This window comes from Dokdonella sp. (assembly GCF_035511235.1).
In the GTDB taxonomy this organism is placed as follows: Bacteria; Pseudomonadota; Gammaproteobacteria; order Xanthomonadales; family Rhodanobacteraceae; genus Dokdonella.
In genome coordinates this window covers 1-56744 of sequence record NZ_DATKFQ010000011.1, presented here as the reverse complement: position 1 = coordinate 56744, position 56744 = coordinate 1, and the positions used below count along the sequence as shown (strand labels likewise).

48 protein-coding genes and 2 tRNA genes (1 of these 50 running past the window's edge) are annotated in these 56744 nt (G+C 70.2%); 33 read left to right on the top strand and 17 right to left on the bottom strand.

The window, feature by feature from the left end; genetic code table 11:
- The 16 genes from rpsE to VMR06_RS06330 form a co-directional block, all read left to right on the top strand.
- Nucleotides 1–290: the 3' portion of a 30S ribosomal protein S5 gene (rpsE, locus tag VMR06_RS06405; RefSeq protein ID WP_325374255.1), read on the top strand. It extends 220 nt beyond the left edge of the window; 290 of the gene's 510 nt are visible here — the last part of the coding sequence; its start codon lies off the left edge, out of view; it ends in the stop codon at nt 288–290.
- A complete protein-coding gene (gene rpmD, locus VMR06_RS06400; protein WP_325374253.1) occupies nt 283–477 on the top strand; it encodes a 50S ribosomal protein L30 in 195 nt (64 codons plus the stop codon). The genes rpsE and rpmD overlap by 8 nt, the downstream gene beginning before the upstream one ends.
- 29 nt (nt 478–506) lie before the next feature.
- Nucleotides 507–941: a 50S ribosomal protein L15 gene (rplO, locus tag VMR06_RS06395; protein WP_325374251.1), complete on the top strand. Its 435-nt coding sequence runs from the start codon at nt 507–509 to the stop codon at nt 939–941.
- Nucleotides 942–944: 3 nt separating this feature from the next.
- Nucleotides 945–2258 (top strand): preprotein translocase subunit SecY, encoded by a 1314-nt coding sequence (gene secY, locus VMR06_RS06390; protein ID WP_325374249.1) that lies wholly within the window; start codon nt 945–947, stop codon nt 2256–2258.
- A gap of 111 nt (nt 2259–2369) precedes the next feature.
- Nucleotides 2370–2726 carry a 30S ribosomal protein S13 gene (gene rpsM / locus VMR06_RS06385; protein ID WP_325374246.1) on the top strand — a complete coding sequence of 119 codons (357 nt, stop codon included), beginning with the start codon at nt 2370–2372 and terminating at the stop codon, nt 2724–2726.
- Between the two features lie 18 nt (nt 2727–2744).
- The gene (gene rpsK / locus VMR06_RS06380; RefSeq protein ID WP_067648285.1) at nt 2745–3134 is read left to right on the top strand and encodes a 30S ribosomal protein S11; all 390 of its coding nucleotides are present in this window, start codon (nt 2745–2747) and stop codon (nt 3132–3134) included.
- A gap of 76 nt (nt 3135–3210) precedes the next feature.
- Nucleotides 3211–3840 (top strand): 30S ribosomal protein S4, encoded by a 630-nt coding sequence (rpsD, locus tag VMR06_RS06375; RefSeq protein WP_325374241.1) that lies wholly within the window; start codon nt 3211–3213, stop codon nt 3838–3840.
- Nucleotides 3841–3856: 16 nt separating this feature from the next.
- Nucleotides 3857–4855 (top strand): DNA-directed RNA polymerase subunit alpha, encoded by a 999-nt coding sequence (locus VMR06_RS06370; protein ID WP_325374239.1) that lies wholly within the window; start codon nt 3857–3859, stop codon nt 4853–4855.
- Between the two features lie 266 nt (nt 4856–5121).
- The gene (rplQ, locus tag VMR06_RS06365) at nt 5122–5511 is read left to right on the top strand and encodes a 50S ribosomal protein L17 (RefSeq protein ID WP_325374237.1); all 390 of its coding nucleotides are present in this window, start codon (nt 5122–5124) and stop codon (nt 5509–5511) included.
- 148 nt (nt 5512–5659) lie between these two features.
- A complete protein-coding gene (locus VMR06_RS06360) occupies nt 5660–6178 on the top strand; it encodes a disulfide bond formation protein B (RefSeq protein ID WP_325374235.1) in 519 nt (172 codons plus the stop codon).
- An 89-nt stretch (nt 6179–6267) separates the two neighbouring features.
- Entirely contained in the window at nt 6268–7659 is a 1392-nt protein-coding gene (locus tag VMR06_RS06355) for a class II 3-deoxy-7-phosphoheptulonate synthase (RefSeq protein ID WP_325374233.1), read from the top strand.
- Nucleotides 7660–7797: 138 nt separating this feature from the next.
- Nucleotides 7798–10959, top strand: a complete 3162-nt coding sequence (locus tag VMR06_RS06350; protein WP_325374231.1) for an amidohydrolase family protein — start codon at nt 7798–7800, stop codon at nt 10957–10959.
- Nucleotides 10959–12263: an amidohydrolase family protein gene (locus VMR06_RS06345; RefSeq protein ID WP_325374229.1), complete on the top strand. Its 1305-nt coding sequence runs from the start codon at nt 10959–10961 to the stop codon at nt 12261–12263. The genes VMR06_RS06350 and VMR06_RS06345 overlap by 1 nt, the downstream gene beginning before the upstream one ends.
- 86 nt (nt 12264–12349) lie before the next feature.
- Nucleotides 12350–13117: an HAD-IA family hydrolase gene (locus VMR06_RS06340; protein ID WP_325374227.1), complete on the top strand. Its 768-nt coding sequence runs from the start codon at nt 12350–12352 to the stop codon at nt 13115–13117.
- 429 nt (nt 13118–13546) lie between these two features.
- The gene (locus VMR06_RS06335) at nt 13547–13801 is read left to right on the top strand and encodes a FitA-like ribbon-helix-helix domain-containing protein (protein ID WP_325374225.1); all 255 of its coding nucleotides are present in this window, start codon (nt 13547–13549) and stop codon (nt 13799–13801) included.
- Nucleotides 13798–14220: a type II toxin-antitoxin system VapC family toxin gene (locus tag VMR06_RS06330; RefSeq protein ID WP_325374223.1), complete on the top strand. Its 423-nt coding sequence runs from the start codon at nt 13798–13800 to the stop codon at nt 14218–14220. The genes VMR06_RS06335 and VMR06_RS06330 overlap by 4 nt, the downstream gene beginning before the upstream one ends.
- 194 nt (nt 14221–14414) lie before the next feature.
- On the opposite strand, the gene VMR06_RS06325 is transcribed toward VMR06_RS06330, so the two are convergent.
- Nucleotides 14415–14504 (bottom strand) — tRNA-Ser (locus VMR06_RS06325).
- A 998-nt stretch (nt 14505–15502) separates the two neighbouring features.
- Here VMR06_RS06325 and VMR06_RS06320 point away from each other — a divergent pair.
- A complete protein-coding gene (locus VMR06_RS06320) occupies nt 15503–16156 on the top strand; it encodes a response regulator (protein ID WP_325374221.1) in 654 nt (217 codons plus the stop codon).
- 122 nt (nt 16157–16278) lie between these two features.
- On the opposite strand, the gene VMR06_RS06315 is transcribed toward VMR06_RS06320, so the two are convergent.
- On the bottom strand, nt 16279–19677 hold the full coding sequence (locus VMR06_RS06315) for a ribonuclease E/G (protein ID WP_414648076.1): 3399 nt from the start codon (nt 19675–19677) through the stop codon (nt 16279–16281).
- Nucleotides 19678–20072: 395 nt separating this feature from the next.
- On the opposite strand from VMR06_RS06315, the gene VMR06_RS06310 reads away from it, so the two are divergent.
- Nucleotides 20073–21029, top strand: a complete 957-nt coding sequence (locus VMR06_RS06310) for an RluA family pseudouridine synthase (protein WP_325374217.1) — start codon at nt 20073–20075, stop codon at nt 21027–21029.
- Here the strand turns inward: VMR06_RS06310 and VMR06_RS06305 are convergent.
- The gene (locus VMR06_RS06305) at nt 21022–21372 is read right to left on the bottom strand and encodes a 4a-hydroxytetrahydrobiopterin dehydratase (protein ID WP_325374215.1); all 351 of its coding nucleotides are present in this window, start codon (nt 21370–21372) and stop codon (nt 21022–21024) included. The two genes, VMR06_RS06310 and VMR06_RS06305, sit on opposite strands and share 8 nt — an antisense overlap.
- A 180-nt stretch (nt 21373–21552) precedes the next feature.
- On the opposite strand from VMR06_RS06305, the gene VMR06_RS06300 reads away from it, so the two are divergent.
- On the top strand, nt 21553–22134 hold the full coding sequence (locus VMR06_RS06300) for an NfuA family Fe-S biogenesis protein (protein WP_325374213.1): 582 nt from the start codon (nt 21553–21555) through the stop codon (nt 22132–22134).
- Nucleotides 22135–22210: 76 nt separating this feature from the next.
- Here VMR06_RS06300 and VMR06_RS06295 read toward each other — a convergent pair whose 3' ends face one another.
- The 4 genes from VMR06_RS06295 to VMR06_RS06280 form a co-directional block, all read right to left on the bottom strand.
- Nucleotides 22211–22705, bottom strand: coding sequence for a cupin domain-containing protein (locus VMR06_RS06295; RefSeq protein WP_325374211.1), 495 nt, complete (start codon nt 22703–22705; stop codon nt 22211–22213).
- Nucleotides 22702–26163: a transcription-repair coupling factor gene (gene mfd, locus VMR06_RS06290; RefSeq protein ID WP_325374209.1), complete on the bottom strand. Its 3462-nt coding sequence runs from the start codon at nt 26161–26163 to the stop codon at nt 22702–22704. Before mfd ends, VMR06_RS06295 begins: the two co-directional genes overlap by 4 nt.
- Before the next feature lie 163 nt (nt 26164–26326).
- Nucleotides 26327–26515, bottom strand: coding sequence for a hypothetical protein (locus VMR06_RS06285; RefSeq protein ID WP_325374207.1), 189 nt, complete (start codon nt 26513–26515; stop codon nt 26327–26329).
- Between the two features lie 237 nt (nt 26516–26752).
- Nucleotides 26753–27295, bottom strand: coding sequence for a GNAT family N-acetyltransferase (locus VMR06_RS06280; RefSeq protein WP_325374205.1), 543 nt, complete (start codon nt 27293–27295; stop codon nt 26753–26755).
- Between the two features lie 160 nt (nt 27296–27455).
- Here VMR06_RS06280 and VMR06_RS06275 point away from each other — a divergent pair, with 160 nt between their 5' ends.
- Nucleotides 27456–27839 carry an MmcQ/YjbR family DNA-binding protein gene (locus VMR06_RS06275; protein WP_325374203.1) on the top strand — a complete coding sequence of 128 codons (384 nt, stop codon included), beginning with the start codon at nt 27456–27458 and terminating at the stop codon, nt 27837–27839.
- Nucleotides 27840–27994: 155 nt separating this feature from the next.
- On the opposite strand, the gene VMR06_RS06270 is transcribed toward VMR06_RS06275, so the two are convergent.
- Together VMR06_RS06270 and VMR06_RS06265 are read right to left on the bottom strand one after the other, a co-directional pair.
- Entirely contained in the window at nt 27995–28498 is a 504-nt protein-coding gene (locus tag VMR06_RS06270; protein ID WP_325374201.1) for a Slp family lipoprotein, read from the bottom strand.
- A 56-nt stretch (nt 28499–28554) separates the two neighbouring features.
- Complete coding sequence (locus tag VMR06_RS06265; protein ID WP_325374196.1) at nt 28555–29358, bottom strand: 23S rRNA (adenine(2030)-N(6))-methyltransferase RlmJ; 804 nt, start codon at nt 29356–29358, stop codon at nt 28555–28557.
- Nucleotides 29359–29510: 152 nt separating this feature from the next.
- Here VMR06_RS06265 and VMR06_RS06260 point away from each other — a divergent pair, with 152 nt between their 5' ends.
- The 6 genes from VMR06_RS06260 (at nt 29511) to VMR06_RS06235 (ending at nt 38384) form a co-directional block, all read left to right on the top strand.
- Nucleotides 29511–31337, top strand: a complete 1827-nt coding sequence (locus tag VMR06_RS06260; protein WP_325374192.1) for a DUF885 domain-containing protein — start codon at nt 29511–29513, stop codon at nt 31335–31337.
- 320 nt (nt 31338–31657) lie between these two features.
- Nucleotides 31658–32257, top strand: coding sequence for a GNAT family N-acetyltransferase (locus tag VMR06_RS06255; protein ID WP_325374188.1), 600 nt, complete (start codon nt 31658–31660; stop codon nt 32255–32257).
- 2 nt (nt 32258–32259) lie between these two features.
- The gene (locus VMR06_RS06250; RefSeq protein WP_414648075.1) at nt 32260–33141 is read left to right on the top strand and encodes a carbon-nitrogen hydrolase family protein; all 882 of its coding nucleotides are present in this window, start codon (nt 32260–32262) and stop codon (nt 33139–33141) included.
- A 94-nt stretch (nt 33142–33235) separates the two neighbouring features.
- Nucleotides 33236–35617: a transcriptional regulator gene (locus tag VMR06_RS06245; RefSeq protein ID WP_325374183.1), complete on the top strand. Its 2382-nt coding sequence runs from the start codon at nt 33236–33238 to the stop codon at nt 35615–35617.
- 249 nt (nt 35618–35866) lie between these two features.
- Complete coding sequence (locus tag VMR06_RS06240) at nt 35867–37549, top strand: hypothetical protein (protein WP_325374181.1); 1683 nt, start codon at nt 35867–35869, stop codon at nt 37547–37549.
- A gap of 142 nt (nt 37550–37691) precedes the next feature.
- A complete protein-coding gene (locus VMR06_RS06235) occupies nt 37692–38384 on the top strand; it encodes a hypothetical protein (protein ID WP_325374178.1) in 693 nt (230 codons plus the stop codon).
- A 49-nt stretch (nt 38385–38433) separates the two neighbouring features.
- Here the strand turns inward: VMR06_RS06235 and VMR06_RS06230 are convergent, their stop codons facing one another.
- Together VMR06_RS06230 and VMR06_RS06225 are read right to left on the bottom strand one after the other, a co-directional pair.
- Nucleotides 38434–38991: a phosphatase PAP2 family protein gene (locus VMR06_RS06230; RefSeq protein WP_325374176.1), complete on the bottom strand. Its 558-nt coding sequence runs from the start codon at nt 38989–38991 to the stop codon at nt 38434–38436.
- A complete protein-coding gene (locus tag VMR06_RS06225; protein ID WP_325374174.1) occupies nt 38991–40127 on the bottom strand; it encodes a glycosyltransferase family 1 protein in 1137 nt (378 codons plus the stop codon). The genes VMR06_RS06230 and VMR06_RS06225 overlap by 1 nt, the downstream gene beginning before the upstream one ends.
- Before the next feature lie 134 nt (nt 40128–40261).
- On the opposite strand from VMR06_RS06225, the gene VMR06_RS06220 reads away from it, so the two are divergent.
- From VMR06_RS06220 to phoU, 4 genes are all read left to right on the top strand, one after another.
- The gene (locus VMR06_RS06220; RefSeq protein ID WP_325374171.1) at nt 40262–41320 is read left to right on the top strand and encodes a PstC family ABC transporter permease; all 1059 of its coding nucleotides are present in this window, start codon (nt 40262–40264) and stop codon (nt 41318–41320) included.
- Nucleotides 41317–42582, top strand: a complete 1266-nt coding sequence (locus VMR06_RS06215) for a PstA family ABC transporter permease (protein ID WP_325374168.1) — start codon at nt 41317–41319, stop codon at nt 42580–42582. The genes VMR06_RS06220 and VMR06_RS06215 overlap by 4 nt, the downstream gene beginning before the upstream one ends.
- Before the next feature lie 8 nt (nt 42583–42590).
- On the top strand, nt 42591–43400 hold the full coding sequence (locus VMR06_RS06210) for a phosphate ABC transporter ATP-binding protein (protein WP_325374166.1): 810 nt from the start codon (nt 42591–42593) through the stop codon (nt 43398–43400).
- A 144-nt stretch (nt 43401–43544) separates the two neighbouring features.
- Nucleotides 43545–44273: a phosphate signaling complex protein PhoU gene (phoU, locus tag VMR06_RS06205; RefSeq protein ID WP_325374163.1), complete on the top strand. Its 729-nt coding sequence runs from the start codon at nt 43545–43547 to the stop codon at nt 44271–44273.
- A gap of 16 nt (nt 44274–44289) precedes the next feature.
- Here phoU and VMR06_RS06200 read toward each other — a convergent pair whose 3' ends face one another.
- Nucleotides 44290–44721: a SufE family protein gene (locus tag VMR06_RS06200; RefSeq protein WP_325374161.1), complete on the bottom strand. Its 432-nt coding sequence runs from the start codon at nt 44719–44721 to the stop codon at nt 44290–44292.
- Nucleotides 44711–46108 (bottom strand): cysteine--tRNA ligase, encoded by a 1398-nt coding sequence (gene cysS, locus VMR06_RS06195; RefSeq protein ID WP_325374159.1) that lies wholly within the window; start codon nt 46106–46108, stop codon nt 44711–44713. The genes VMR06_RS06200 and cysS overlap by 11 nt, the downstream gene beginning before the upstream one ends.
- Nucleotides 46109–46306: 198 nt before the next feature.
- Here cysS and VMR06_RS06190 point away from each other — a divergent pair, with 198 nt between their 5' ends.
- Nucleotides 46307–46870, top strand: coding sequence for a glycine zipper 2TM domain-containing protein (locus VMR06_RS06190; protein ID WP_325374157.1), 564 nt, complete (start codon nt 46307–46309; stop codon nt 46868–46870).
- Nucleotides 46871–46913: 43 nt separating this feature from the next.
- On the opposite strand, the gene VMR06_RS06185 is transcribed toward VMR06_RS06190, so the two are convergent.
- The gene (locus VMR06_RS06185) at nt 46914–48581 is read right to left on the bottom strand and encodes an acyl-CoA dehydrogenase family protein (RefSeq protein WP_325374155.1); all 1668 of its coding nucleotides are present in this window, start codon (nt 48579–48581) and stop codon (nt 46914–46916) included.
- A gap of 70 nt (nt 48582–48651) precedes the next feature.
- Nucleotides 48652–49770 carry a ribonuclease D gene (locus tag VMR06_RS06180; protein WP_325374153.1) on the bottom strand — a complete coding sequence of 373 codons (1119 nt, stop codon included), beginning with the start codon at nt 49768–49770 and terminating at the stop codon, nt 48652–48654.
- Nucleotides 49771–49931: 161 nt separating this feature from the next.
- Here VMR06_RS06180 and VMR06_RS06175 point away from each other — a divergent pair.
- Nucleotides 49932–50007: transfer RNA gene (locus VMR06_RS06175), tRNA-Phe, on the top strand.
- 329 nt (nt 50008–50336) lie between these two features.
- Here the strand turns inward: VMR06_RS06175 and VMR06_RS06170 are convergent.
- Together VMR06_RS06170 and VMR06_RS06165 are read right to left on the bottom strand one after the other, a co-directional pair.
- The gene (locus tag VMR06_RS06170; protein WP_325374151.1) at nt 50337–52541 is read right to left on the bottom strand and encodes a hypothetical protein; all 2205 of its coding nucleotides are present in this window, start codon (nt 52539–52541) and stop codon (nt 50337–50339) included.
- A gap of 48 nt (nt 52542–52589) precedes the next feature.
- Nucleotides 52590–52883: a hypothetical protein gene (locus VMR06_RS06165; protein WP_325374149.1), complete on the bottom strand. Its 294-nt coding sequence runs from the start codon at nt 52881–52883 to the stop codon at nt 52590–52592.
- 559 nt (nt 52884–53442) lie between these two features.
- Here VMR06_RS06165 and VMR06_RS06160 point away from each other — a divergent pair.
- Nucleotides 53443–56744: DUF11 domain-containing protein (locus tag VMR06_RS06160; protein WP_325374146.1), on the top strand; the 3302-nt coding region annotated here is incomplete at its 3' end.

Genomic DNA, 56744 nt, shown 5'->3' with positions numbered 1-56744 from the left:
GCGTCGAGCTCAACAACGGCACGCTGTTCCACGCGGTCAAGGCCAACCATGGTGCGGCGCGTGTCTACATGCAGCCGGCATCGGAAGGTACCGGCGTGATCGCCGGCGGTGCGATGCGCGCGGTGCTCGAGGTCGTCGGCGTGAAGAACGTCCTGGCCAAGGCCGTCGGTTCGCGCAACCCGATCAACCTGGTCCGCGCGACGATCAACGGCCTGCAGGCGATGGTCTCGCCCAAGCGCATTGCGGCCAAGCGCGGCAAGTCCGTCGAAGAGGTGCTCGGCAATGAGTAACAACGCAAAGACGATACGCGTGCGTCTGGTCAAGAGCGTCAACAGCTGCCAGGAGCGCCACCGGATCAGCGTCCGGGCGCTGGGCCTGCGCAAGCTCAACGACGTGCGCGAGCTCAAGGATTCGCCTTCGGTGCGCGGACTGATCAACCAGGTGTCCTACCTGGTCAAGGTCGAAGAGGGCGCGTAAGCGCCGGCCAGGATCACGAGGAACATCACATGCATCTCAATACTCTCAAGCCCGCCGCCGGCGCCCGCAAGGCGCGCGTCCGGGTCGGCCGCGGCATCGGTTCGGGCCTCGGCAAGACGGCCGGCCGCGGTCACAAGGGTCAGTACGCTCGCGCCGGCAAGGGCAAGGTCAAGCCGGGCTTCGAAGGCGGCCAGATGCCGCTGCAGCGTCGCCTGCCGAAGATCGGCTTCCGCTCGCAGAAGGCCCACGAGGTCAGCGAAGTGCTGCTGTACAAGCTCGACGCGCTGAAGGTCGACGTGATCGACTTCGCCGCGCTGCGCGAGGCCGGCCTGATCGAGAAGCGCGCCGAGCGCGCGAAGATCGTCAAGAAGGGCGAGATCACCCGTGCAGTCAAGCTCAAGGGCGTGGCCGTCACGGCGGGCGCCAAGGCTGCGATCGAGGCTGCCGGCGGCAGCGTGGAGTAAAACGTGGCCGCTTCGCAATCCGGTGCACTCGCTTCGCTCGGCAAGCTGACCGAGCTGAAGCAGCGCCTGCTGTTCGTGCTCGGCGCGATGATCGTGTTCCGCTTCGGGTCGTTCATTCCGGTTCCCGGCGTGAACCCCGAGGCGATGACGCGGCTGGTCGACCAGGCCGGCGGCCTGCTGGACATGTTCAACATGTTCTCGGGCGGCGCCCTGGAGCGATTCTCGCTGTTCGCGCTCGGCGTGATTCCGTACATCTCCGCGTCGATCGTCGTGCAGATGATGGCGGCGGTGGTGCCGTCGCTGCAGCAGCTGCGCAAGGAAGGCGAGTCCGGACGGCGCAAGCTGACTACCTACACGCGCATCGGCACGGTCGGCCTGGCGCTGTTCCAGTCGTTCGGCGTCGCTTCGATGCTGCAGCAGCAGCCGGGCGTGGTCTATACGCCGGGTCCGGGTTTCGTGTTCACGACGGTGGTCGGCCTCACCGCCGGTACGCTGTTCCTGATGTGGCTGGGCGAGCAGATCACCGAGCGCGGTGTCGGCAACGGCATCTCGCTGCTGATCTTCGCCGGCATCGTCGCCGGCTTGCCGTCGGCGGTGGTGCACACGCTCGGCATGGCGCAGAGCGGCGAGCTGAACTACCTGAAGGTGCTGGCAGTGCTGGTGGTCGTGCTGGCGGTGACGGCGTTCGTCGTCTTCGTCGAGCGCGGCCAGCGGCGCATCACGGTCAACTACGCGCGCCGTCAGGGCGGTGCCGGACGGGCCTACCAGAACCAGACCTCGCACCTGCCGCTGAAGGTCAACATGGCGGGCGTGATCCCGGCGATCTTCGCCTCGTCGCTGATCCTGTTCCCGGCGACGGCGGCGGCCTGGTTCAGCAGTTCCGGCGACATCCGCTGGCTGCAGATGCTGACCTCGGCCCTGGGCCCGGGCGAGCCGCTGCACATGCTGGTGATGGCGGTCCTGATCATCGTCTTCGCGTTCTTCTACACGGCGCTGGTGTTCAACTCGCAGGAAACGGCCGACAACCTGAAGCGTTCCGGCGCGCTGATCCCGGGCATCCGTCCCGGCAAGGCGACTGCCGACTACGTGGACGGCGTGCTGACCCGTCTGACCGGCGCCGGCGCGCTGTACCTGGTGGCGGTCTGCCTGATTCCGGACATCATGCGCAATGCCTGGCACGTGCCGTTCTACTTCGGTGGAACCTCGCTGCTGATCGTCGTGGTGGTGGTCATGGATTTCATTGCCCAGATCCAGGCGCATCTGGTGTCGCACCAGTACGACAGCCTGCTCAAGAAGGCGAACCTGCGCGGGCGCTGAGCCGGCCAGACCAGGGATGCTGCGGCATGCCCTTCCAGATTTGAGTTTGTTACGTTAGAATAGCCAGTTCGCCGCGCCGAGTGCGCGGCGCATTTTTCGGAGAGAGTTCCAATGGCGCGCATAGCGGGTGTCAATCTGCCGGTCCAAAAACATGTCGGGATCGCGCTGCAGAGCATCTTTGGTATTGGCCGTACGCGGTCCAAGAAGGTCTGCATCGACGCAGGCGTCGATCCGACCGCCAAGATCAAGGATCTGGTCGAGTCGGAGATCGAGAAACTGCGTCACGAAGTGGCCCGCTACACGGTCGAAGGCGATCTGCGCCGCGAAGTCGGCATGTCGATCAAGCGCCTGATCGACCTGGGTTGCTATCGCGGTCTGCGCCATCGCCGCGGCTTGCCGCTGCGCGGCCAGCGCACCCGCACCAATGCGCGTACCCGCAAGGGCCCGCGTCGCCCGATCAAGAAGTAATCGAGTCCGGATCAGCCAATGAATAAGCCGGTTGCCAAGCCGAAGAAGAAGATCAAGCGCGTCGTGACGGATGCCGTCGCACACGTGCAGGCTTCGTTCAACAATACCGTCATCACGATCACCGACCGCCAGGGCAATGCGCTCTCCTGGGCCACCGCCGGCGGCGCGGGTTTCCGTGGATCGCGCAAGTCGACGCCGTTCGCCGCGCAGGTCGCGGCCGAGAAGGCCGGCCGCGCTGCGGCGGAGTACGGCGTGAAGACCGTCGAAGTCCGCATCAAGGGCCCCGGCCCGGGTCGCGAGTCCACGGTGCGTTCCCTGAACAACATCGGTTTCAAGGTCACCAACATCGTCGACGTGACCCCGATCCCGCACAACGGTTGCCGCCCGCCGAAGAAGCGGCGCGTCTGACCGGTGCGATCGTTCCTGATCGCGAGAATCAAGAACCGGCCAGCGTTGGCCGGACTTTTCGGAAAGAGAATCTAAAATGGCTCGATACATCGGACCGACCTGTAAGCTCGCTCGCCGCGAGGGCGCTGACCTCAGCCTCAAGAGCCCGGCTCGCGCGATCGACTCCAAGTGCAAGCTCGAGCAGAAGCCCGGCCAGCACGGACCGGTCGCCAAGCGCGGCCGTCTGTCGGACTACGGCGTGCAGCTGCGCGAGAAGCAGAAGGTCAAGCGGATCTACGGTCTGCTGGAGCGTCAGTTCCGCAGCTACTACCACAAGGCGTCGAACCAGAAGGGCAATACCGGCGAGAACCTGCTGCGTATGCTCGAGTCGCGCCTGGACAACGTGATCTTCCGCATGGGCTTCGCGGTCACGCGCGCCCAGGCCCGCCAGCTGGTGTCGCACGCGTCCGTGCTGGTCAATGGCAAGAAGGTCAATCTGCCTTCCTACCAGGTCAAGAGCGGTGACGAAGTGGCCCTGACCGAGCGCGCCCGCGGGCAGCTGCGCGTGCAGGAAGCGCTGACCGTCGCCCAGGAAATGGACCTCGTTCCCGGCTGGATCGAAGTGGACGCCAAGAAGGCCAGCGGCGTGTTCAAGTCGCTGCCGGAGCGTTCCGATCTGCCCTCGGATATCAACGAGAGTCTGATCATCGAGCTTTACTCTAAGTAATTCGGAGCCCCTGTTCATGGCAGGAACATCCACAAACGTGCTGCGTCCGCGTGGCATCAACGTCGAGCGCATCGGCGCCAACCGCGCCAAGGTCGTCGTCGAGCCGATGGAGCGTGGCTTCGGCCATACGCTCGGCAACGCGCTGCGTCGCGTTCTGCTGTCGTCGATTCCCGGCAGCGCGATCGTCGAGGCCGAGATCGATGGTGTACTCCACGAGTACACCACGCTTGAGGGCATGCAGGAGGACGTCATCGAGGTGCTGTTGAACCTCAAGGACGTCGGCATCCGCATGCACGGCAACGACGAGACCACGCTGACGCTGTCCAAGAAGGGCCGCGGCGTCGTCACGGCGGGCGACATCACGGTCGACCACTCGGTCGAGATCGTCAATCCCGATCACGTGATCTGCCATCTGACCAAGGACATCGCGCTCAACATGCGCCTGAAGGTCGCGCGCGGCACCGGCTATCAGCCGGCCACCGCCCGCCGTCTGCCGGACGAGGAAGCGCGCCCGATCGGCCGTCTGCAGATCGACGCCTCGTTCTGTCCGGTCCGCCGCGTCGCCTATCAGGTCGACAGCGCGCGTCTGGAGCAGCGCACCGACCTCGACAAGCTGGTGCTCGATGTCGAGACCAATGGTGCGATCGATGCCGAGGAAGCGGTCCGCAAGGCCGCAGAAATCCTGCAGGACCAGATCTCGGTGTTCGGCGACTTCACGCGTCGCGAGAGCGACAGCGCGAAGACCGACAAGGGCGGCGTCGATCCGGTGCTGCTGCGTCCGATCGACGATCTCGAGCTGACCGTGCGTTCGGCCAACTGCCTCAAGGCCGAGAGCATCTACTACATCGGCGACCTGGTTCAGCGCACCGAAGTGGAGCTGCTCAAGACGCCGAACCTCGGCAAGAAGTCGCTCACCGAGATCAAGGACGTGCTCGGTCAGCGCGGCCTGTCGCTCGGCATGAAGCTCGACAACTGGCCGCCGTCGGGCCTCGTGCACGGCATGCAGCTGGGTTGAGGGTTTTTGACGCGGCCGTGAGTGACGATCGTCGCTCACGGCCGTGTTGTTTGAAGTTTATTTTTGCGATCGTCCTTGATCGCTGCTGCGGCCGGTTTGCCGCGAGGGGATGCGCAAGCGTCTTCGTCGAAGTCCAGAAGCGACCATCCATGGCCGCACTTTCAAATAACAGCCCGTTCCTAGAGGGCTGACTAACAGCGGGTCACCGCGGGAATCCGGACATAGGCGCCGGTTTCTCATAACAATCGAGACCAGAGGATTTCTCCATGCGCCACCAGAAAGCCGGCCGCAAGTTCAGCCGCACCAGCAGCCACCGCGAAGCGATGTTCCGCAACATGGCCGCGTCGCTGTTCAAGCACGAACTGATCCGTACCACGCTGCCCAAGGCCAAGGAACTGCGCCGCGTCGCCGAGCCGCTGATCACGCTGGCCAAGGTCGACGGCGTCGCCAACCGCCGCCTGGCGTTCGCGCGTCTGCGCGACAAGCAGGCCGTCGGCAAGCTGTTCGTCGAGCTCGGCCCGCGCTTCCGCGAGCGCAAGGGCGGCTACCTGCGCATTCTCAAGTGCGGCTTCCGTGCCGGCGACAACGCACCGCTCGCCTACGTCGAGCTGCTTGACCGTCCGCGCCAGAGCAGCGACGGCGACGCCGCCGAGTAAGCGGGTCCGCGCGTCACCGTGACAGATCCAGGCCCCGGTTGGTAACCCCGACCGGGGCCTTTCTTTTTTGTCGGCCGCTTCGACGCCGTCGGGAACGCGGTGGCTCGGCGGCGGTCTGCACAGATTCAGTCCTGGGAGGAAATCGACGATGAGCCTCAATCCGTTCCGCTGGCCGTTCCGCGCGCAGTTCGCGTTCGGCGCGTTCGCGTGCATCGCGCTGCTGGCGTACGCGTACTACGAGCAGTTCGTGATGGGCGAGGATCCTTGTCCGATGTGCATCTTCCAGCGCATCGTCTTCATTGCGATGGCGCTGCTGTTCATCGCCGGCGCCGTGCATGGTCCGGCCGCCCGCGGGCGGCGCGTCTATGCGGCCGCGGTCGCGATCGCGGCGCTGATCGGCGTCGGCATCGCGGCACGGCACCTGTGGATCCAGATGAATCCGCCCGATCCGCTGCTGGCCGGCTGCGGCCCGGGCCTCGCGTACATGCTCGACGCGTTCCCGCTGCACGACGCGATCCGCAAGGCGTTCACCGGCTCCGGCGACTGCGGCGACGTGCGCTGGCGCTTCCTCGGCATCACGATGCCGGGCTGGACCCTGATCTGGTACGTGCTGCTCGGTGCCGGCGCGCTTTATGCCGGCTGGCGCCGCCCGCAACCGGCGCGCTGAGGCTCGATGCGGTATCCGGCCGGCGCCCTTCTTAAGGCCGCCGGCTGTGGCATGATGGTGCGGCGCAAAAAACCGCAGAGCCCATCGCCATGATTCCCGAACGCTCGATCTCGCCCGTCCGTGCCGCCGCCGACTGGTCGCCATCGTCGTGGCGCGCGCGCCCGGCGGTGCAGCAGCCGGTCTATCCGGACCCGGCGGCGCTGGAGGAGGCGCTGGGCCGCCTCGCGCAGTTGCCGCCGCTGGTGACGTCCTGGGAGATCCTCGCGCTGCGCCAGCTGCTGGCCGAGGCGGCCGAAGGGCGCCGGTTCCTGCTGCAGGGCGGCGATTGCGCCGAGACCTTCGACGACTGCACCTCGCCGCTGATCTCCAACCGGCTCAAGGTCATGCTGCAGATGAGCCTGGTGCTCGTGCACGGGCTGCAGCTGCCGGTCGTGCGCGTCGGGCGCTTCGCCGGCCAGTACGCCAAGCCGCGCTCGGCCGATACCGAGACGCGCGACGGCGTGACGCTGCCGAGCTATCGCGGCGATCTGGTCAACGGACCGGCGTTCGACGCGCAGACGCGCGTACCCGATCCGCGCCGCCTGATCCGCGGTCATGCCCATTCGGCGATGACGATGAACTTCGTCCGCGCGCTGATCGACGGCGGCTTCGCCGACCTGCACCATCCCGAGTACTGGGATCTGGCCTGGGTCGAGCATTCGCCGCTGCAGCAGGACTACCGGCGCATGGTCGAGTCGATCGGCGACTCGCTGCGCTTCATGGAGACGCTGGCCGGCCGCCCGGTCAGCGATTTCCAGCGCGTGGACTTCTTCACCTCGCACGAGGCGCTGCTGCTGCACTACGAGGAGGCGCTGACACGCCAGGTGCCGCGGCAGTGGGGCTGGTTCAACCTGTCGACGCATTTCCCGTGGGTCGGCATGCGCACGGCGGCGATCGACGGCGCGCATACCGAGTACTTCCGCGGCATCCGCAATCCGATCGCGGTCAAGGTCGGTCCGTCGGTCACGCCGGACCAGCTGCTGCGGCTGATCGACGTACTCGATCCGGCCAACGAGGCCGGCCGGCTGACGCTGATCCACCGCATGGGCGTGGACCGGATCGAGACCGCGCTGCCGCCGCTGCTGGCCACGGTCCGCGCGGCCGGGCGCAAGGTGCTGTGGTGCTGCGACCCGATGCACGGCAACACCGAGTCGCTCGTCAACGGCTACAAGACGCGCCGCTTCGAGAACATCCGCGGCGAGCTCGACAAGGCCTTCGACATCCACGCCGCGGCCGGCACGCGGCTCGGCGGCGTGCATCTGGAGCTGACCGGCGAGAACGTCACCGAATGTCTCGGCGGCGCGCGCTCGCTGGCCGAAGCCGACCTCGCACGCGCGTACAAGTCCACCGTCGATCCTCGGCTCAACTACGAGCAGGCGCTGGAGATGGCGATGCTGATCGTTCACAAGCGCGGCGTGGTCGGCGCGAACGCCTCGCTCTGACGGCGCGCGGCCCGCCGCCGTTCCGCGGCGCGCCGCCGGGCGCCAAACGTCGACGGCATGCCGCGGCCATGACCTTTGTCGCTAGGCGCGACGTCCGGCCCGTCTATCATGGCGTGTCGGCCAGTGGGGGATCGCTTGATGAGAGATGTCGTATCGGCGCGGATCGGCGCGTGGCGCCTGACCGTGTCTTCGCTGCTGCTGTGCCTGCTCGCGGCCGATGCCGGCGCTCAGGTCGGCACCTCGCCGGTCGCCGGCATCGCCGATCGCACGCCGCGGACGGTTGCGCTGACGCATGCGCGCCTGGTCATCAAGCCCGGCAGCGTCGTCGAGGACGGCACGCTGCTGATCCGCGACGGCATGATCGTCGCCGCCGGCGGCAAGGTTTCGATTCCGGCCGACGCCGCCGTTACCGACCTCGGCGGCCGCAGCGTGTTCGCCGGCTTCATCGACGCCGGCAGCGACTACGGCCAGCCGGCGCCCGCACCGCCCGCACGCGGCGAGGGCATGGGCCGCACGCCGGCCGCGTCCGAGGCCAGTGCCGGTGCCGGCCACTGGAACCGCCGCGTGACGCCCGAGCTGCGCGTCGCCGAGACGCTCAAGCCCGATGCCGCGCGCGCCGCCGCGCTGCGCGGCAACGGCTTCACGAGCGTGCTGTCGACGCCGAAGCAGGGCGTGTTCCGCGGCCAGGCTGCCCTGGTCAGCGCCGCCGACAGTCCGCGGCTCAACGAGATGCTGATCGCGCCGCAGGCGGCGCTGCAGGTCGCGTTCGAGCAGGCGCGCGGCTCGGACGACTATCCGACCTCGCTGATGGGCGCAATCGCGCTGATCCGGCAGACCTTCCTCGACGCGCAATGGCAGCAGCAGCGCCTGACCTGGCAGGACAAGCACCGCCAGGCCGAGCGCATCGAGGCCAACGACGCGCTCGACGCGCTGACGCCGGCGCTGGCCGGCCGCCAGCCGGTGATCTTCGCGACCGAGGACGAGCTCGACTACCAGCGCGCGCTGGCTATCGCCAAGGAGTTCTCGCTGCGCCCGATTCTCGCCGGCAACGGCCACGAGTACCGCATGGCCGCCGTGCTGAAGAGCGCCGCCGTTCCGGTGATCGTGCCGCTGAAGACGGTCGAGGCGCCGGCGATCGAGGATCCGGACCTGGCGCTCGACGTCTCGCTCGGCGAGCTCGAGCACTGGGCGTGGGCGCCGTACAACGCGCGCGTGCTGGCCGAGGCCGGCGTCGATTTCGCGCTGACGGCCGGCGCGCTCAAGAAGCCCGACGAGTTCTGGCCGGCGTTGCGCAAGGCGGTCGAGAAGGGCCTGGACGAGTCGGTCGCACTGGCCGCGCTGACCAGCCGCCCGGCCGCGATGCTCGGCGTCGATGATCGCGTCGGCACGCTCGAGCGCGGCAAGCGCGCCGATTTCATCGTCGCCGATGCCGGTCTGTTCCGCTCGGACAAGGCACGCATCCACGAGACCTGGATCGGCGGCCGCCGCTATGAGATCGGGCCCGAACCGGCCGACGTGCGCGGCAGCTGGGCGCTGACCTGGCGCGGTGCCAACGGGCCGGCGCAGCTGGAGATCGCCGGCGAAGCGGCCGAGCCGGCGGTCACTGCCGGCGGTGTCTCGGTGCCGGCGACGATCAACCAGCGCCAGCTGCTGCTGTATCCGCCGGGCAGCCTGTTCGGCCGCAGCGAGGAACGCATCTCGATGGTCGCGACCGTCGACGGCGACCGCCTGCACGGCCGCGTGCCGCTGCCGGGCGGCGCCGAGGCGGTGGTCAGCGGCCAGCGCACGCGTCCGGCAGCGCCGGCCGCCGCCAAGGCCGAGGCGCGCCCGGCGCTGCCGGCCTCGCCGCTGCGCTATCCGGCCGGCGAGTTCGGCCGCAGCGGCCTGCCGGCGCAGCCTGATGCCGTGGTCGTGCGCAACGCGACGATCTGGACGCAGGGACCGCAGGGCCGCCTCGACGGCGCCGACCTGCTGGTCGAGAACGGCCGCATCGCCGCGATCGGCACCGGTCTGGCCGTGCCGCGCGGCACCGTCGAGATCGACGGCCGCGGCAAGCACGTCTCGCCCGGCATCATCGACGCGCATTCGCACATCGCGATTTCGCGCGGCGTCAACGAAGGTTCCCACGCGGTGACCAGCGAGGTGCGCGTCGGCGACGTGCTCGATCCGACCGACGTCACGGTCTACCGCCAGCTCGGCGGCGGCGTCACCGCCGCGCAGCTGCTGCACGGTTCGGCCAATCCGATCGGCGGCCAGGCGCAGATGATCAAGCTGCGCTGGGGCGCCGACGCGCAGGGACTGCGCTTCGACGGCGCCACGCCGACGATCAAGTTCGCGCTCGGCGAGAACGTCAAGCAGTCCAACTGGGGCTCGGAGTTCACCTCGCGCTATCCGCAGACGCGCATGGGCGTGCCGGAGATCATGCTCGACCAGTTCCTGGCCGCGCGCGATTACGCCGCGCGGCGCGCCGAAAAGGGCGCCGCGCCGGTGCGGCGCGACCTGCGCCTGGAAGCGCTGGCCGAGGTGCTGGCCGGCACGCGCATCGTGCACATCCACAGCTACCGGCAGGACGAGATCCTGGCATTCGCGCGGATCGCGCAGCGCCTGAAGTTCGTGCCGGTGTTCCAGCACATCCTCGAAGGCTACAAGGTCGCCGACACGCTCGCCGAACTCGGCGCCGGCGCGTCCACCTTCAGCGACTGGTGGGCGTACAAGATGGAGGTGGTCGACGCGATCCCGTACAACGGCGCGCTGATGACCGCGCAGAACGTCGTCGTCTCGTTCAATTCCGACGACGGCGAGATGGCGCGCCGCCTCAATACCGAGGCCGCCAAGGCGGTCAAGTACGGCGGCCTGTCCGAGACCGCCGCCCTCGATCTGGTCACGCGCAATCCGGCGCGCCAGCTGCGCATCGACGATCGCGTCGGTTCGCTCGAGCGCGGCAAGGACGCCGACTTCGTGATCTGGAGCGACAGCCCGCTGTCGACGCTGGCCTATGCCGAGCAGACCTGGATCGACGGTCGCAAGTACTTCGACCGCGCCGAGGACCGCGCCGAGCAGGCGCGCATCGAGAGCGAGCGCGCGCGTCTGATCGCGCAGATCCTGCCCGAGCGCGTCAAGGCGCTGGTCAAGAAGGGCGACAAGGCGGCGAAGAAGGACGACGCAGCCGCGCCGGCGCCCAAGCCGGTCGGCCACGATCACGATCACGATCACGACGACGGCTTCGGCCTCGACCGGCTCCGCCCGATCTACCACGACGGCGAATCGATCCACCTCTGCTCCGGCCTGGAGGCGCACTGATGAAACGGCTACTGGCTTCCTTCGCGCTGGCGGCCGTTCTGTCGCCGGCCGTCGCCGCCGATGCGCCCGCCGCCGCTCCGGTGCTGCTGACCGGCGCGGACCTCTACACGATCAGCCACGGCGTGATTCCGGCCGGACAGCTGCTGATCCGCGACGGCAAGATCGCCGCGCTCGGCCGCGAGGTCGCCGCGCCCGACGGCGCCACGCGCATCGACCTGGCCGGCAAGCGCGTCTATCCGGGCCTGATCGCCGCCAACAGCATTCTCGGCCTGACCGAGGTCTCGGCGGTCCGCGCGACCAACGACTACAGCGAGGCCGGTGCCAGCACGCCGGAAGTGCGCGCCGAGGTGGCCGTCAATCCGGACACCGAGCTGTGGCCGGTCGCGCGCGCCAACGGCGTGCTCAGCGCACTGATCATGCCGCGTCCTGGCAGCGACGGCGTGATCGCCGGACAGGCCGCGCTGATGCAGGCCGACGGCTGGACCTACGAGCAGATGACGGTTGCCGCCTCGGTCGGCATGGTCGTGGCCTGGCCGTCCGCGCGCGTGCCGGACTGGCTGCCCGAGGACCGCAAGCAGCGCGTGCGCGAAGGCGTGCAGAAGAAGCGCGACGCGCTCGATCGCGCGCTGCGCGACGCGCGTACCTATCAGGCCGCCCGGCAGGCCGGTGCGGTCAGTGTCGCCGACCTGCGCGACGAGGCCCTGCTGCCGGTGCTCGAAGGCCGCATGCCGCTGCTGGTGCTCGCCAACGACGCCGTGCAGATCCGCGAGGCGCTGGCGTTCGCGGCACGCGAGAAGCTGCGCATCGTAATCGTCGGCGGCGCCGACGCCTGGCGCATGGCCGCCGCGATCAAGGCCCAGGACGTGCCGGTGATCCTCGGTTCCTCGCACAACCTGCCGATGCGCCGCTGGGAAGGCTATGACACGGTGTTCGCGGCGGCCGGCCGCCTGGCCGCCGCCGGTGTGACGCTGGCGATCGCCAACGACGGCGACGCGATGGCCGCGATGAACGAGCGCAACCTGCCGTACCAGACCGCCAGCTACGCCGCGCACGGTCTCGGCGCCGAGGCCGCGCTGCGCGCGATCACGCTGGCCCCGGCGCAGATCCTCGGCGTGGCCGACCGGCTCGGCTCGCTCGAGGCCGGCAAGGACGCCACGCTGTTCGTCGCCGACGGCGACATCCTCGACATCCGCACGGTCGTCGAGCGCGCCTGGGTGGCCGGCCGCGAGGTCGACCTGGCCAACAAGCAGTCGCGCTTGTACCAGCAGTACCAGCGCAAGTATCGCGGCGAGCCGAAGGGCTGATACCGGCCCCGTCCGCGCGTCGGCGCGGACGGGGTGCTGTGGCATGCTGTCGGCCCGGGCCGCGCCGCGGCCCACGGACCGAGGCGATGGCCGACTCGCTGCGCGCATTGATCTTCGACGTCGACGGCACGCTGGCCGACACCGAGCGTGACGGCCATCGCGTCGCGTTCAACCGCGCGTTCGACGACGCAGGGCTGGCCTGGCGCTGGGACGAGAACGTCTACGGCCATCTGCTGCAGGTCGCCGGCGGCCGCGAGCGGCTGCTGCACTACATGGCCGACGCCTTGCCGGCCTGGCCGCTCGACGAGCGCGAGGCCCTCGCCGAGCAGCTGCACCGCCGCAAGACTTCCCATTACCTCGAGCTGGTCGAGCAGGGCGCGATCGCCTGGCGCCCCGGCGTGGTCCGCCTGCTCGAAGAGGCGCACGCCGCCGGCATCGCGCTGGCGATCGCGACCACGACGACGCGCGCCAACGTGCTCGCATTGTTCGAGCACGCCGGCCATGCCGACCTGCTCGATGCGTTCGCGGCGATCGGTACCGCCGAGAACAGCGCGCGCAAGAAGCCCGATCCGGGCATCTATCACCACGTGCTCGAACGGCTGGGCCTGCCGGCCGAGGCGTGCCTGGCGATCGAGGACTCGCGCGCGGGCCTGCTGGCGGCGCGTGCCGCCGGCATTGCGACCGTGGTGACGTTCAACGACTACACGCGCGGCGAGGATTTCGAGGGGGCGCTGCGGGTGTTGCCGGGTTTGGCGGTGGCGGGCGATCCGATCGGCGAGGACGGTGAGGCGGATGCCGAGCAGTTCGTCGGCCTTGCCGATCTGCAGAGTTGGTGGGGCGAGGCGAAGCGCTGAGCGACCCATCCGCAGGGACAGTGCACGGACGCCAGGTAGCGCCGATCGCTGCCGTGGTAGACCGCCGTCCTTCGAATCTCCACTCGTTCGCAGCGGTGGCCTTTGTCGAGAAGGTGGGGAGCATTCGGCATTCGAGATCATGGTCAAGCACGAGGGTGTGGTGCTGGCCGAACGCATTGCGCGTGGGCCATGGACGAGTGGGTCGGCGTCAGGGCAGATTCCCTCGTCAAACGGAGCAATCCGTTCGTCGCCCGGCCATCGGTAAGCGCCGGGCGACGACGAAGCACGAAAGGTGCTGTTCTCATAGTTCGGAGCGACCTGGATGCGACCAGCGTCGGTCAGCCGTGCCCTTGACGGTCGATCTTGTCGATCGATAGCAAGATTAATATAATGATGGCATTGCTATCATGTGATAGAAGGCGCCATCATATGCCCGCGGTCACCATTCGCAACCTCTCCGACGAAACCCATCGCGCCCTCAAGTTGCGTGCTGCCGGTCATGGCCGAAGTACCGAAGCGGAAATACGTGACATTCTGGAAGCGGCGGTTCGTCCCCCCCAGCGCCTGCGCCTCGGGTCCGCCCTGTCGGCCTTGAGTCGCGAGGCCGGCCTGTCCAATGCCGATTTCGAGGCGTTGGAACGGGCGCGCGACACGACGCCCGCCACACCGGTAAGTTTCGAATGATCGTGCTGGATACGAATGTCGTCTCCGAGGCAATGAAGCCGGAGCCGGACGCCGCAGTGCGCGACTGGCTGGACGAGCAGGTGGCTGAAACCCTCTACATTTCCAGCGTGACCGTTGCAGAACTCCTGTTCGGCGTCGGCGCGCTGCCGGATGGACGGCGCAAACAGATGCTCGCCACCACGCTCGATGGGGTACTCACATTGTTCGAGAACAGAATTCTCGCCTTCGATACCGATGCGGCCCGTCACTACGCCGGCCTTGCCGTTGCGGCCCGCAAAGCGGGCAAGGGCTTTCCAACGCCGGACGGCTATATCGCTGCCATCGCGACCGCTCACGGCTTCGTCGTCGCCACGCGCGATGCCAGCGCCTTCAACGCTGCGGGCGTTCCGGTTCTCACTCCTTGGGCTTCCAGAGGCTGAAGGTCAGGACGCCTCGGGCTTTGAGAGGGGGATTGGAAGACGATGGCACTGCCCTTCGGGCCTGGCTCCGGCTACGCCGAAATCACGCCGGTCGCCGGCTGCGCGATCTGCCGTGCGGAAAATCCAAAGCGGAACTGCGCGAAACACTGGCGAGTGGGCACGCGCGGCGGTGGGCGTGCCCAGAGAGACCGAGGTGGCGGAGAGAGTGGGATTCGAACCCACGGAAGGGGTGAACCTTCGCCGGTTTTCAAGACCGGTGCCTTAAACCGCTCGGCCATCTCTCCGTTGTTCCAGACGTATCCATTGCCTTGTGGACCGGCGACGCCGGTTTGACTCGGGGCATCGTGCCCCTCGCCCTTCGGGCCATCGACCTTTGGCCGATGTTCGCTCCGGCATCCTGCCTGCGCGAGCAAGACCGGTGCCTTAAACCGCTCGGCCATCTCTCCGTTGTTCCAGACGCATCCATTGCCTTGTGAGCCGGCGTCGCCGGTTTGACTCGGGGCATCGTGCCCCTCGCCCCTCGCCCCTCGCCCTTCGGGCCATCGGCCTTTGGCCGATGTTCGCTTCGGCATCCTGCCTACGCGAGCAAGACCGGTGCCTTAAACCGCTCGGCCACCTCTCCGTTATTCAGACGCATCCATTGCGATGTAGCCCGGCGTCGCCGGTTTGACTCGGGACTTCCGGTCCCTCGCCCTTCGGGCCATCGGCCTTTGGCCGATGTTCGCTTCGGCGTCCTGCCTGCGCGAGCAAGACCGGTGCCTTAAACCGCTCGGCCATCTCTCCGTTATTCAGACGTATCCATTGCGATGTAGCCCGGCGTCGCCGGTTTGACTCGGGACTTCCAGTCCCTCGCCCTTCGGGCCATCGGCCTGCGGCCGATGTTCGCTCCGGCATCCTGCCTACGCGAGCAAGACCGGTGCCTTAAACCGCTCGGCCATCTCTCCGTTGTTTCAGCCGCGTCCATACCGTGGCGACCGGCGTTGCCAGCCCGCGACTTCTGGACACATGCCCCCTCGGGCCGTCGACCCTCGGCCAATGCCTGCTCTCGGCAGCCTGACTGACGCGCGAGAATTCAACTCTTCCGGAGCGGCGCATAGTACCGTCACGACGCAGGTTCGACGTGGCCTGACGCCGCCCAAGCGGCGCGACAGTCTACATGCTGGGCCAAAAGCGTGCGATCGGTCACCAAATGCGCGCTTGTGACGATTCTCTTACCTTTCCGGGGTTGTCAGCCGAAGGGCTTGGGGCGGAAACTGAACGCGTCGGTACAGGGGAGGGGCGCATGATCCGAACAGTCTTGATCGACGATCACGAACTGGTCCGCACCGGTTTCAGGATGATCCTGGCCGCGCAGGCGGACATCACCGTGGTCGGGGAGGCGGCCGATGGCGAGAACGGACTCGCGCTGATCCGCCGCGAGAAACCCGATGTCGCCCTGGTCGATGTGCACATGCCGGGCCTGAGCGGTGTGGAGCTGACCGAGCGCGTGCAGCGCGCGAAGCTGCCGACGCGCATCATCATCCTGTCGATGGTCAGCGATTCGCCGTTTCCGCGGCGCCTGCTCGAGGCCGGCGCGGGCGGCTATCTGACCAAGGGCTGCGCGGCCGAGGAGCTGTTGCGCGCGATCCGCGTGGTCGCCGACGGCCGGCGCTATCTGGCCCAGCACGTCGCCGAGCAGCTGGCACTGAGCGCGCTGGACGGGCACGGCAGCGGGTCGCCGTTCGAGACGCTGACGGCGCGCGAGCTGGAGGTCGCGATGATGCTCGCGCAGGGGCGCGAGATGCGCGAGATCGCGCAGGTCATGAACCTGAGCGCCAAGACCGTGGCGACCTACAAATACCGCCTGTTCGACAAGCTGCACATCGACAACACGGTCGCGCTGGCGCATCTGGCCGGCCAGCACGGGCTGATCGACCGGCCGTTGACCGCTCCCTGAGCGGAATCCCTGTCGTTACACCGTGACGGCGGGCCGCAGTGGCCACGCCGCGCCGCGATGTGCCCGCAATGCCGTCAGGCCCCGACGATCGCGTCGGGGCCTGGGGCGGCAGGTGAGGGGCCTCAGTCGGGCTTTTCTTCGCGCTTCGGCGCTGCGTTCGCCGCGTCGGACGAATCGCTGCGGCTGGCAGCCGGGCGCGACAGCGGCAGTTCGGTCTGCGAGGCCGAGACGTCGGACGGGCTCGAGGCCGGTGTCGAAGTCGCGGGCTGCGGGCGGGCGGCGGCCGGCGTGGGCGTCGGGATCGCTGCAGGTGCCGAGGCGGTCGGAGCCGGCGCTGGTTTCGGCGTCGATGCCGGAGCGCTGGCCGCGGCCGGAGCCTGGCTCGGCGTCGGCGTCGATGCCGCAGCCGGTGCAGCGACCGGCGACGGCGTCGACGCCGGCGCAGGTGCCGAGGCGGCAGGCGGTGTCGGCGCACGCGTCGGGGCCGGCTGGGTCGGGCTCGGCGTCGCGATCGGCGCAGGGGTCGGAACCGGTGCGGACACGGACGCCGGATTCGAGGCTGCAGCCGGAGCCGGAGTCGACACCGGTGCCGGCGGGGCGGTCACGGTCGGCTTCGCCGTCGCGGCGGGTGCCGTGTCGGCCGCCGATGCGGGCGTGCGGATCGGTGCCGGCTGCGTCGGCGTCGGTGTGCTCGCGGCCGGCGTCGTCGCGGCCGCTGCGGTCTGAGCCGCGGCCGGGGCCTGGCTCGGAGTCGGCGTCGCGGCCGGCGCCGGGGTCGGCGGGGACGTGGACGTCGCGGTCGCTGCCGGCATCGGAGCCGAGGCGGGCGAGGGCGTCGAGGTCACCGGCGCGCTCGCGGCCGGAGCCGAGACCGGCGTGGACGCCGGCGTCGAAGCTTGCGTCGAAGCCGGGGCAGGGGACGAGGCCGGCGTGGGGCTGCCGGTCGAAGCGGAGGCCGGCGCCGAGGCCGCGATCGGCGCCTTGTCGGCCGGTGCCTTCTCGGCCGGTACCTTGTCGCTGCCGCCGCGCGGGTCGGTGTCGGTCTGCTTCGTCGCGGCGGGCAGGGCGGCCAGCGTCGGCTCGGGACGCGCAGCGGAAGCGGGGCGCGGTGCCGGCGTGGCAGGCGTGCCGCGATCGGCGTCCTCGTCGTCGAAGTCGTCGGCGGCGCTGCTGCCGTTCGGCAGCGGTGCGCCGTCGGCGCCCTTGCGGTTGCGGCGGCCGCCGCGGCGGCCGCGGCGGCGCGAACGGCCTTCGCCGGTCTTGCCTTCGCCGGATGCGGCATCGGCGGTCGGCGCGTCAGCGCTGGTGACGGTCGCGTCGACGGTCGTCGTCAGCTTCTCGGTCGGGGCCGCTGCGATCGATGCGGGCTTGGCCGGGTCGCTCGACGGCAGGCTTGCGGCCGGGCTCGACGTAGCGGCGACGGTCGCCGCTGCGCCGGTGGTGGCGGCAGCCGCGGTCGGTGCCGGCGCGGCCGGCTTCGCGGCCGGATTGGCGCGCGGCTCGCCGGAGGCGGCGGCCGGACGGTTGTCGGCACGCTTGGCCTGGGCACCGCGCTCGTTCGGGCGGCCCGACTGCGGCGCGCCGGAGCGGCTGCCGCGGTCGTTACGGTCGTTGCGGTCGCGCGAGGCGCCGCCCTGGCCGCCACGGCCCGAGGTACCCGTGCCGCGACCTTCGCTGCGGCCGTCGCGACCCTCGCGTCCGCCCGGCTTCGGACGATCGCGGTCGCTGCGCTGCGCAGGCTTGGCCGAGGCCGAAGCGGGCTTGGCCACCGGCCTGGCCGCCGGCGCTTCCGGGGTGGCCGGTGCCGCGCGGAACCAGCCGATCAGACGCGACAGCAGACCGCCGCTGGGGGCGGGGCGTGCGGCGGCCGGTGCTGCAGCCGGGGCAGCGGCGGGCTCGGCGTCGGCTTCCTCTTCGCGCAGCGGCGCCGGCTGGGCCGGGACCACGCGCGTGACGGCCGGCTGCTCGGGCTCGACGCTGGGGCGCGCCATCTGCGGCAGCTCGGTCGGCTGGACCGGCGTCAGGCGCTGATAGCTCGGCTTGACGCTGTCCTCGCCGATGTCGGCGGCGCGAAGGCGCTGGATTTCCAGATGCGGGGTCTCGAGCTTCTCGTCGGCGACGACGATGACCGCCACGTCCTGGCGCAGCTCGATCTCGGTCAGCTGCTTGCGCTTCTCGTTGAGCAGGAAGTTGGCGACGTCGGACGGCGCCTGCACCAGCACCTGGCCGGTGCTCTCCTTCATCGCGTGCTCCTCGACCAGGCGCAGCGCCGAGAGCGACAGCGATTCGACGCTGCGGATGCGGCCGTGGCCGTCGCAGCGCGGGCAGACGATCTGGGTCGATTCGCCGAGGCTCGGGCGCAGCCGCTGGCGCGACATCTCGAGCAGGCCGAACTTGGAGATGCGGCCGAGCTGGACGCGCGCACGGTCGAGCTTGAGCGCGTCGCGCAGCTTCTCCTCGACCTCGCGCTGGTGCTTGGGGCTGTCCATGTCGATGAAATCGATCACGATCAGGCCGCCGGCGTCGCGGATGCGCAGCTGGCGGGCGATCTCGACCGCGGCCTCGCAGTTGGTGTTGAACGCGGTCTCCTCGATGTCGCCGCCCTTGGTCGAGCGCGCCGAGTTGATGTCGATCGCGGTCAGCGCCTCGGTCTGGTCGATCACGATCGAGCCGCCGGACGGCAGGCGCACCTGGCGCTCGAACGCGTTCTCGATCTGGGTCTCGATCTGGAACCGCGAGAACAGCGGGACGGTGTCCTTGTACAGCTTGAGCTTGCGCAGATTGTTCGGCATGACCTGCTGCACGAACTCGCGCGCGTCGTTGTACAGGTCCTCGCTGTCGATCAGGATCTCGCCGATGTCGTTGCGCAGGTAGTCGCGCAGGGCGCGGATGATCAGCCGCGACTCCTGGTAGATCAGGAACGGCGCATGGCGCGTGGTCGCGGCCTCGGAGATCGCCTTCCACAGCTGCAGCAGGTAGTCCAGATCCCACTGCAGTTCTTCGGCGTCGCGGCCCATGCCGGCGGTGCGCACGATCAGGCCCATCTCCTCGGGCACGTTCAGGTGGTCGAGCGCTTCCTTGAGCGCCTGGCGGTCCTCGCCCTCGATCCGGCGCGACACGCCGCCGGCGCGCGGATTGTTCGGCATCAGCACCATGTAGCGGCCGGCCAGGCTGATGAACGTGGTCAGCGCCGCGCCCTTGTTGCCGCGCTCTTCCTTGTCGACCTGGACCAGCAGTTCCTGGCCTTCCTTGAGCAGCTCGCGGATGCCGGCCTTGTTGTGGTCGGCGCCGGGCGTGAAGTACTGGCGGGAGATTTCCTTCAGCGGGAGGAAGCCGTGGCGTTCGCCGCCGTACTCGACGAAGCACGCTTCCAGGGACGGCTCGACGCGGGTGATGCGCCCCTTGTAGATGTTGGACTTCTTCTGCTCTCGGGAGGGGATCTCGATGTCGAGGTCGTACAGGTTCTGGCCGTCGACGATGGCCACGCGCAACTCTTCACGCTGAGTTGCGTTGATCAACATGCGCTTCATTGTAGGTTCCTTTCACAAGCGCTCGACTGCTGCCGCGCGGCGCGCTGGAATCGTTCGCGCTGCGTCACCCGCGTTTCGCGGGCATCGGCCTCAGGAGCGCCGTCTTGTTCGTTCAGTGCCCGCGCTTCCACGCGCCGGCGGTCATGGGGTTGCCGCACATCCGGGGACCCCCGCCGCCGTTCCGGCAACGGGCAATCTCCGACTCGAACCGCTACGATGCCCGCGCTTCCCGCCCAACGCTCCTACGGAGCCGGAGGGCGGTGCCCGACGGGTCGCCACGGTCGCGTGCGCCCCGAGGTTGCCGGGCTCCCCGACACGAAATGGGGGCTCGGAACTGGCGCAATGCGCCGCAGCATACTAACAGTGGACCCGGGAAATCTCCAATAATGACGCGCACTTCGGCCGATTCGCCCGAGGCAATCCCGGTTCCGGGCGTACAGAAGGTGGCCGTGCCGGCCGATCGGGAGGGGCAGCGCCTCGACAACTTTCTGGCGACCCGCCTGAAGGGGGTGCCCAAGAGCCTGATCTACCGGCTTTTGCGGACCGGACAGGTGCGCGTGAACGGCAAGCGCGCCAAGCCGGACCAGCGTCTGGTGGCCGGGGACGAGGTGCGGCTGCCGCCGGTCCGGACCGCCGAGCGCGACAGCACCGCGCCGCCGCCCGAGCAAGCTGAACGCGTCGAGGCGACGATCATCCACGAGGACCGCGACTTCCTGGTCATCGACAAGCCGTCCGGCGTGGCCAGCCACGGCGGCAGCGGCGTCAGCTTCGGCGCGATCGAGCTGCTGCGCGCGGCGCGCCCGCGCGACACGCTGGAGCTGGTGCACCGGCTCGACCGCGACACCAGCGGCGTGCTGGTGCTGGCGCGGCGGCGCTCGGCGCTGACCGCGCTGCAGACCGAGATCCGCGAGGGGCGCGTCAGCAAGCACTACCTGGCGCTGCTCGAGGGGCGCCTGCCGCAGGCGCGGCTGACCGTCGACGCGCCGCTGCGCAAGTCGGTGCTGCAAGGCGGCGAGCGCATGGTCCGGGTCGACCCGGACGGCAAGCCGTCGCGCTCGCATCTGCGCCAGGTCGAGCAGTATGCCGACGCGACGTTCACGCAGATCGCGCTGGAGACCGGCCGCACGCACCAGATCCGCGTCCACTGCGCGCACATCGGCCATCCGCTGGCCGGCGACGAGAAGTACGGCTCGCGCGAGTTCAACCGCCGCATGCGCGAGGCCGGCCTGCGCCGGCTGTTTTTGCACGCGGCGCGCTTCGAGTTCTCGATCGGCGAGCGCAGCTATGGTTTTTCGGCGCCGCTGCCCGACGCGCTGCGTGAGGTGCTCGACCGGCTCAGCTGAACAGGGCTTCGGTGCGCGCCGCGCAGATGAAATCGTTCAGCGAGAGGCCGCCGACGTCGTGCGTCGAGAAGCGCACGCACGCGCGCGCATAGCCGACTTCGAGGTCCGGATGATGGTCCTGCGCATGGGCGATCCAGGCCAGCGCGTTGACGAAGGCCATCGTGCGGTGGAAGTCCTCGAAGCGGAACGTCTTGACGATCGACTCGCCGTCCTCGCCGCGGCTCCAGCCCGGCAACAGCTTGAGATGCGCGTCGATGGCCGCACTGTCCAGGGCGTGCTCCTTGCCCTTGCGCGGCTGGCAGGACTGGGTCTGAAGCTCGGTCAGGGTCACGGCGGTCTCCATCGGGTCGGCTGAACACGCGAGTATAGGCGCTCGGCTGCGCGCGCTGCGTGCCATTCCGGCGGCGATGCGATCACCGACGGGCCTCCAACGCGCCGCTCGCGCCGTCGATGCGCCGACGCCGGCACGCGGCACACCTCGCCCGCCACGGGCGCCCTTCGACGGCTGCTAGACTCCGCACCCATGATCGTCCTATCCGAAACCGCCCAGGATCACTTCCGCCGTCTGATCGAGCAGCAGGAGATCGCCGACCTCGGCATCCGCCTGCGCGCGGTCCATCCCGGTACGCCGCAGGGCGACTGCCAGCTCGAGTTCTGCGAGCCGGCCGACCTGCACGGCGACGAGTGGCAAGTGGAGTGCAGCGGCTTCTCGCTGTACGTCGAAGGCACCAGCGTGCCGTTCCTCGACGGCGCCGAGGTCGATTTCGTGCGCGACGCGACCGGCGGCCAGCTGACGATCCGCGCGCCGGCGCTGCGCGGCGCGCCGCTGGCGGCCGACGCCAGCGTCGTGGAGCGGGTGCGCCACGTCATCGAGACCGAGATCAATCCGCAGCTGGCCTCGCACGGCGGCCGCGTCAGCCTGCGCGAGCTGACCGGCGAGGGGATCGCGGTGCTGCAGTTCGGCGGCGGCTGCCATGGCTGCGGCATGGTCGACACGACCCTGCGCAACGGCATCGAGCAGACCCTGCGCCAGCGCGTGCCGGAGATCAGCGGCGTGCGCGACGCGACCGATCACGCGACCGGGCAGAATCCGTACTTCAGCTGAGCTCGCATCGCCGCCGCACGCTCGCCATCGCCCGGAGGTCTGCGGACCGCGGTTGGCTCGCCCACAGCGTCGGCGATCAGGCCAGATCGATCAGGTCCGGCGCCAGCGCGCGCAGCCGCTCGGCGACCGCGGGCGCATCATCGAGCAGACGATAGCCGCCGTAGTCGAAGCCCGGCGCGACCGTGCAGCCGGTCAGCGCATACGCGCCGAGCGGACGCGCGGCCTGCCAGCGGCCGGCCTCGATCACGACCACCGGCGCCTGCTCTGCCGATGCCGGGCCGAGGCGCCGCCGCTCGATGCGCCCGCATTGCGCGTCGAAACACAGCAGCTCGAGCGGATCGCCCTCGAGGAAATGCCAGATCTCGTCGGCGTCGACCTGATGCCAGCGGCTGACTTCGCCGGCGATCAGCAGGTAGTGGATCGAGGTCACGGCCGGACGCCCGGGCAACGCCGAGGGCTGGCTCGAGGCGTGCAGGCGGCGGAAGCGTCCGCCCTCGACGTGCGGCTCGAGCGCGAGCCGCACGATCAGCTCGGCCGCACGCGGATGCAGCGGCGCGGCGGCCGCGCTCATCGCGCCGGCTTGCCGCGCAGCATCGCCAGCAGCTCGTTGGCGGTGCGCACGCGCTCGGCGGCGCCGGGCAGCTCCAGCTTGATCCGCAGCTTGTCCTGGCCGTCCAGCGCGAACACCCGCGGCTGCGACTGGATCAGCCCGATCACGGTCAGTGGATCGACGTTGGGCTGGGCCGTGAACACGATGCGGCCGCCGTTGGCGCCCAGATCGAGCTTGCGCACGCCGAGCGGCGTCGCGGCCAGCTTGATCGCGGTCACCGCGAACAGATGCTTGACCGGCTCGGGCAGCAGGCCGAAGCGGTCGATCATCTCGACCTGCAGCTCGCGCAGCTGGTCCTCGTCGGTCGCGCTGGCGATGCGCTTGTACAGCGTCAGCCGCGCGTTGACGTCGGGCAGGTAGTCGTCGGGGATCAGCGCCGGCACGTGCAGATCGATCTCGGCCTCGTGCTCGCTGGTCAGGTCGAAGTCGGGCACCTTGCCGGACTTGAGCGCCTTGACCGCGCGATCGAGCATGTCGCGGTACAGCGAGAAGCCGACCTCCTCGATCTGGCCGGACTGGTCCTCGCCGAGCAGCTCGCCGGCGCCGCGGATCTCCAGGTCGTGCGTGGCCAGCGTGAAGCCGGCGCCGAGTTCCTCGAGCGAGGCCAGCGCCTCCAGGCGCTTCTCGGCATCGGCGGTGATCGAGCGGTGGTCGGGCACGATCAGATACGCGTAGGCGCGGTGATGCGAGCGGCCGACGCGGCCGCGCAGCTGGTGCAGCTGGGCCAGTCCGAAGCGGTCGGCGCGGTTGATGACGATCGTGTTGGCGGTCGGCACGTCGATGCCCGATTCGATGATCGTCGTGCAGACCAGCACGTTGTAGCGCTGACGGTAGAAGTCGAGCATCGCCTGCTCGAGCTCGCGCTCGGCCATCTGGCCGTGCGCGATGCGCACGCGCGCGTCGGGCACCAGGGCCTCGAGCTCGCGCGCGGTCTTCTCGATCGTGTCGACCTCGTTGTGCAGGAAGTAGACCTGGCCGCCGCGCTGCAGCTCGCGCTGGAACGCCTCGCGGATCAGCGCCGGATCCCAGCTGCCGATGAAGGTCTTGACCGCCAGGCGATGCGCCGGCGGCGTGGCGATGATCGACAGATCGCGCAGGCCGGCCATCGCCATGTTGAGCGTGCGCGGGATCGGCGTGGCGGTCAGCGTCAGCAGGTCGACCTCGGCGCGCAGCTTCTTGAGCTGCTCCTTCTGGCGCACGCCGAAGCGCTGCTCCTCGTCGACGATCACCAGGCCCAGATCCTTGAACTTGACGTCCGGCTGCAGCAGCTTGTGCGTGCCGATCATGATGTCGATCTGGCCGTCGGCGAGCCTGGCCAGCGCGGCTTCGGTCTCCTTCTTCGACTTGAAGCGCGACAGCACGTCGACGCGGATCGGCCAGTCGGCGAGGCGGTCGCGGAAGTTCTGGTAGTGCTGCTGCGCGAGCAGCGTGGTCGGCGCGAGGATCGCGACCTGCTTGCCGGCGGTCGCGGCGACGAACGCGGCGCGCAGCGCGACCTCGGTCTTGCCGAAGCCGACGTCGCCGCAGACCACGCGATCCATCGCGCGGCCGGCCGCCAGATCGGCGATGACCGCCTCGATCGCCTGCAGCTGGTCGGGCGTCTCCTCGAACTGGAACGCGGCCGCGAACTGCTCGTAAAGCGCGCGATCGACCGGCAGCGCGTTGCCGACGCGGGCCTCGCGCTGCGCGTAGATCGCCAGCAGCTCGGCGGCGACGTCGCGCACCTTCTCGGCGGCGCGCTTCTTGGCGCGCTCCCAGGCATCGCCGCCGAGCGAGTGCAGCGGTGCCAGCTCCGGCGGCGTGCCCGAGTAGCGGCTGACCAGCTGCAATTGCGCGACCGGCACGTAGAGCTTGTCGCCCTTGGCGTATTCGATCGCGAGGAACTCGCCGCCTTCGCCGCCGATGTCGAGCTTGATCAGGCCCTGGTAGCGGCCCACGCCGTGGTCGACGTGGACGATCGGCGCGCCGATCGCGAGCTCGGACAGGTCGCGGATGACCGCCTCGGGATCGCGCGCGGCGCGCTTGCGGCGCCGCGCCTGCTGCGCGCGTTCGCCGAGCAGTTCGCGTTCGGTCAGCACCGCGAACGGCGGCGAGGTGACCGCGAAGCCGCGCTCGAGCGGCGCCACCGTGATCGTCAGACGCGCCTCTCCGGCCGCGCCGCCGCCGAAGTCCGACCACGACGCGACCGTCGCGGGCTTGAGGCCGGCGGCGTCGAGCTGTTCGATCAGCGTCTCGCGGCGGCCGGCCGAATCGGCCGTGATCAGCACGCGTCCGGGATAGGCCGACAGGAACTGCTTGAGCTCGGCCGCGCCGATCTCGGGCGAGGCGTGCAGCGGCAGGTTCGGCACCGGCTGGGTGCCGGTATCGAGCGCGTGCTCGTTGCCGCCGCGCGCGACCAGTTCGATGCGCAGCTGCTGGTTCAGACGCTCGCGCAGCTGGTCCGGCGACAGGTACAGCTCGATCGGCGGCAGCACCGGGCGCTCGACGTCGTGCGCCCGCTGCTCGTAGCGCTCGCTGGCCTGCGCGAAGAACGGCTCGGCGGCCTCGAGCGCCTGCGCATCGAGCACGAACAGCGCCTGCGGCGCGAGGTAGTCGAACAGCGTCTGGGTCTGCTCGAAGAACAGCGGCAGGTAATACTCGATGCCGGCCGGCGCACCGCCCTCGCGGATGTCCTGATACAGCGGGCAGCGCCGCGGGTCGATCGGGAAGCGCTCGCGCAGCACAGCGCGGAACGCCTTGGCCGACTCCTCGGTCAACGGAAACTCGCGGCCCGGCAGCAGGCGCACCTGCTCGACCTTGAGTTCGGAGCGCTGGGTCTCCGGGTCGAACGTGCGGATCGACTCGATCTCCTCGTCGAACAGCTCGACGCGGTACGGACTGGCGCTGCCCATCGGGAACACGTCGAGCAGGGCGCCGCGCACCGCGAAATCGCCGGGCTCGAGCACCTGCGGGACGTTGCGGTAGCCGGCCGCTTCCAGGCGCCGGCGCTCCTCGCCGAGATCCAGGCGCTGGCCGCGTTCGAGCACCAGGCTGGTGCCGCCGATGTAGCTGCGCGGCGCCAGCCGCTGCATCAGCGTCGCGATCGGCACCACCAGCACGCCGCGTTCGAGCTGCGGCAGGCGGTACAGCGTCGCGATGCGCTGCGAGACGATGTCCGGATGCGGCGCGAACAGGTCGTAGGGCAGCGTCTCCCAGTCCGGAAACTGCAGCACGGCCACGTCCGTGCCGGCGAACGCGGCGATCTCGGTCTCCAGTGCATGCGCCGACTGGGTGTCGCGCGTCACCGCGATGACCAGTCCGGGATGGCGCCGTGCGGTCTGCGCGAGCAGCCAGGACAGGGCCGAGCCGGGCGGGGTGATCCAGTAGCGGCGTTGCTTGGGGGAGGTCGGAAGCAGGGCGGGAGCGATCGGCGGGGTCATCGGGCGTGCTGAACGACGGCAGCGCCGGCAGGTCGCCTGCCAGCGCGAAAAAGAACCGGAGTCTAGCAGGCGCGGCGCGGGTACCGGCTCGATCGGCGGCCGGCCGGCCTCGCGGTCGGTATGGAGGCGGCCTGCCGGCCGCCGGATGCCGGCGCGATGCCGCTCAGCGCCAGGGCGTCGGGCGGTGGCTGGTGTCGGGTTTGGACGCGCGCCGGCGGATTTCGGCCTCGATACGCTGATGCTCGGCGCAGCGGAAGCCCGAGGCCATGACGGCCTCCCAGGCGCGAATCTTCAGCTCGTGCTCGTCATGACGAGACAAGTCGTTGAATGTATAGGGGATTACATTCGACATGCGATGACCTCGATCAGGGGTGGGGTCACCCGATGCGAGGGGTGAGCCTCCATTGCTGCTGCACGCCGCGTGCCAATCGTTGCATCGGTCGCTGCGAGTCGCGACGGGTGCGCCGGAGGCACCGGATGGATCTTCCGTGACCTGTACCTCAATCGATCTATCGTAGGCCGGCCGAGTATGACGCAAAAATTCGGGCCGAGACACGTGCTGTTGCAATATGTTTCGAAGCGCTCGGCTTCAGTCCAGCGCGCGCCATGCGCGCACCACCGTCGCATCGTCGGCGCGGCGCTGCCGCTGGAAACCGAGCCGCGTGACCAGATCGATCATCGCGCCGTTGTCGGCCAGCACGTCGCCCCAGATCTCGGCCATGCCGCGCCGCCGCGCCTCGCCGATCAGCCGCGTCATCAGCGCCTGGCCGAGGCCGACGCTGGTCCAGGCCGGGTCGATCGCGATCGCAAACTCGGCCGCCGCCGCGGCGTAATCGCAGTGGATGCGCGCCTCGCCGCGGATCTCGGCGCCGTCCGGATCGGTCGCGACGATCGCATAGGTCTGGTCGGGGTCGACGTTGCACATCCAGCGTGCGATGCGCTCGGACAACTCGTTCATCGCATGGAAGACGCGCTGATGGATCTGGTCGGGCGTCAGCCGCGCGAACGCACGGCGCAAAGCGTCGACGTCGGCGGGATCGATCGGGCGGATCAGCACCTCGCGGCCGTCGCGCGTCGTGAACGGCTCGCCGGCGCGCGGCCGCGGCGGCGGCGGCGGCGCAGGGCGCGCCACCGGGGGCCGGATCGGAGAGAAATAGTCGTTCATCGATTTGGTTACACTGCGACCGCCGGCGGCCCCTGTCGACCGAGATCGGTGTATTTTTGCAGTGCAACATGAACCGTTGCATGAATATTCACGCTGCCGCCGTCACGGGCACCTGCCGGAAGACGCGATGAAGAAGCCCGCCGCCACCGCCCTGACGATCGAGCAGCTCGACGCGCTCTGCGCGACGCTGCCGGGCGCGACGCGCTCGATCAAGTGGGAGGTCGATCTGGTCTGGAGCGTCGGCGGCAAGATGTTCGTCGTCTACTGCACGCTCGGCAACGAGCGCGGCCGGGTCTCGTTCAAGGTCGATACCGAGCGCTTCCTCGAACTCAGCGACCAGCCCGGCATGATGCCGGCGCCGTACATGGCGCGCGCGTTCTGGATCAGCGTCGCCGAGCCGGAGCGGTTTTCGAGCCGGACGCTCGAAGCACACGTGCGCCGCTCCTACGAGCTGGTGCGCGCCGGCCTGTCCAAGCGCATGCAGGCGACGCTGGCTGCGCAGGAGGCCTGAGCGCGCGGCGCTGCCGGCCGCTTCGATCGAGGTGAACGTTCCTCATGCGGCGCCGGCGCCCTGCCGGGCTTTGACGCGCCGCGCGGCGGCGTCGGGCGATCGGCCGGCGCGACGTGTGCGAGCCGCTCGCAGCGACCGCGGCCCGTTGCGCGCGGTCAGTGAATGCCGACGCCGACGCCGATGCTGATCGACGGGCGGTCGAACTGGAAACCCGACGGCCACAGATGCACCGCCTCGGCGCGTACCAGCGGGAACACGTAGTCGCGTTCCTGGATCGGTTTGACGCGCGAGCCGATCAGCCGGCCGTGCACCGTGACGTAGCGGCCGGACGGATAGTCGTAGGCCTCGACGTAGCCGGGCAGGACCAGGATGAAGCGGCCCTCGGTACGGGCCTCCGGCAGCGGACGCTGCGCGCGGTCCATCGGATAGCCGACCAGCTCGACCTCGGTCGTGGTCTCACGGTTGTCGACCGCGATGATGCGGCCGGCCCAGACCACCTCGGCATCGGCATAGCGTTCCGGCGCCAGCTGCACGTCGGCCGGCGTGGCGTCGATGCGGCCGGCCACGTTCTTGAAGACCGGCGTCGCGCAGCCGGTCGCGAGCAGGGCGGCGAGCAGCCCGGCGCAGTGCAGCGGACGCGGGAAACGGCGGATGGGCATGGCGATCGTCGGCGGGAGACTCGCGGGCATTGTAGTGCGCCGGCGTCGCGTCCGCGTCAGGGACCGGCCAGCCAGTTCAGCTCGGCGCGGCCCGCGCCCGGATCGCCGAGCAGCCGCGCCAGCGCGTCCAGCGCCGGTTCGAGCGCGTGTTCGATCCGCCACGGCGGATTGACGATCGCGATGCCGCTGCCGTTGAGACGCAGCGGCGAATCGGCCGGGCGCAGCAGAAGGTCGGCGGCAAGCACGCGCTCGCAGCCGCATCGGGCCAGCCAGCGATGGAACGGCGCCACGTCGGCGCCGCGCTTGATCGGATACCAGATCGCGTAGACGCCGCCCGGCCAGCGCGACAGCGCCGTCTGCAGCGCCGCCTCGATCACCGCGAACTCGCCGGCCTGTTCCTCGAACGGCGGATCGATCAGGACCAGGCCGCGCCGCGGCGTCGGCGGCAGCAGCGCGCCGAGCGCGGCGTAGCCGTCGCGGCGGTGCACGGCGATGCGCGCATCGTCGCGGAACAGCGCCTTGAGCGCGGCGGCTTCCTCCTCGTGCAGCTCGCAGAGGATCGCCCGGTCGTCCTCGCGCAGCAGCTGCCGGACCAGCAGCGGCGATCCCGGATAGAGCTCGATCGCCGCCCCGTCCGCATTGCAGGCCGCGACCTGCGCGCGATAGTCGGCCAGCGCGGGCGGCAGGCCGGCGGCGCCGAGCAGGCGCTCGATGCCGTCGCGGTGCTCGAGCGTCTTGAGCGCCTGCTCGCCGCGCAGGTCGTAGCGGCCGCGGCCGGCGTGCGTGTCGAGATAGCACAGCGGCGCGGCCTTGGCCTGCAGTGCGCGGATCAGCGCGACCAGCACCGCATGTTTGAGCACGTCGGCGAAGTTGCCGGCGTGATAGGCGTGACGGTAGTTCAGGGCGGGGGCTCGATATCGGGGCCGCCGATTGTAGAACGGGAGGCGCGGCGCACTCGCGCGGGCGCCCGCAATCGGGTCAGAATGGACGCTTTCCAGGGGACGTGCCGGCGATGAAGCGATTGCTGCGTTGGGTGGGTGGGCTGCTGCTGGTCGTCGTGCTGCTGGCCGGCGTCCTGTTCGTGCACGTGTGGTACTTCAAACCGGCGCGGATCGACTGGTTCTACGCGCGCACGTTCGCGCAGTTCGCGTTGAACAGCCCCGAGATGCTGAGCAGCCTGCGTGTGCTGCCGGGCTGGCTCGACTTCTACGGCGACAAGCTCGACGACGCCTCGCTCGCGCACGAGGCCGAGCAGCTGGAGTTCCTGCAGCGCGCGCAGGCGACGCTGCGCCGCTACGATCCTTCCTCGCTGCAGGGCGAGGCGCGGCTGTCCTACGACGTGCTCGACTACTACTTCGACGTGATCGAGGAAGGCACCGGCCGCTTCCGCGACCACGGCTTCCCGGTCAACCAGATGAGCGGGGTGCACACCGATCTGCCGGACTTCATGACCTCCACGCATCAGGTCAACGACCTGCGCGACGCGCGCCACTACGTCGCGCGGCTGCGCCTGTTCCCGCGCAAGTTCGACCAGGTGCTCGAGGGCCTGGAGCTGCGCCAGACCAAGCACATGATTCCGCCGCGCTTCGCGATCGACAAGGTGCTCGGCCAGATGCGCAATTTCGTCGCGCCGGCGCCCCGCGACAATCCGCTGTACACCAGCTTCGTGCAGAAGCTCGACAAGCTGCCGGCCGGCGCGATCGAGCCGCCGATGCGCGACGCGCTGCTCGCCGATGTCGCGCACACGATCGAGCACAGCGTCTACCCGGCCTACCAGAAGCTGATCGCGCATTTCACGGCGCTGGCGGCCGGAACCCAGGCCAACGACGGCGCCTGGAGCCTGCCCGACGGCGAGGCCTACTACGCCTGGTGCGTGCGCCTGCACACGACGACCGACATGACGCCGGCGCAGGTGCACGCGCTCGGCCTGTCCGAGGTCGCGCGCATCGCCGCGGAGATGGAGCCGATCCTGCAGGGCCAGGGCCTGACCGAGGGCAGCGTCGGCATGCGCGTGCAGCAGCTGGCGCAGCATCCGGACCAGCGCTACCCCGACAGCGACGAGGGCCGGACCGCGATGCTGGCCGAGTACCAGCGCCTGCTCGACGAGATCGACGCCGGCATCGGCGCAGCCTTCGATGTCCGGCCCAAGCTCGGCGTCGAGGTGCGCGCGGTGCCGGCCTATGCGCAGGAAGGCAAGGCCGGCGCCTACTACCAGCCCGGCTCGTTCGACGGCTCGCGGCCGGGCCTGTTCTACGCGAACATGCGCGATCCGGGCGCGACGCCGCGCTTCGCGATGCGCACGCTGGCGTATCACGAAGGCATTCCCGGCCACCATTTCCAGATCGCGATCGCGCAGGAACTGAAGGGACTGCCGTTCTTCCGGCGCATCCTCGGCTTCACGGCCTATGCCGAGGGCTGGGCGCTGTACGCCGAGCGTCTGGCCTGGGAGATGGGCTTCGAGCAGGCGCCGCTCGACAACCTCGGCCGGCTGCGCGACGAAATGCTGCGTGCGGTGCGTCTGGTCGTCGACAGCGGCATCCACCATCAGCGCTGGACCCGCGAGCGGGCGATCGCCTACATGCTCGAGAACACCGGCATGGCCGAGTCCGACGTCGTTGCCGAAATCGAACGCTACTTCGTGATGCCGGGCCAGGCGCTCGCCTACAAGGCCGGCATGCTGAAGATCCTCGAGCTGCGCGAGCGCGCCAGGGAGCGCCTCGGCGACCGCTTCGACCTGCGCGCGTTCCACAACCAGGTGCTGACGCATGGCTCGCTGCCGCTGGGTCTGCTCGAGCGCGTGATCGACGACTGGATCGCCGGGACCGCCGGCGCGCAGTAGCGGGCGGCAGGCCGGCGCCGCCGCCGCGCATGGCCGGCACCGCCCGGCCCGGCGCCGCCGCTGGCGATCCGCCGGCACCGACGGCGCGACCGCAGCCGCGGTCGCCGCATCGGCGCTGGCCGTTGAGAAGTGGCCCGCCGGGACGCACATCCGACCGGCCTCGCCGACGCGCCTGCCCAGGCGCGGGCGTCGCGCAGCTGCGGCATCGTGCCCACGGCAGGCGCGGCGCGGCTGGCTACAATCCAGCGGTCGCCGGTGGTACCGGGCCCTGTGCCCGCGCCGCGGCGCCGCATCGTCGGCAACGGGAGACGCTCGGGTCCATGACGCATGTACGAACCTTCACCGGCGCGACGATCGGTCCGCATCTGGATGACGTCGCGCGCCTGCGCATCGCGGTGTTCCGCGCGTTTCCGTATCTGTACGACGGCGACCTCGCCTACGAGGCCGGCTATCTGCAGACCTATTCGCATTCGCCCGAGAGCCTGTTCGTGCTCGCGTTCGACGGCGATCGCGTGATCGGCGCCTCGACCGGCATTCCGCTGACCGACGAGACCGCGGCGTTCCAGCAGCCGTTCGTCGAGCGCGGCATCGACCTGGGTCGCGTGTTCTATTTCGGCGAGTCGGTGCTGCTGCCCGAGTACCGCGGCCAGGGCCTGGGCCACCGCTTCTTCGACGAGCGCGAAGCCTATGCGCGGCAGCTCGGCCGCTTCGACACGACCGCGTTCTGCGCGGTCGTGCGCGCCGCGGACGATCCGCGCCGGCCGCCCGGCTACCGGCCCAACGACGTGTTCTGGACCAAGCGCGGCTACGCGCAGCAGCCGGACATGCGCTGCGCGATCGAATGGAAGGAGACCGGTGCTACGGCGCCGACCGTCCAGCAGCTGGCGTTCTGGCTGCGTCCGCTGGAGCCGGCGGCATGAGCGTGCGGATCGCCTGTGCGCAGTACGCGATCGGCGCGCCGGCGCGCTTCGCGGACTTCGTCGACCGGGTCGCCGCCGAGGCGGCCGTCGCGGCCGGGCAGGGCGCGCAGATCGCGATCCTGCCCGAGTACCTCGCGCTGGAGGCCGCGGCGGCGTTCGAGCCGGCCGTGCGCGGCGATTTCGCCGCTTCGCTGCGCGCGCTGCAGCCGCTGCACGAGGACTACCTCGACGCGATGCGCGCGATCGCGCGCCGCCACGACCTGCATCTGGTCGCCGGCAGCTTCCTGCTCGACGGCGGCGGCGGACGCTACCGCAACCGCTCGTATCTGATCGCGCCGGATGGTCGCAGCGTGTTCCAGGACAAGCTGACGCTGACCGGCTTCGAGAAGGACACCGGGATCATCGAGCCGGGCGATCGCCTGAAGGTATTCGACACGCCGTTCGGCCGGCTCGGCATCGCGATCTGCTACGACATCGAGTTTCCGCTGTATGCGCGCGCGCAGGCCGAAGCCGGCGCGCGCCTGCTGCTGGTGCCGAGTTGCACCGACACCGAGGCCGGCGCGCATCGCGTGCGCTACGGCTGCCAGGCGCGCGCGATGGAGAACCAGCTCTTCGTCGCCTGCGCGGTGACCGCCGGCGAAGCCGCGTGGAGTCCGGCGCTCGACACCAACACCGGGCGCGCGGCGATCTATACGCCGGTCGATCGCGGATTCCCCGACGACGGCGTGCTGGTGCGCGCCGGCGCGCGCGACGGCTGGGCCGTGGCCGAGGTCGATCCGGACGCGCTCGAGGCCTTGCGCCGGCGCGGACAGGTCGGCATCGCCGGCGACTGGCCGGCACAGCAGCGTCCCGCGGTGGAGCGGGCCGGCGTCGAATCGCTCTGAGCGCAGGCCGGCGCGACCGGCCACGCGCGCCGCGCGACCGTCGCGGCTGCCGCGCTCGTCTACACTGGCCGACCGCGTCCGCTCTTCTGGCTCGATGACCCGCCCCGTCTACCGATTCGGCACGTTCCGCCTCGACGCCGCGGCCCGCGAGCTGTGGGCCGGTACCGAGCGCGTAGTGCTGCCGAGCAGCGCGTTCGAGTGCCTGGCCTACCTGGTCGAGCACCGCGACCGCGCGATCGGCCGCGACGAGCTGATCGCCGCGATCTGGGGCCGTTCCGATGTGACCGATACCCAGCTCGGCCAGGCGATCGTGCGCGTACGCAGCGCGCTCGGCGATACCGGCCGCGAACAGCAGTTCGTGCGCACGGTGCCGCGCTTCGGCTATCGCTTCGTCGCCGAGACGACGCCGGAGCCGCTGGCGTCGGGCGATGCGCCCGCGGGCGAGGCCGAACGCATGGCCGCGCCGGCCGCCTCGGCTGCGGCCGATACGCCAGTGCGGCGGCTGCCGCTTCCCGGCCTGGTGCTCGCCGCATTGGCGCTGATCGGCGCGGCCGCGCTGGCGTGGCGGTTCGCGCCGCCGGCCGGCACGCCGCCGGCAACGTCGCAGACACCGCCCGGCGCGCTGCCGCCGGCGCCTGCCGAGGCCGCGCTGGCCGTGGTCTGGCCGGCATCGGTCGGCGCGCCGGCCGACTGGGCCTGGCTGCGGCTCGGCGTGATGGATCTGGTCGCGACGCGGCTGCGCAGCGCCGGCGTGCCGACGATGCCGAGCGACAACGTGGTCGGCCTGCTGCGCGGCCGGGACCAGCAGGCGCCGGTGCCCGCCGCGGACCTGGTGCCGGCCGGGGCCTGGCGTATCGAGCCGGCGGTCGAGCAGGACGGCCCGCTCTGGCGGGTGCGCCTGCAGGCGCAGGTGCGCGATCGGGATCTGGTCGCCGCCGCGGAATCGGGCGACGTGCTGAGCGCCGCGCGCGGCGCGGTCGATTCGCTGCTGATCAAGCTCGGCCATGCGCCGCCGCTCAGCGTCGAGCAGCCCGAGCGTGCGCTCGAGGAGCTGGCGCGGCGCGTCAACGCGGCCTCGCTGTCCGGGCAGAACGCGCTGGCGGCCCGGCTGATCGAGCAGGCCCCGGTCGAGCAGCGCGACGATCCGGAGATCGGCTGGATGCTCGCCAACATCGAGCTGCGCGCCGGCGACTACGGCAGTGCCGAGCGGCGCCTGTCGCAGCTGCTCGACCGCGTGTCCGAGAAGGCGGCTCCTTCGCTGCGCGGGCGCATCCTCAATACGCTGGCCGCGATCCACGTGCGCCGCGACGAGTCGGCCCAGGCGCAGGCGCTGTATCGCGAGGCGGCACGCATCCTGCCGGGGCATGACGATTCCGCGCTCGGGCTGGCCCATCTCGGGCTCGGCCTCACCGCCGAGATGGAGGGGCGGATCGAGGAGGCGACCGGCCGCTTCGGCCAGGCGCGCACGCAGTTCGAGGGCGCCGGCAACCTGCTCGGCGTCGCCCACGTCGACGCCAACCTGGCGTCGATGGATCTGCTGCGCTACCGGCCCGGCGACGCGGTGCCGCGCCTGCTCGACGTCGAGCGCCGCTTCGCGCAGCTCGGCGCGCAGGAAGAGCTGGTCTACAGCCGGATCACGCTGGCCCGCGCCTATCTGCAACTGCTCGACCTAGAGCAAGCGCTGGCGGCGATCGATCGCTGCTGGCCGGTCGAGCGCGCGGTCGCCAACGAGCGCCTGCGCTGGCAGGTCGTCGCGGTGCGCGCCCAGGTACTGGCGGCGCTTGGTCGGCTCGACGAAGCCGATGCGCTGCTCGCCGATCTCGGCCAGCGTGCCGACCGCGAGCAGGACGCCGCCACGCGCGCGCTCGCACTGGCGATCGGCGCCGAGATCGCGGCCAGTCGCGGCCAGCCCGACGCGACGGTGGTGCGGCTCGCCGAATCGGCGCTGTCGCCTCCGCTTGAGCAGTACAGCAACGATCGCCGCCTGTATCCGCTGACCTGGGTGGTGCGCCTGCGCGCGCTGCGCCGCGCCGGCGAGATCGCGCAGGCCGCGTCCGAGACCGCGCGCCTGGTGGCCTGGCTGGAAGCGCAGCCGGACGACTGGCGGCTGGCCTGGGCCGAGCAGGCCAAGGCCGAGCAGGCCTGGCGCGAGGGGGCGCGCGAGCAGGCGCTGGCGCATTTCGCCGCGGCGCTGGAGCGGATCGAGCGGCTCGGCGTGCCCGAAGATCTGGTCGCGATCGCGCAGCCGTACGTGCTGGCCCTGATCGACGGCGGCGAACCCGAGCGCGCCGGCACGATCGCCGGCCGCATCGCCGCCTGGGGCGCGGGCGATTTCCGCGTCGCCTGGGCGCAGGCGCGGCTCTATCAGGCGCTCGGCCGGCCTGCGGCCGCCCGCCAGGCGACCGATCGCGCGCTTGCGCTGGCCGGGCAGCGTGCCCTGCCGGGGGAGCGGCGGGCGGCGCCCGCGCGGCCCTGACGCGGTTCGCGTCCGCTCCTCCCATGGGCGGTCGGCTGCGCCGGGATGCGATGCCGGTCCATCCAAGCGACTGATTTTCCTGGCGCGAAAACTTTTGGAATGTTTTCCGAGGGCTCCGCGAACGTTTCCGGTCGAGCTTCCGAATGCGGCGCGCCGCCGCGCTGGCGATAGTCCGGATCTGGCAGGGGTTCCGCCGGCCGCCGTCGCGGCCGTAGCGGGGCTCGTTCAACACAGCAGCGGGGAGTCGCGATGCAGCTCAAGCAGAAGGTGCTCGGAATGGTGGCCGTGGCCGGCCTGTGGTCGGCCGGCCTGTCGGCCCAGACGACGGTCATCACGTTCGACGACGGCTGGCAGGGCTGGAATCCGCCGTGGACAGCCGATGCCGCCGATACGACGATCGAGCCGGAGGGCGGCCACCCCGGCGCGTACGCGCACACCGCGGCCGAACTCTACGATCTGGGCTACTACATCGACGACGTTTTCGGTGGCGAGTCGCCGTTTCTCGGCAACCATGCCGAGCATGCGTCGCTGACCTTCAGCATCGACTTCAAGGTCGACGGCATCCGGGTCGGCGGGCAGCCGGCCGAGGTGCCGGTCTTCGTGCACTTCCGCAATTTCTCGCACAACGCCTCGGTGTTCTTCCGCCTGGGGACGCTCGCGGAGGGCCAGGCGTGGACGACGCATTCGGTCACCGTCGACCCGCGCTCGCTGCAGATGCCGGCCGGATGGGGCGGCACCGGTGCCGACGATCCGAAGACCGGCGGGCCGGTGCTGCCGGCCGGCGTCACCTTCGCCGACGTGATGTCCGACGTGAACGAAGTGAGCCTGGCCGCGCATGAGCCCTACGAGCCGTTCGAGGGCGGCGAGTTCGACATCGGCGTCGACAACATCCGCATCGCGTTCGGCGCGGCGCCGCCGGCGCAGCCGCCGCGCTACGAGATCGTCGATCTGGGCACGTTCGGCGGCGAACTGGCCAATGCGCATGCGATCAACGAGTCCGGCGCGGTGGCCGGCGTGGCGATGAACAAGGACTTCATCGAGCTGGCGTTCCTTTGGCAGGACGGCCAGATGCGCTATCTCGGCACGCTCAATCCGGCATTCGAGTACGACTTCGGCGTCGCGCGCGGCATCAGCGACAACGGCTATCTGGCCGGCTATTCGATGGCGCCGTTTCCGAACGGCCCGGGCACCGTCGCGCATGCGTTCTTCTGGTCCGAAGAGACCGGCATGGTCGACCTGGCGCCCGGCTCGGAATTCGCGTCCTGGGCCTGGGACGTCAACTCGGCCGGACAGGTCGTCGGCGAAGGCGCGGGCGCCTTCATCTGGACCCAGAAGGACGGCATGGTCTCGATCGGTCCCGGTGCGGCCGAAGCGATCAACGAGAAAGGCGAAGTCGCCGGCTGGGGCACCACGCCGGGCGGTACCGGCGGCTGGGTCTACGACAGCGCCAGCGGGCAGATGCGCTATCTCGACACGCTCGGCCGCCTGTCCGAGATCCGCGACATCAACATTCACGGCAAGGTCGTCGGCTACTCGATCACCGACGACTGGCAGGCGCGCACGGTGCTCTGGAACGCCGACGGCTCGATCGTCGACCTCGGCGTGATCCCGGTGCCCGACTACGGCCCCGGCGTCGCCAATGCGATCAACGACCACGACTGGATCGTGGGCCGCGACGACTACCTCGGCTGGTCGGAGACGCCGAACCGCGGCTGGCTGTGGATCGGCGGCCAGAAGTACGACCTCAAGGCGCTGATCGCCGACCCGGTCGTGCAGGCCTCGTGGGCCGAACTGGCCCATCCGCTCGGCATCAACAACCGCGGCGAGATCGTCGGCATCGGCATCCACGACGGCATCTTCGGCCGCGCGTTCCTGATGCGTCCGATCGTGCCGTCCGAGGTCGTGTTCGCCGACGGCTTCGATCAGGACTGACGGGTTCGCCGATGTCGTTCCGGTGCCGCCGTCCGCTTGTGCAGCGGGCGGCGGCATCGTGTTCTGCGACGATGCCGCAGCAGGCCGCGTCCTGTCCGCACCGGGCCGATCGAGCAGGGCCCACGCGACGGAGGCGGCGGCGATGCGGCGATCGAAGAGGAATCTGGGCGTGTTCGGTCTGCTGCTGGCGCCGCTGGCGGCCGCGCAGACCGCGACGGTGACGTTCGACGAGGGCTGGGCCGGCTGGTCGGGGCCCCAGGGCGGCGGCGGCGCGACCACGATCGAGCCCACCGGCGGCCATCCCGGCGCACATGCGCATACCGTCTTCAACAACTTCGGCATCACGTTCTCGACCGATGCCAACGCCGCCTTCCTCGGCGACTACGGCAGCGCCACGTCGGTCACGATCGGCGTCGACGTCAGGGTCGAGTCGATCGCGATGCTCGGCTCGCCGGTGCCGCGCACCCTGGTTCTCGACGTGCGCAGCTACAGCCTCGCGCAGGACGGCTATCCGTGGACCTCGGTGTGGCACCCGCTGGCGCTGCTCGAGAGCGGCCAGGACTGGGCGCGCTATGCGGTGACCTTCGATCCGAACGCCGCCACGCTGCCGGCCGGCTGGGGCGGCTCCGGCGCCGAGGACCCGATCACGTTCGAGCCGCGCCTGCCCGACGGCGTGACCTTCGCCGACGTGCTCGCCCAGGTCGAGTCGCTGGCGTTCACGACGCTCGAGCCGGGCATGTTCTACGGCTTCGCCGATTTCGATCTGCGCATCGACAATCTCCACATCGCGCGCGTCGCCGATCCGGTCTTCGCGGACGGTTTCGAAGCCGATTGAGCCAGCGGGCGGGATTGCGACCGATGACGCCGGCTGGCGCCCGCGCCGCTCAATAGGCCGGCACGAACAGGCCGGCGAGCGGCAGCGAGACGCTGCCGAGCGCGACGCCGATCAGCGTCGCGGCGATGACGTCGCTCGGGTAGTGCAGGCCGAGCACGACGCGCGAGGCGCCGACCAGCAGCGCGAACGGGATCAGCAGCAGCGCAAGCCACGGCACGTAGGCAATCGCCACGGTCGTGAAGCTGACCGCGTGCAGCGTATGGCCGGACGGAAAGCTGAACTCGTCGAGCGGTGCGACGTGCGCGACGATGCCGCCGTGCGTGCGGAACGGGCGCGGCCGCCGCGTCCAGCGCTTCAGGCCGCGATACAGCAGCAGCGCGACGACGCCGACCAGAGCCATGTTCAGTGCGGCCGCCGCGCCGCGCGCGGTGCCGCTCAGCAGCAGCACGCCGATCAGCACGTACCAGAACACGCCGTCGCCGAGCCGGCTGACCGCACCGAAGAAGACCAGCGCCGCACGCCGGCCGCCCCAGCGGTTCACGCGCTGGCACAGACGCCATTCGCCGCTGCGCGCCTCCAGGCGCTGGAACAGGTCCAGTGCGCTCATCAGGCGGCCCTCAGCGACAGATCGGACAGGAGTTCGACGAAGCGCAGCGTGACCGAGGCCGGATTGAGGCCCTCGACCGAGCCGCGGGCGGCACGGCCCATCGCCGATCGCGCCGGCGCGTCGGCCGCCAGCGCGAGCGCGGCCTCGATGAAGGCCTCGGCATCGTCGAACGCGACGCGCCGGCCGGTCTGGCCGTCGACGATGCGTTCGCGCGCGGCGCCGTAGTCGTAGGCGACCACGGCCAGGCCGCTGGCCATCGCCTCCAGCGTGACGTTGCCGAAGGTCTCGGTGATGCTCGGAAACAGAAACAGGTCGCCGCTGGCGTAATGGCGTGCCAGCGACTCGCCGCGATGCAGGCCGCTGAACACGATGTCCGGATGCTGCTGCGCGAGCGCGGCGCGGGCCGGGCCGTCGCCGACCAGGATCAGGCGCGCGTCGGGCCGGCAGGTCTGGATGTGGCGGAACGTGCGCACCAGCAGATCCAGGTTCTTCTCCGGCGCCACGCGCCCGACATGGAGCACCGCGAGCTGGTCGCCGTCCAGTCCCCATTGCGCGCGCAGCGCCTCATCGCGCCGCGCCGGGTGGAACAGCTGGGTGTCGACCGCGCGGTGCAGCAGCCGCACGTTGCGGAAGCGGTGCCGGCGCAGATAGCGCGCCAGCTCCTCGGTCGGCACCAGGGTCGCGGCGGCGCGGTTGTGGAAGCGGCGCAGCCAGGCGAACACCGCCGGCGTCAGGAAGCCCAGGCCGTAGTGACGGACGAAATCGTCGAAGCGCGTGTGGAAGCCGGTGCAGGCCGGTACGCCGAGCCGGTGCGCGATCGTCATCGCGCTGACGCCGAGCGGGCCTTCCGTCGCGACGTAGATCGCGTCGGGCCGTTCCAGCCGCCAGCGGCGCAGCAGCGTGTGGCGGGCCGGCAGGCCGAAGCGCAGACCCGGATAGCGCGGCAGCGCCGCGCCGCGGACCAGGACGTGCTCGACGCCGGCGGGGCCTTCGGCGGCCTCCTCGTCCGACTGCCGCGGCCGGACCACCTCGACGCGATGGCCGAGGCCGCTGAGGCCCGCGGCCAGCGATTGGACGGTGAGCGCCACGCCGTTGATCTCGGGCGGCCAGGTTTCGGTGACGAGTGCGACGTGCATCGGGTCGGGCCCAAGGGTAGCCATCGGCAGGCTCGCAGCTGGTCCTTGCGCCGGCGTTGCGTTTTTGTTGCACGGCGGTGACGCAGGCTTCACGATGTCATGTTCCTGTCATCTGCAGTGCCTAGCGTGCGTCGATGTCCGTCCCGTTGCGTGCCCAACCCGCTCTCGACGTCGCCGCGCTGGTGGAGCTGCGCCGGTCCTCGCGACGCCGGCGCGAGCGTGCGGGCCGCGCCCTGGCTGCGATCGGCGCCGGCGCGGTGCTGGCCTCGGTGCTGGCGATCCCGGTCTTCCTGCTGTTCGAGCTGCTGCCGTCGATCGCGGTGCCGGACGGCACCGGCGAGCGTCTCGGCGTCCTGCTGAGCGGAACGTTCAAGGCCAGCGTGCTCGCGGTGCTGCTGGCGATCCCGGTCGGCCTGGCCGCCGCGGTCCATCTGGTCTGTTTCTCGACGCCGCTGCAGCGCAGCCGCTGGCGGCCGGTGCTCGATCTGCTCGCGGCGATTCCGACCGTGGTCCTCGGCCTGATCGCGCTGACCTGGCTCGCGCCGTGGCTGCAGTCGCGGATCGCGACCCTGCTGGTACTCGCGGCCGCGGTGCTCGCCGCCGTGCTCGCCGGCTTCGCCGTATTCGGGCAGCGCCTGCGCAGGCATCCGGCGTGGCGGCCGTTCGTCGCGCTCGCGCTCGGCCTCGCGGCCGGCGTCGCCGTGATCGCCTGGGATCCGCTGGCCGGCAGCGTCGAAGCCGACACGCCATGGAATGCCGTGCTGGTCGGGCTCGCGCTCGGCGTGACGGCCGTGCCGCTGATCTGCACCGTCGGCGCCGACGCCCTGCAGCAGGCCTGGGACCGTCACGTCGATGCCGCGGTCGCGCTCGGTGCATCGCGCTGGCAGGCGCTGCGCTCGCTGGTGCTGCCGGCCGCCGCGCCCGGTCTGGCCGCCGCGGCATTGCTGGCGCTCGGCCGCTGCGCCGGCGAGACGATGATCGTGCTGATGGCCAGCGGCAACACGCCGCTCGCCAGCGCCGATCCGCGCGACGGCCTGCGCAGCCTCAGTGCCGAACTGGCGTTGTCGCTGCCCGTTGCCGAGCGCGGCGGCGCGCTCTGGCGCATGCTGCTGATCGCGACGCTGCTGCTGTTCGTGCTGAGCTTCGCCTGCCATCTGGCGGCGGCGCGGCTGCGGGCGCGTGCCGCGTCATGATGCGCGGCGCGGCGCTCCGGCGCGGACGCATCGTCGAGCATCTGGCCGCCGGTTCGTCGGCGGCCGGCCTCGCGCTGTGTCTGCTGCTGGCCGGCGGCATCGTGCTGCTGCTGGTGCGCGCGGGCCTGGCGCCGTTCTGGCCGCAGCCGGTGATCGAGTACACGCTGCGCGACGGCCGCAGCGTGCTCGGCGAGCTCATGCTGCACCGGGACGGCGCGCTGATCGTGCGTGGCGACGAGCAGGCGCGGCCCGGCGACGGCTACGTACGATTGCGCGAGGCGGAGATCCTCGCCGAGCGGCAGCCGCCCGATGCGGTCGCGCGCGTGCATGCGGACGGACGGCGCAGCTATCGCCTCGGCGAGGCCGGTCCGGACGAGCCCGATCTCGTCGGCGTCGACCGGCGCAACGCGCTGACATTCGCAGGCAAGCTCGCATTCTTCGGCGAACGCCTGCGCGCGTATGCGATCGGCGGCGACCGGTCCGGTGATGCCGGTCAGGGCCTGCTGCCGGCCCTGGCCGGCACGCTGACGCTGGTACTGCTGATGAGCCTGATCGTGATGCCGATCGGCGTTGCTGCCGCGGTGCATCTGCACGTCTATGCCGGGCGCGGGCGGATCGGTGCCCTGGTGCGCGGCGCGGTCGGCAGCCTCGCCGACGTGCCTTCGATCGTCTACGGCGTGCTCGGCCTCGGCCTGTTCGTGCACGGCATCGGCGGCGGCATCGACCGCTGGCTCCATGCCGATCGCCTGCCGGTGCCGACGTTCGGCACCGGCGGCCTGCTCTGGGCCGCGCTGACGCTGGCGGTGCTGACCTTGCCGGTCGTCGTCGCGACGGTCGAGCAGGGCCTGGCGCGGATACCCGATACGCAGCGGCTGGGCTCGCTGGCGCTCGGCGCGACGCGCGGCGAGACGCTGCGCCGGCTGCTGCTGCCGCAGGCGCGGCCGGCCGTGCTGAGCGCCTGGATCCTCGCGGTCGCACGCGCGGTCGGCGCGGTCGCGCCGCTGATGCTGGTGGGTGTCGTCAAGTATGCGCCGGCCTCGCCGATCGATGCGGCGTTTCCGTATCTGCATCCGTCGCGCCAGTTCACGCATCTGGGCTTCGCGGTCTACGATCAGGCGCTGATCAGTCCGGACGCGCTGGTCGGCGTGCCGCGCGCCTATTCGGCCGCCCTGCTGCTGGTCGCGCTGGTGCTGGTGCTCAACGCCGCCGCCGGACTGGTCGGCCGGCGCCTGCGCGATCGCGATCGCGCGTTTCCGTTGTGATGCCCGCGATGTCCACGCCCGATTCCGATACGACCACCACGATCGCCGCGCAGCTGTTCGACGACGTCGCGATCGCCCTGCGCACGCGTGCGCTGTCGCTGTGGTTCGAGCAGCGGCAGATCCTGCACGCGATCGACCTCAGCGTCCCGGCCGAGCGGATTCTGGCCGTGATCGGTCCGAGCGGCAGCGGCAAGACCAGCCTGCTGCGCTGTCTGAACCGCCTCAACGAGGAGGTCCACGGCTGCCGGATCGACGGCGAGGTGCTGCTCGACGGCACCGATCTGCTGAGCGCATCGGCGCCGGTGCACGAGGTGCGGCGGCGCGTCGGCATGGTGTTCCCGAAACCGAATCCGTTTCCGCTGTCGATCTACGAGAACGTCGCCTATGGTCTGCGCCTGCTCGGGCTGCGCCGCGCCGCGCTCGACGCGCCGGTCGAGGACGCGCTGCGCGCGGTCGCGCTCTGGGACGAGGTGGCCGACCGCCTCGACGCGCCGGCGCTGGCGCTGACGCCGGGGCAGCAGCAGCGGCTGGCGATCGCACGCGCGCTGGCGCTGCAGCCGCAGGTGCTGCTGATGGACGAGCCGGCGGCCGCGCTCGATCCGCAGTCCTCGCTGCATCTGGAGGATCTGTTGCGCCGGCTCGGCCGCCGCTGCGCGATCGTGCTGGCCACGCACAATCTGCAGCAGGCCGCGCGGGTGTCGGACTATGCGGCGTTCATCAGCGACGGCCGGCTGATCGAGATCAACGATACCGATACGCTGTTCACCAACCCGCTACGCCGCGAGACCGAGGACTACGTCACCGGCCGCTACGGCTGATCGGCGCAGTCCGTCGCGATCGCGGAGCGGGACGCAGCTCGACGCGACGAGCGATGATCCGATGCGGACCCGCGCGCCGCCGCTCGCGCGGGTCGACCGAACGGCGGGCCGGGCCCGCTCGACCACCTTGATGGAGCCTCGACGATGCCGACCTCGACCGAATACGCGCAGCTCAATCCGCACATCTCGCGGCAGTTCAGCCAGGAACTGGAGGACGTGCGCCGCAAGGTGCTGGCGATGGGCGGGCTGGTCGAGGAGCAGCTCGCGGTCGCGCTGCGCGTGCTGACCGACGGCGATGCCCGGCTCGGCGTCGAGGTCACCGCGCGCGAGGACCGCATCAATGCGGCCGAGATCGAGATCGACAGCCAGTGCACGCAGATCCTCGCGCGCCGCCAGCCGGCCGCTTCGGACCTGCGCCTCGTGCTGACGGTCATGAAGATGCTCGGCGACATCGAGCGGATCGGCGACGAAGCCAAGCGCATCGAGCGCATCGCCGAGGGCCTGATCGGCGAGGACAGCCACGGCGAGGAGCCGACCGCGGCGCTGGCCGCGCTCGGCTCGCACGCGCGCGACATGCTGCGCGGTGCGCTGGACGCGTTCGCGCGGCTCGACGAACGGCTCGCGCTGGACGTGATCCGGCGCGACCGGCGCATCGACGCGCGCTATCGCGAGCTGTTGGCGCTGCTGACGGCGCGCATGCGCGCCGTGCCCGACGCGATTCCCGAGGAGCTCGAGCGGCTCTGGGCCGCACGCGCGCTCGAGCGGATCGGCGACCGCTGCAAGAACCTGTGCGAATACGTGCTGTATCTGGTGCGCGGCAAGGACGTGCGGCACACCGGCCTGGCGCGCAACGAGGACGCGGCCGGCGAATGAAGCCCCGGCCGGCGGCTCAGACCGTCGCGGCGTGGCCCTTGATCATCGCCAGCATCGCGGCCAGCCCATTGGAACGGGTCGGCGACAGATGCTTGGCCAGGCCGATCGCCTCGATGAAGCGCGGCTCGGTGGCGAGGATCTCGGCGGCCGGGCGCGCCGAATAGACGCGCAGCAGCAATGCGATCAGTCCGGAGACGATCGCCGAATCGCTGATCGCGCGGAAGCGCAGCTGGGCGGCATCGCCCTCGGCGACCAGCCAGACCTGCGACTGGCAGCCCTGGACGCGGTGTTCCTCGGTCTTGAGCGCGTCGGGCAGCGGCGGCAGCTTGCGGCCGAGGTCGATCAGGTACTGATAGCGCTCGGTCCAGTCGCCGAAGAACGCGAATTCCTCGGCGATCGCCTGCTGTGCCGCCTCGGCAGTCGGCTCGGGTGCGGTCTCAAGCGGCACAGTCGTCGCTCTTGGCCACTTTCCAGCGGGTGCCGCCGGCGCCGTCCTCGATGACGATGCCGCGCGCCGCGAGCTCGTCGCGGATCCGGTCGGAGGTCGCGAAATCGCGCGCGGCACGTGCCGCGCGGCGCTGCTCGAGCAGGCCCTCGATCCAGCCGGCGTCGACCGTCTGGCCGCCGACCGCCTGCCGGAACCAGGCTTCGGGATCCTGCTGCAGCACGCCGAGCAGGGCGCCGGCGCCGAGCAGGTCGGCCTTTGCGGCACGGCGTGCCTCGGGCGTGCTCGCCTTGCGTGCAGCATCGGCCAGGCCGGCCAGCACCGCGAACGCGGCCGGCGTGTTGAGGTCGTCGCACAGCGCCGCCTCGACCTCCGGCGGCACCCGCGGCGCATCGACCGCGACGTCGGCCAGATCGCGCAGCACGCCGTACCAGCCGTCCAGCGTGCGGCCGGCCTGCGCGATCGCCGCGTCGGACCAGTCCAGCGGCTGCCGGTAGTGCGCCTTGAGCAGGACCAGGCGCAGCGACTCGGCCGGATGGCGCTGCAGCAGCTCGTGCAGCACCATCACGTTGCCGAGCGACTTGGACATCTTGCGGCCTTCCAGGCTCAGCATGCCGTTGTGCAGCCAGTAGCGTGCGAAGGTGCGGCCGCCGTGCGCGCAGGTGCTCTGCGCGATCTCGTTCTCGTGGTGCGGAAACATCAGGTCGTTGCCGCCGGCGTGGATGTCGATCGTCTCGCCGAGGTGGGCCTCGGCCATCGCCGAACATTCGATGTGCCAGCCCGGACGGCCGCGGCCCCACGGACTGTCCCAGCCGGGCAGGTCCGGCGTCGACGGCTTCCACAGCACGAAGTCGGCCGGATTGCGCTTGTAAGGCGCCACTTCGACGCGCGCGCCGGCGATCATGTCCTCGATCGAGCGGCCCGACAGCCGGCCATACTCGGGAAAGCTCGCGACGTCGAACAGCACGTGGCCTTCCGCGGCATAGGCGTGGCCGGTCTCGATCAGGCGCTCGCACATCGCGACGATCTGCGGAATATGCGCGGTCGCGTGCGGGACCACGTCCGGCGCCGCGACGCCGAGCTGGGCCAGGTCCTCGTGGTAGGCCTGCGCGTAGCGCTCGGTGATCTGGCCGATCGGCACGCCGGTTTCCCGCGCCGCCGCATTGATCTTGTCGTCGACGTCGGTGATGTTGCGTGCGTAGACCACCTGCGGGTAGCGCCGCCGCAGCAGCCGCGCCAGCAGGTCGAAGACCACGGCGGGCCGGGCGTTGCCGATATGGATGTAGTTGTAGACGGTGGGGCCGCAGACGTACATCGTGACCCGGGCGGGATCCTGGGGGACGAATTCCTCGGTCCGCCGGGTCAAGGAATTGTGCAGGCGTAGGCTCATTCGGGGGCTGTCGTGTTGCTTCGCCGCATCATAGCAGCTCGCCCTCGAGGACTTGTTTGGGATTGTAAAAACTCTTGAGCGGGCAGTATCTTGGGCGATGATTCAGCGATCGGCTGCTCTAATTTTGTGCACTTTGGGAGACGGCTTGGTTCGGCGCAGATCGTGCAGGCCGCGTCCCGCCCCGATTCGGAGATGTAGATGAAGATGTTCGCGCTATGCGGTCTGGCGGTCGCCCTGGTCGGGACGCTGGGGTCGACGCAGGCCCGCGCCCAGGAAGCCGCGCCCCCCTACGAGGTCAGCCGCGGCGATGGTTACGATGACAACGTCAAGTTCGTATGGGCCGACGTGTTGCGCGTCGACCCGATCTACGAGCAGATCCGCAGCGCACGGCCGCGCGAGGAATGCTACGAGACCGAGGTCGAGCATCGCGACACCGGCAACCGCGCCGGCGGTACCGTGATCGGCGCGATCGTCGGCGGCGTGCTCGGCAATACGATCGGCAAGGGCGACGGCCGCAAGGCCGCCACGGTGGCCGGCGCGGTGGCCGGCGGGGCGATCGGCAACAACATCGGCGGCCGCAACGACCGCTACTACACCGATACCGAGACCCGCTGCCGCACGATCCACGACACGGTCGAGGAGCGGCGCATCGCCGGCTACGACGTGCAGTACCGCTATCGCGGCGACGTGTTCATGTCGCGCCTCGACTACGATCCGGGCGAGCGCATGCGCGTGCGCGTCAGCGTGTCGCCGGCCGACTGAGGCCGGTCGGCGTCCGGCCGGGAGCCGGACGCGCAGAGGCGGCTCAGACGACCGCGCCGGGCCAGGCGCGGTCGATCAATGCGCCGAACGGCGCGTCGGCCGGCAACGTACCGAAGCAGCGCGTATCGCCGCCGAGGCGCGTGCGGCAGAACGTCTCGGCGACCGCTGCCGGCGCGCCGCGCAGCAGTACCGCCGCCTGCAGCGCCACCGCCATGCGTTCGACGAGCACGCGGGCGATCGTTTCGCGCTCGGCGGGGACCGTGGCGAACAGGCCGCCGAGGCGTTCTCGTTCCGCCCGCAGCAGCGGATGCAGCGGCGCGGCCCGATCGATTTCGCCCAGGAACGCCTCGAGGCTGGCCGGCTCCCGATCGAGCGTGCGCAGCACGTCCAGGCACTGCACGTTGCCGCTGCCTTCCCATATCGAATTGAGCGGCGCCTGGCGATACAGCCGCGGCAGCATCGATTCCTCGACGTAGCCGGCTCCGCCGAGGCATTCCTGCGCCTCGTTGACGAACGGCGCACAGCGCTTGCAGATGATGTACTTGCCGATCGCGGTGATCAGCCGCGCCAGCGGCGCGGCCTGCGCATCGTGCTGCGCGTCGTCGACCGCGCGCGCCACGCGCAGCGCCAGCGCCATCGATGCCTCCGACTCGAGCGCCAGATCGGCCAGTACGTTGCGCATCAGCGCATGCTCGACCAGCCGCTTGCCGAACGCGCGGCGATGCCTCGTGTGGTGCAGCGCCTGCACCAGCGCCTGGCGCATGATCGCGGCCGAGCCGATCGCGCAGTCCAGCCGCGTCAGCGCGACCATGTCGAGGATCGTCGCGACGCCGCGGCCCTCCTCGCCGATTAGCCAGGCCAGCGCGCCCTGGAACTCGACCTCGGAGCTGGCATTGCTCCAGTCGCCGAGCTTGTCCTTGAGCCGCTGCAGGCGGATCGCGTTGCGGCTGCCGTCCGGCGCGAAGCGCGGCAGCAGGAAGCACGACAGACCCGCATCGGCCTGCGCCAGCACCAGGAAGCCGTCGCACATCGGCGCCGAGAAGAACCATTTGTGGCCGACCAGCGCATGCAGACGGCCCGGGCCGGATCCCTCCACCGGCGTCGCGCGCGTCGTGTTGGCGCGCACGTCCGATCCGCCCTGCTTCTCGGTCATGCCCATGCCGATCGTGTTGCCGGTCTTGTCCCAGGCCGGCAGGTCGCGCGGGTCGTACTCGGTCGACACGATCCGCGCGATCCAGGTCTCGGCCCAGTCGCCGTGCCGCCGCAGCGCCGCGACCGAGGCGTAGGTCATCGTCAGCGGGCAGTTGTTGCCCTGCTCGGGCTGGTTGTGCAGATAGGCCAGCGCGGCGCGCGCGACGTGTGCGCCGCGCCGGCTGGCGTGGCGCCATGCGAAGCTCGGCACCTCGTGGCGGATGCCGAGCGACAGGATCGCGTGATAGGCCGGATCGAAGCGCACCGTATCGATGCGGTGGCCGTAGCGGTCGAACGGCACGAAGCGCGGCTTGTTCTCGTTGGCCGCGACGCCGAGCGCCATCAGCTCGCCGCCGGCGACCGGCCCGAACGCGGCGAGCCGGTCCTCGGCCCAGCCGCCGCCCTCGCGCGCGACCGCATCGCGCAGCGGCACGTCGGTGAGCCAGGCATCGTACGGCGGCAGCGGCGGCGGCTGGTTCTCGACCCGGTGGGTCAGGAAACGCGCGGCGATCTCGTTCATCGGCTTGGCTCCTCGGGACCGCTGCGGCAGCGGTCGGCCGCGATTGAAGCGCGCGCGGACGCGCGCTGTGTCAGGGCGTACGGTCGGCCAGACGTTCCATCAGACCCGCGTACAGCACCTCGCGCCGCCAGCCCTCCAGCGCAGCCGGCCAGCGGCCGCTGGCGAGCAGCGATTCGAGGTGGCGTCGCGCGCAGAGCAGGCCCTCAGGCAGGTCCAGCCGCTCCGCGGTGGCGTTGACGAACGCCTTCATCGCCGCGATCGCGCGCTTGTCGGCCGGCGTCGGCAGCGCCGGGATCGGTTCGATCTCGAGCTCGGCCGCCTCGAGCGGTCGGGCCAGGACCTCGAGCAGTTCCGCACGCTGCGCGCTACGCAGCGCACGCAGGCCCTTGGTCCGCTGGAACAGGTCCTCGTTGCCGGCCGGCGGATGCTGGCTGAGGTCGAGTGCGCGCGGATCGTCCAGCAGCCACGAGCGCGGCCGGTCGATCGCGCGCGCGGTGACGTCGCGCCAGATCAGCACGCGGCGCAGCAGCGCCTGCTTCTCGAGCGGCCAGCCGGCGGCGCCGCGCAGCGCCGTCTGCGGCTGCGGATCGGCTTCGCGCCGGCCGGCGCGATCGACCATGCGGCGGCAGTCCTCGCGATGCCAGTCCTCGTAGCCGCGCGCGGACAGGCGCGCCGACAGCTGCCGATGCAGGTCGGCCAGATGCGTGACGTCCTGGGTCGCGTACTCGAGCTGTTCGGGCGACAGCGGGCGGCGCAGCCAGTCCGAGCGGGTCTCGGCCTTCGGCAGCTGCACGCCGGTCAGTTCGAACACCAGCCGCTGATAGCCCAGGCCGGGACCGAGTCCGGCGAATGCTGCGGCGATCTGCGTGTCGAACAGCTGGCCGAGTCCGCGCGGCACCGGCGCCGAGAGCGCCTCGAGGTCTTCGCTGGCGCTGTGCATCACGCAGACGCGGTCCGCCGCCGACAGCGCATCGCCGAGCAGGGCGGTGTCGGCGGCCAGCGGATCGATCAGGGCGGTCTGCGAGCCGTGCGCCAGCTGCACCAGGGCGAGCTTCGGGTAGAACGTGTCCACGCGCATGAACTCGGTGTCCAAGCCGATCAGAGGCGGCAGGGACGCGGCCAGTTCGCGCAGCGGTTCGTCGTGGTCGATCCAGTCGGCCAATGGAGGTTCCTGATGAAGGTCGGACATCGAGCGTAGCAAGCGCGCGCGCCGTCTGGAACGAGGTTTTTCGCGCGGGGGTGTTCACAGGCCCCGAGGAACCTTGTAGGATTGCGCGCCCCGCCGGACCCCGGGCGCGCCTCGCGCTCCGTCCGCCGCAGGGAAGGCACGACGATTCCGCGTGCCGGCATGGCCGGGTAGCTCAGTTGGTAGAGCAGGGGATTGAAAATCCCCGTGTCGGCGGTTCGATTCCGTCCCCGGCCACCATTTCTCTTCAGAGCGCTCGCCGTGTGTCTGCCGGCAGCCGCATCGTACTCGGCGCATGCCGCAGCTCCCGCCCGTTCGGCCCGCGGCTGGATGTATTCCTGTGCCTGTCGAACGCGCGTCGATCGTTCGGTCGCATCGGCATCGACCGATCAGGCAGGCCGCCTCTCGATGTCGTGCGGCTCGCCGATGGTGCGCCCACGCCGGCTGCCGCCGGACGTCGTTTCGGCGGACCGGGATGCGCTCGATCGATCATGGCCTGCGAGCGAACCGGCGGGTGCCGCTCACGCCCGGCACGGTTCGATCGAGGCGCGAGCGGGCGCTCGCTTGCGTCACTTCTTCCGCGTCTCGACCGCGTCGAGCTTCTGCTCGGTGCGTTGGATCACCGAGGGCAGCACCGCGCGCCGCTTCATCGTCGCGACCGACGCCTGCAGCACGGCCCGGGCCTGCGTCGCGTCGCCGGCTTCGTCCAGGGCCGAAGCGACGCGGTCGAGCGTCTCGAAGTACGGGATGTGACCGAGCGTGTCGGCGGCGTCCTGCGCCGATTGCAGCAGCGGTGCGATCCGTTCGGCGGCGGCCTCCGGCGTCGCGCGGTCGCAGCGGATCGCCAGGCCGCGGCCGTCGTCCGTGGCGACCAGGCGCTTGTGATCGCGCAGCTTCGGCATCGCGAGCGCGACGGCAGCATGCATCGCGGCGGCGTGGTCGGGACAGCGCCGCACCAGTTCCTCGAGCGTGGCCGCGGCCTGCGCCAGACCCGGCGTCGCGCCGAATACCAGCGCGCGGCCGACGTCCTCGCTGAAGTAGTCGAGCGCGAGGCGATCCTCCTCGAACGATCGCGACGGCGCGACGTAGATGCGCAGCACGTTCGAGACGACGTTGTAGAGCCCGACATCGAGCACGGCCTGGATCCGGTAGAAGCCGGGCTGGTCGATCAGCCAGCCCGACGAGCAGGCGCTGACCATCTGCGTGCCGTAGGTCGACTCGCCCGGCGCGAGCGTCGATTGCCGTTCCTGCATGCACAGCGTCGCCATCGGGCGCCATTGCACGGTCGGCGAACCCTCGCGCTGGATGAAGACGGTCAGATGATGGCCATCGACCAGGGCGTCGGCGTCGAAGCTCGCCGGCTCGGTGGAGACGTTGGTCAGTTTGAGCTCGAGTGTGACCGGCTCGAGGAAGCGATAGACGTTCAGGTCGCGATTCGGACGGATGTCCAGGCGCCAGCCGGGTTGCAGCCCGATCAGTTCGGGCGCGACGAAGCCGTGATCGACGAACCAGCGGTTGTTGCCCATCTGCACGAAGCGGCGCGGCGCGTGGCGCATGAACAGCAGCTCGTCGTCGCTGAAGCGGAAGCGGAAGCTCGAGAAGAACGCTTCCTGTCCGCCGGCGACCAGCGATGGATAGTTCATGAAGCTGCGGGCTTCGGGCTCGTTCTGCAGCGGAATCCACGGATCGCCGGGCGCACCCTGGCCGGTGCCGAACGCCTTCTGGAACGAATGGGCCAGATTGAAGGTATGGCCGATCTCGTGCGTCATGATGAAGAACAGCATGCGCTGCCGCCAGGCTTTCGGCTTGGGGTCGCCGGCGGGCGCGTCGAACAGGAAGCTCTCCGAGAACATCGCAGCGCCGCGGCGCTGGTTGGCGCCCATGTCGTCGAACATCAGGCCGCCGACGTTACGGCCCAGATCGTGCCGCGCCGCATAGAGCATCCACATCGCCCACTGCGGCCGGTCGGCATAGAGCGACCAGTAGGTCGCCATTGCGTCATGCAGCTCGGCGGTCGACCAGGTGCCGTTGACGCCGGCGGCCGACAGCGGAATCACCTGGGCCTTCGGCGACATCGTCGTCGCGAATCCGGCGCGCTGATAGATCGTCGCCAGCGACAGCGTCTCGTGCGGAAGGCCGGCGGGGTGGTTGGGATGCGCATGCGTGTCGTAGGTCAGGACCGGCTCGCCGGCATGCTCGACGCGGTCCACCTCGAGGTCGACCGGATCGAAATGCGGCGAGTCGAACGTCAGCGGATAACGGCGCTCGGGCGCGCCGGCGATGGCGAGCGTCAGCGCGTATTCCTGATAGCCCTGCTGGATGTCGGCACCGGAAGCCTGCAACACGATGCGGTCGCCCGGCATCATCTGGGCGTCGCCGTCGCGGTAGAACACCGTCGCGGTGATCGTGCGGACGTGCCGGCCCAGTACCTGGTCGGCGGTCACGCGCGCGACGACGTGCGCGGTGGTGCGCGCGATCTGTCGCCAGACCGTGACCGACAGGCACTGCTGCGGAAAGAAGCGGTCGACGTCGACGCGCACGGTGACCAGCAGATCGTCCTTGGGATTGGCCGGCTTGTAGAGGTATCGGCCGCTCAGCAGCAGGTTTCGGGCCGGACCCAGTCCCGAATCCGCGGCGGCCGGTGCGGATGGGGCGCCGGCTGCCGCGGCGCTCGGCGCTGCCTTGTTCAGGCGGGTGCCGGCGCTCTGGCCGAATGACGGGTCGCGGTCTTCGGGCGCAGGGCCGATCGAAGCGGGAGCGGAGCGGTTCGACATCACGTGATTCCTTAATGAGTGCGGTGAATGCGTCCCTGGCGCCCGGGATCAGAAATACGCCGGGCGCTCGCGTGCGGGTCCGACGACGAGGCCGGCGTCTTCCAGATTGACGGTGACCACCTCGTCACCGGCGCCGATCGTATAGCGGGAGACCAGCGATCGCGCCGGCACGCTGATCGTCAGTGTCTGGCCGGGGTCGGCTTGCAGATCCAGCCGGTGCGCCAGGCCCAGTTGCAGCGGCGTACGGGCCTGGACCTCGGCGAGCCGGCGGCCGTCGAGATCGACCAGGACGGTCTGGCCGGCGAAACCGCCTTGCAGGTGCAGCTCGAGCGGATGTGGCATGCGGATCTCCGATGAGCAGTCGAGCGCAGACCGGTCTCGATCGCGCGCCCATCGGGGCGGCGATCGCTCGCGCTGCGTTCAGCCGGAAAACACGCCCGGTCGATCCCGGAGGCCGGTCGAGGTGGGCGCTTCGGCAAGAGGCTTGGGGAGTATACGGGGCAGGCCTTTGCCTGTATCCGCCGTGCTGGCATGAGGCGTGCAGCACAGGGGGCCGGCCGGGCCGGATGCAGCGAGTCGAAACTGACGAGCGGCAGCTGCCTGTGGCGAGGCGGCGTGCGGACTCACCGAAGCCGGGGCGAGCAAGTGTCGTGCGCGCCGCGCATCGGCGGTGGCCGGCTTGTCCGGTCTCGTCGACGCACGCTATGATTTTGTGAATCAGTACACACAAAAATCTGTCACTGTCTTACGTAGCTGCGCTGTTCGTCACAGTTTTTGCCTTTGAGGCAGCTGAGCGGGGCATGGCGTATGAGGTGACCGGTTTGTCGCACCTCGCATTCCGAGCGATCGGGCATGCGGCGTCGATTTCACCGATCCATCAGGCTCGCTTTGGGGGGCAGCCATGAAATTTCGTTCACGTGCAGTGCGCGCGGCCGCGGTGGCCGTCGCGAGCTTCGTTCTGACTTTCTTCGCGGGTGGGGCCCTGGCCTCCGGCGCGACGAGCCAGGTCGTCGTCAATTCCGCCGGCGGCACCGCCGCCAATGGCAGTGACGGCTTGCGTCTGACCTGGGGCAGCAACAGCCAGTTCCAGGCGCGCATCGCCAACCTCGATCAGGTCTACAACACCGGCGCGACGCCGATGTCGGGCAGCTTGTTCAACAGCGTGTTTCTGCGCGTCGATCGCGGCACCGGCGCGGTGCGTGTCTACAACAATTCCAACAATGCCAACGCCAGCCCGTTCCTGGCGTTCACGCAGGTGTCTCAGAGCGCGCTGAGCGGCGCCGGCACGGCCGCCTCGCCATGGCAGGTGACGACCGTGCTGCGGCCGTCCAACGCCGCCGACAGCGCCATCACGGTCACGGTGCTGGACAGCTACATCCGGCCGCAGGCCTGGTTCACGCGCCGCGTCACGCTGACCGGCCTGCCGGCCAGCGGCGCCGACGTGCGCCTCTATCAGAACATCGACACCTATCTGCAGGGCGGCGACAACGGCCCGGGCTTCACCCGCACGTCGCCGAGCAACACGACCGGCGTGCCGGATTTCGTCGGCGTCACCAAAGGCTCGCAGATCGAAGCGCTCTGGCACGAGGCCTCGTCCGGCACGCCGATCTGGAACCGCTATTTCACCGGCACCTATTCGTGGCCGCAGAACCTGATCTGCAACGGCACCAACAACACCACCTCCTCGTGCACCAGCGTGGCGGCCGATGCCAATGCCGGCAATCTCAGCAACCTGGTCAATACCGATCCCGCCACCGACAACGGCATGGCCGCGCAATGGAACGTGCCGGCCGGTGCGACGACGTTCACGGCCGAATACCGCGTCACGTTCGCGACCGGCGCGGTCGACCTGACCAAGCAGTTCAGTCCGGCGCTGATCGCGCCGAACGGCGTCTCGACATTGCTGTTCACGCTGACCAATCGCACCACCGGCAGCGTCGCCAGCATCAATTTCCTCGACACCTTGCCGAGCGGTGTGGTCGTCGCGCCGACGCCGAACATCCGCACCAGCTGTCCGAGCGGCGCCACGCTCGGCACGACCCTGCCGCCCGGCATGACCGTGACCGCAGCCGCCGGCAGCGGCACGATCCAGGTCGCCAGCGCCACGATCAACGGCGCGGCATCGGCGAGCACGCCCCTGAGCTGCCAGATCGCCGTCAACGTGACCGGCAGCGCATTCGGCACCTACCACAACGCCAGCGGCAACATCACCAATACCAACAACCTGGTCAACCTGGTCGGCGACGAGACTCTCACGATCACCCAGCCGCAGCTGACTGCCAGCAAGACCGTGGTCGGCACGCTGATCGCCGGACAGACTGGCGCCGCCGGTGATGCGTACTACCGCATCGGCATCCAGAACAGCGGCGGCCTGCCGACCAGTGCGGCGATCACGATCAGCGAGATCCTGCCTGCCGGCGTTACCGCGGTCGCCGCGTCGAGCAGCGACGGCACGGTCAGCTGTCCCGGCCTGCCGGCGTCGGGCACGCTGACCTGCACGTTCACGCCGACGGTAGCGCTCGCGGCCGGCGCTTCGGCCGCGGTTCGTCTCAATGTGGCGATTCCGGCATCGGCCTCGGGCGCACTGACCAATCGCGTCGGCGTTGCCGGCGGCGGCGATCCGGATCCGATGCCCGACTGTGCGAGTTCGGCCAGCGAGCAGTGTGCGACGAACACGTCGACGCCGACGGTCCAGGCCGACCTGTCGGTCGCCAAGACCGGACCGTCGAGCGTGCTGGCCGGCAACGACGCGATCTACACGATCACGGTCAGCAACGACGGCCCGTCCGATGCGCAGGGCGTGATCCTGAGCGATCCGACGCCGGCCGGACTCACCTTCGTCTCGGCGAGCGCACCGTGCAGCGCCGGCTTCCCGTGCGCGCTCGGCACGCTCGCGGCCGGCGCCGATGTCACGGTCTCCGTCGTCTTTGCGGTGCTGCCCGACCATATCGGTGCGCAGATCGTCAACACGGCGAGCGTCACGGCGGCGACAACCGATCCGGACAGCGGCAACAACAGCAGCAGCGCCACGGCCAGCGTTTCGACCAGCGCCAACCTGCGCGTCGTCAAGACCGGTCCGGCTTCGGCGACGCCGGGCCAGACCGTCAGCTATACGCTGGCCGTGACCAACGACGGTCCGTCCGACGCGCAGGCCGTCAACCTGAACGATCCGACGCCACCCGGCCTCGCGTTCGTCTCGGCGACGGCACCGTGCGCGAGCGGTTTCCCGTGCACGATCGGTACGCTGGCCCCGGGCGCAAGCACGACCGTCACGGTGACCTTCGCAGTGCCGGCGAACCACAGCGGCGCGATCGTCAATACCGCCTTGGTCTCGTCGCCGACCGCCGATCCCGACCCGGGCAGCAACAGCTCGAGCGTGACGACGCCGGTCGATGCGAGCGCGGACCTGCGTCTGGTCAAGACCGGTCCGGCGTCGGCGACGCCGGGTCAGAACGTCAGCTACACGCTGGCGCTGACCAACAATGGGCCTTCCAATGCGCAGGGCATCACACTGAACGACCCGACGCCCGCGGGCCTGACGTTCGTCTCGGCGAGCGCACCGTGCGCCGGCGGTTTCCCGTGCACGATCGGCACGCTGGCCTCGGGTGCGAGCGTGACGGTCACGGCGACGTTCGCGATCCCGTCCGATCGCGACGATCCGATCGTCAACACGGCGACCGCGTCCGCATCGACGACCGATCCCGATCCTGGCAGCAACAGTTCGACCGTGACGACGCCGATCGGCGCCAGCGCGGACCTGACGGTCGTCAAGAACGGCCCTTCCTCGGCGACGCCGGGCGAGAGCCTCAGCTACACGCTGAGCGTCAGCAACGACGGTCCGTCCGATGCGCAGGGCGTGGTCCTCGACGATCCGACGCCGGCGGGTCTGACGTTCGTCTCGGCGAGCGCGCCGTGCGCGAGCGGCTTCCCGTGTGTGCTCGGTACCCTGGCTTCCGGTGCCAACACGACCGTGACCGTGACCTTCGCGGTGCCGGCCGGCCATACGGGTTCGATCGTCAACACCGCGACGGTGTCCTCGTCGACGACCGATCCCGATCCTGGCAGCAACAGTTCCACGGTGACGACGCCGGCGCTGGCCAGCGCCGACATCGCGATCGCCAAGACCGTCGATGCCGACACGCCGAACGTCGGCGAGCCGGTGGTGTTCACGATCACCGCGGCCAACCTCGGCCCGAGCGATGC

Coding starts and splice junctions, on each gene's coding strand:
- rpmD (WP_325374253.1), top strand. CDS start 283: ATGAGTAACAACGCAAAGACGATACGCGTGCGTCTGGTCAAGAGCGTC.
- rplO (WP_325374251.1), top strand. CDS start 507: ATGCATCTCAATACTCTCAAGCCCGCCGCCGGCGCCCGCAAGGCGCGC.
- rpsM (WP_325374246.1), top strand. CDS start 2,370: ATGGCGCGCATAGCGGGTGTCAATCTGCCGGTCCAAAAACATGTCGGG.
- rpsK (WP_067648285.1), top strand. CDS start 2,745: ATGAATAAGCCGGTTGCCAAGCCGAAGAAGAAGATCAAGCGCGTCGTG.
- rpsD (WP_325374241.1), top strand. CDS start 3,211: ATGGCTCGATACATCGGACCGACCTGTAAGCTCGCTCGCCGCGAGGGC.
- VMR06_RS06370 (WP_325374239.1), top strand. CDS start 3,857: ATGGCAGGAACATCCACAAACGTGCTGCGTCCGCGTGGCATCAACGTC.
- rplQ (WP_325374237.1), top strand. CDS start 5,122: ATGCGCCACCAGAAAGCCGGCCGCAAGTTCAGCCGCACCAGCAGCCAC.
- VMR06_RS06360 (WP_325374235.1), top strand. CDS start 5,660: ATGAGCCTCAATCCGTTCCGCTGGCCGTTCCGCGCGCAGTTCGCGTTC.
- VMR06_RS06355 (WP_325374233.1), top strand. CDS start 6,268: ATGATTCCCGAACGCTCGATCTCGCCCGTCCGTGCCGCCGCCGACTGG.
- VMR06_RS06350 (WP_325374231.1), top strand. CDS start 7,798: ATGAGAGATGTCGTATCGGCGCGGATCGGCGCGTGGCGCCTGACCGTG.
- VMR06_RS06345 (WP_325374229.1), top strand. CDS start 10,959: ATGAAACGGCTACTGGCTTCCTTCGCGCTGGCGGCCGTTCTGTCGCCG.
- VMR06_RS06340 (WP_325374227.1), top strand. CDS start 12,350: ATGGCCGACTCGCTGCGCGCATTGATCTTCGACGTCGACGGCACGCTG.
- VMR06_RS06335 (WP_325374225.1), top strand. CDS start 13,547: ATGCCCGCGGTCACCATTCGCAACCTCTCCGACGAAACCCATCGCGCC.
- VMR06_RS06330 (WP_325374223.1), top strand. CDS start 13,798: ATGATCGTGCTGGATACGAATGTCGTCTCCGAGGCAATGAAGCCGGAG.
- VMR06_RS06320 (WP_325374221.1), top strand. CDS start 15,503: ATGATCCGAACAGTCTTGATCGACGATCACGAACTGGTCCGCACCGGT.
- VMR06_RS06315 (WP_414648076.1), bottom strand. CDS start 19,677: ATGTTGATCAACGCAACTCAGCGTGAAGAGTTGCGCGTGGCCATCGTC.
- VMR06_RS06310 (WP_325374217.1), top strand. CDS start 20,073: ATGACGCGCACTTCGGCCGATTCGCCCGAGGCAATCCCGGTTCCGGGC.
- VMR06_RS06305 (WP_325374215.1), bottom strand. CDS start 21,372: ATGGAGACCGCCGTGACCCTGACCGAGCTTCAGACCCAGTCCTGCCAG.
- VMR06_RS06300 (WP_325374213.1), top strand. CDS start 21,553: ATGATCGTCCTATCCGAAACCGCCCAGGATCACTTCCGCCGTCTGATC.
- VMR06_RS06295 (WP_325374211.1), bottom strand. CDS start 22,705: ATGAGCGCGGCCGCCGCGCCGCTGCATCCGCGTGCGGCCGAGCTGATC.
- mfd (WP_325374209.1), bottom strand. CDS start 26,163: ATGACCCCGCCGATCGCTCCCGCCCTGCTTCCGACCTCCCCCAAGCAA.
- VMR06_RS06285 (WP_325374207.1), bottom strand. CDS start 26,515: ATGTCGAATGTAATCCCCTATACATTCAACGACTTGTCTCGTCATGAC.
- VMR06_RS06275 (WP_325374203.1), top strand. CDS start 27,456: ATGAAGAAGCCCGCCGCCACCGCCCTGACGATCGAGCAGCTCGACGCG.
- VMR06_RS06270 (WP_325374201.1), bottom strand. CDS start 28,498: ATGCCCATCCGCCGTTTCCCGCGTCCGCTGCACTGCGCCGGGCTGCTC.
- VMR06_RS06260 (WP_325374192.1), top strand. CDS start 29,511: ATGAAGCGATTGCTGCGTTGGGTGGGTGGGCTGCTGCTGGTCGTCGTG.
- VMR06_RS06255 (WP_325374188.1), top strand. CDS start 31,658: ATGACGCATGTACGAACCTTCACCGGCGCGACGATCGGTCCGCATCTG.
- VMR06_RS06245 (WP_325374183.1), top strand. CDS start 33,236: ATGACCCGCCCCGTCTACCGATTCGGCACGTTCCGCCTCGACGCCGCG.
- VMR06_RS06240 (WP_325374181.1), top strand. CDS start 35,867: ATGCAGCTCAAGCAGAAGGTGCTCGGAATGGTGGCCGTGGCCGGCCTG.
- VMR06_RS06235 (WP_325374178.1), top strand. CDS start 37,692: ATGCGGCGATCGAAGAGGAATCTGGGCGTGTTCGGTCTGCTGCTGGCG.
- VMR06_RS06230 (WP_325374176.1), bottom strand. CDS start 38,991: ATGAGCGCACTGGACCTGTTCCAGCGCCTGGAGGCGCGCAGCGGCGAA.
- VMR06_RS06225 (WP_325374174.1), bottom strand. CDS start 40,127: ATGCACGTCGCACTCGTCACCGAAACCTGGCCGCCCGAGATCAACGGC.
- VMR06_RS06220 (WP_325374171.1), top strand. CDS start 40,262: ATGTCCGTCCCGTTGCGTGCCCAACCCGCTCTCGACGTCGCCGCGCTG.
- VMR06_RS06215 (WP_325374168.1), top strand. CDS start 41,317: ATGATGCGCGGCGCGGCGCTCCGGCGCGGACGCATCGTCGAGCATCTG.
- VMR06_RS06210 (WP_325374166.1), top strand. CDS start 42,591: ATGTCCACGCCCGATTCCGATACGACCACCACGATCGCCGCGCAGCTG.
- phoU (WP_325374163.1), top strand. CDS start 43,545: ATGCCGACCTCGACCGAATACGCGCAGCTCAATCCGCACATCTCGCGG.
- cysS (WP_325374159.1), bottom strand. CDS start 46,108: ATGAGCCTACGCCTGCACAATTCCTTGACCCGGCGGACCGAGGAATTC.
- VMR06_RS06190 (WP_325374157.1), top strand. CDS start 46,307: ATGAAGATGTTCGCGCTATGCGGTCTGGCGGTCGCCCTGGTCGGGACG.
- VMR06_RS06185 (WP_325374155.1), bottom strand. CDS start 48,581: ATGAACGAGATCGCCGCGCGTTTCCTGACCCACCGGGTCGAGAACCAG.
- VMR06_RS06180 (WP_325374153.1), bottom strand. CDS start 49,770: ATGTCCGACCTTCATCAGGAACCTCCATTGGCCGACTGGATCGACCAC.
- VMR06_RS06170 (WP_325374151.1), bottom strand. CDS start 52,541: ATGTCGAACCGCTCCGCTCCCGCTTCGATCGGCCCTGCGCCCGAAGAC.
- VMR06_RS06165 (WP_325374149.1), bottom strand. CDS start 52,883: ATGCCACATCCGCTCGAGCTGCACCTGCAAGGCGGTTTCGCCGGCCAG.